The 57671-nt window shown below is 71.3% G+C and carries 44 protein-coding genes and 1 tRNA gene (1 of these 45 running past the window's edge); 18 read left to right on the forward strand and 27 right to left on the reverse strand.

The annotated features are described in order from the left end of the window. The coding region (locus tag ACIBHY_RS26670; protein WP_397251324.1) for an integrase core domain-containing protein at positions 1–86 on the forward strand (86 nt) is incomplete at its 5' end. Between the two features lie 10 nt (positions 87–96). Here the strand turns inward: ACIBHY_RS26670 and ACIBHY_RS26675 are convergent. From ACIBHY_RS26675 to ACIBHY_RS26690, 4 genes are all read right to left on the reverse strand, one after another. After that, entirely contained in the window at positions 97–1011 is a 915-nt protein-coding gene (locus tag ACIBHY_RS26675; protein ID WP_397308021.1) for a DUF2332 domain-containing protein, read from the reverse strand. Between the two features lie 139 nt (positions 1012–1150). Next, positions 1151–2404 (reverse strand): lamin tail domain-containing protein, encoded by a 1254-nt coding sequence (locus ACIBHY_RS26680; RefSeq protein ID WP_397308022.1) that lies wholly within the window; start codon positions 2402–2404, stop codon positions 1151–1153. Positions 2405–2470: 66 nt separating this feature from the next. Next, positions 2471–3805: a VWA domain-containing protein gene (locus ACIBHY_RS26685; RefSeq protein ID WP_397308023.1), complete on the reverse strand. Its 1335-nt coding sequence runs from the start codon at positions 3803–3805 to the stop codon at positions 2471–2473. Next, the gene (locus ACIBHY_RS26690; protein WP_397244627.1) at positions 3805–4635 is read right to left on the reverse strand and encodes an AAA family ATPase; all 831 of its coding nucleotides are present in this window, start codon (positions 4633–4635) and stop codon (positions 3805–3807) included. Before ACIBHY_RS26690 ends, ACIBHY_RS26685 begins: the two co-directional genes overlap by 1 nt. A 104-nt stretch (positions 4636–4739) precedes the next feature. Here ACIBHY_RS26690 and ACIBHY_RS26695 point away from each other — a divergent pair. Continuing rightward, a tRNA-Lys gene (locus ACIBHY_RS26695) sits at positions 4740–4813 on the forward strand. 773 nt (positions 4814–5586) lie between these two features. Here the strand turns inward: ACIBHY_RS26695 and ACIBHY_RS26700 are convergent. The 3 genes from ACIBHY_RS26700 to ACIBHY_RS26710 form a co-directional block, all read right to left on the reverse strand. After that, positions 5587–6348, reverse strand: a complete 762-nt coding sequence (locus tag ACIBHY_RS26700; RefSeq protein WP_397308024.1) for a hypothetical protein — start codon at positions 6346–6348, stop codon at positions 5587–5589. Between the two features lie 547 nt (positions 6349–6895). Then, a complete protein-coding gene (locus ACIBHY_RS26705; RefSeq protein ID WP_397308025.1) occupies positions 6896–9946 on the reverse strand; it encodes an AAA domain-containing protein in 3051 nt (1016 codons plus the stop codon). Between the two features lie 85 nt (positions 9947–10031). Next, positions 10032–13457 (reverse strand): trypsin-like peptidase domain-containing protein, encoded by a 3426-nt coding sequence (locus tag ACIBHY_RS26710; protein WP_397308026.1) that lies wholly within the window; start codon positions 13455–13457, stop codon positions 10032–10034. A 43-nt stretch (positions 13458–13500) separates the two neighbouring features. Here ACIBHY_RS26710 and ACIBHY_RS26715 point away from each other — a divergent pair, with 43 nt between their 5' ends. Both ACIBHY_RS26715 and ACIBHY_RS26720 read left to right on the forward strand, forming a co-directional pair. Beyond that, positions 13501–13821 carry a CU044_2847 family protein gene (locus tag ACIBHY_RS26715; protein ID WP_397244635.1) on the forward strand — a complete coding sequence of 107 codons (321 nt, stop codon included), beginning with the start codon at positions 13501–13503 and terminating at the stop codon, positions 13819–13821. 54 nt (positions 13822–13875) lie between these two features. After that, positions 13876–15099 carry an MFS transporter gene (locus ACIBHY_RS26720; protein ID WP_397244637.1) on the forward strand — a complete coding sequence of 408 codons (1224 nt, stop codon included), beginning with the start codon at positions 13876–13878 and terminating at the stop codon, positions 15097–15099. Here the strand turns inward: ACIBHY_RS26720 and ACIBHY_RS26725 are convergent. Both ACIBHY_RS26725 and ACIBHY_RS26730 read right to left on the reverse strand, forming a co-directional pair. Beyond that, positions 15096–15857 carry an NAD(P)-binding domain-containing protein gene (locus tag ACIBHY_RS26725; protein WP_397308027.1) on the reverse strand — a complete coding sequence of 254 codons (762 nt, stop codon included), beginning with the start codon at positions 15855–15857 and terminating at the stop codon, positions 15096–15098. The genes ACIBHY_RS26720 and ACIBHY_RS26725 overlap by 4 nt on opposite strands. 36 nt (positions 15858–15893) lie before the next feature. Next, a complete protein-coding gene (locus ACIBHY_RS26730) occupies positions 15894–17087 on the reverse strand; it encodes an ROK family protein (RefSeq protein WP_397244641.1) in 1194 nt (397 codons plus the stop codon). A gap of 123 nt (positions 17088–17210) precedes the next feature. On the opposite strand from ACIBHY_RS26730, the gene ACIBHY_RS26735 reads away from it, so the two are divergent. From ACIBHY_RS26735 to ACIBHY_RS26760, 6 genes are read left to right on the forward strand one after another with little or no spacing between them, the layout of a single operon-like run. Next, complete coding sequence (locus tag ACIBHY_RS26735) at positions 17211–18500, forward strand: ABC transporter substrate-binding protein (RefSeq protein WP_397308028.1); 1290 nt, start codon at positions 17211–17213, stop codon at positions 18498–18500. Further along, on the forward strand, positions 18500–19411 hold the full coding sequence (locus ACIBHY_RS26740; protein WP_397244645.1) for a carbohydrate ABC transporter permease: 912 nt from the start codon (positions 18500–18502) through the stop codon (positions 19409–19411). The genes ACIBHY_RS26735 and ACIBHY_RS26740 overlap by 1 nt, the downstream gene beginning before the upstream one ends. Beyond that, positions 19408–20283 carry a carbohydrate ABC transporter permease gene (locus ACIBHY_RS26745; RefSeq protein ID WP_397244647.1) on the forward strand — a complete coding sequence of 292 codons (876 nt, stop codon included), beginning with the start codon at positions 19408–19410 and terminating at the stop codon, positions 20281–20283. The genes ACIBHY_RS26740 and ACIBHY_RS26745 overlap by 4 nt, the downstream gene beginning before the upstream one ends. Positions 20284–20327: 44 nt before the next feature. Further along, positions 20328–21314, forward strand: a complete 987-nt coding sequence (locus ACIBHY_RS26750) for a Gfo/Idh/MocA family protein (RefSeq protein ID WP_397308029.1) — start codon at positions 20328–20330, stop codon at positions 21312–21314. After that, positions 21311–22333, forward strand: coding sequence for a Gfo/Idh/MocA family protein (locus ACIBHY_RS26755; RefSeq protein WP_397308030.1), 1023 nt, complete (start codon positions 21311–21313; stop codon positions 22331–22333). Before ACIBHY_RS26750 ends, ACIBHY_RS26755 begins: the two co-directional genes overlap by 4 nt. Then, positions 22330–26001, forward strand: a complete 3672-nt coding sequence (locus ACIBHY_RS26760; protein ID WP_397308031.1) for a carbohydrate-binding protein — start codon at positions 22330–22332, stop codon at positions 25999–26001. The genes ACIBHY_RS26755 and ACIBHY_RS26760 overlap by 4 nt, the downstream gene beginning before the upstream one ends. On the opposite strand, the gene ACIBHY_RS26765 is transcribed toward ACIBHY_RS26760, so the two are convergent. From ACIBHY_RS26765 to ACIBHY_RS26795, 7 genes are all read right to left on the reverse strand, one after another. Further along, positions 25998–26258: a DUF6510 family protein gene (locus ACIBHY_RS26765; RefSeq protein WP_397244655.1), complete on the reverse strand. Its 261-nt coding sequence runs from the start codon at positions 26256–26258 to the stop codon at positions 25998–26000. The two genes, ACIBHY_RS26760 and ACIBHY_RS26765, sit on opposite strands and share 4 nt — an antisense overlap. Then, positions 26255–26923: a ferredoxin reductase gene (locus ACIBHY_RS26770; protein WP_397308032.1), complete on the reverse strand. Its 669-nt coding sequence runs from the start codon at positions 26921–26923 to the stop codon at positions 26255–26257. The genes ACIBHY_RS26765 and ACIBHY_RS26770 overlap by 4 nt, the downstream gene beginning before the upstream one ends. Beyond that, positions 26916–27512, reverse strand: coding sequence for a sulfite oxidase-like oxidoreductase (locus ACIBHY_RS26775; RefSeq protein WP_397308033.1), 597 nt, complete (start codon positions 27510–27512; stop codon positions 26916–26918). The genes ACIBHY_RS26770 and ACIBHY_RS26775 overlap by 8 nt, the downstream gene beginning before the upstream one ends. 163 nt (positions 27513–27675) lie before the next feature. Beyond that, a complete protein-coding gene (locus ACIBHY_RS26780; protein ID WP_397308034.1) occupies positions 27676–28158 on the reverse strand; it encodes a hypothetical protein in 483 nt (160 codons plus the stop codon). After that, a complete protein-coding gene (locus ACIBHY_RS26785; RefSeq protein ID WP_397308035.1) occupies positions 28155–29879 on the reverse strand; it encodes an alpha/beta hydrolase in 1725 nt (574 codons plus the stop codon). The genes ACIBHY_RS26780 and ACIBHY_RS26785 overlap by 4 nt, the downstream gene beginning before the upstream one ends. Before the next feature lie 86 nt (positions 29880–29965). Continuing rightward, positions 29966–30799, reverse strand: coding sequence for a DUF72 domain-containing protein (locus ACIBHY_RS26790; RefSeq protein WP_397308036.1), 834 nt, complete (start codon positions 30797–30799; stop codon positions 29966–29968). Positions 30800–30809: 10 nt separating this feature from the next. Further along, positions 30810–31358, reverse strand: coding sequence for a TetR/AcrR family transcriptional regulator (locus ACIBHY_RS26795; protein WP_397308037.1), 549 nt, complete (start codon positions 31356–31358; stop codon positions 30810–30812). Positions 31359–31412: 54 nt separating this feature from the next. Between ACIBHY_RS26795 and ACIBHY_RS26800 the strand changes: the two genes are divergently transcribed. After that, the gene (locus ACIBHY_RS26800; protein ID WP_397308038.1) at positions 31413–34499 is read left to right on the forward strand and encodes a bifunctional cytochrome P450/NADPH--P450 reductase; all 3087 of its coding nucleotides are present in this window, start codon (positions 31413–31415) and stop codon (positions 34497–34499) included. On the opposite strand, the gene ACIBHY_RS26805 is transcribed toward ACIBHY_RS26800, so the two are convergent. The 5 genes from ACIBHY_RS26805 to ACIBHY_RS26825 all read right to left on the reverse strand — a co-directional run bounded on the left by ACIBHY_RS26805 (position 34475) and on the right by ACIBHY_RS26825 (position 43207). Then, entirely contained in the window at positions 34475–35692 is a 1218-nt protein-coding gene (locus ACIBHY_RS26805) for a TIGR02679 family protein (RefSeq protein WP_397308039.1), read from the reverse strand. The two genes, ACIBHY_RS26800 and ACIBHY_RS26805, sit on opposite strands and share 25 nt — an antisense overlap. Beyond that, complete coding sequence (locus ACIBHY_RS26810; RefSeq protein ID WP_397308040.1) at positions 35685–39683, reverse strand: TIGR02680 family protein; 3999 nt, start codon at positions 39681–39683, stop codon at positions 35685–35687. Before ACIBHY_RS26810 ends, ACIBHY_RS26805 begins: the two co-directional genes overlap by 8 nt. Continuing rightward, positions 39683–40813, reverse strand: a complete 1131-nt coding sequence (locus tag ACIBHY_RS26815) for a TIGR02678 family protein (RefSeq protein WP_397244676.1) — start codon at positions 40811–40813, stop codon at positions 39683–39685. Before ACIBHY_RS26815 ends, ACIBHY_RS26810 begins: the two co-directional genes overlap by 1 nt. Further along, positions 40810–42312: a TIGR02677 family protein gene (locus ACIBHY_RS26820; protein ID WP_397244678.1), complete on the reverse strand. Its 1503-nt coding sequence runs from the start codon at positions 42310–42312 to the stop codon at positions 40810–40812. Before ACIBHY_RS26820 ends, ACIBHY_RS26815 begins: the two co-directional genes overlap by 4 nt. 130 nt (positions 42313–42442) lie before the next feature. Then, positions 42443–43207 carry a nuclease-related domain-containing protein gene (locus ACIBHY_RS26825; RefSeq protein ID WP_397244680.1) on the reverse strand — a complete coding sequence of 255 codons (765 nt, stop codon included), beginning with the start codon at positions 43205–43207 and terminating at the stop codon, positions 42443–42445. Between the two features lie 154 nt (positions 43208–43361). Here ACIBHY_RS26825 and ACIBHY_RS26830 point away from each other — a divergent pair, with 154 nt between their 5' ends. After that, positions 43362–43955, forward strand: coding sequence for a TetR/AcrR family transcriptional regulator (locus ACIBHY_RS26830; RefSeq protein WP_397244682.1), 594 nt, complete (start codon positions 43362–43364; stop codon positions 43953–43955). 49 nt (positions 43956–44004) lie between these two features. Next, positions 44005–47250: a protein kinase gene (locus ACIBHY_RS26835; protein ID WP_397308041.1), complete on the forward strand. Its 3246-nt coding sequence runs from the start codon at positions 44005–44007 to the stop codon at positions 47248–47250. On the opposite strand, the gene ACIBHY_RS26840 is transcribed toward ACIBHY_RS26835, so the two are convergent. From ACIBHY_RS26840 to ACIBHY_RS26850, 3 genes are read right to left on the reverse strand one after another with little or no spacing between them, the layout of a single operon-like run. Further along, positions 47230–48279: an acyl-CoA dehydrogenase family protein gene (locus tag ACIBHY_RS26840; RefSeq protein WP_397244686.1), complete on the reverse strand. Its 1050-nt coding sequence runs from the start codon at positions 48277–48279 to the stop codon at positions 47230–47232. The two genes, ACIBHY_RS26835 and ACIBHY_RS26840, sit on opposite strands and share 21 nt — an antisense overlap. After that, complete coding sequence (locus tag ACIBHY_RS26845; RefSeq protein WP_397308042.1) at positions 48276–49427, reverse strand: acyl-CoA dehydrogenase family protein; 1152 nt, start codon at positions 49425–49427, stop codon at positions 48276–48278. Before ACIBHY_RS26845 ends, ACIBHY_RS26840 begins: the two co-directional genes overlap by 4 nt. Next, entirely contained in the window at positions 49418–50620 is a 1203-nt protein-coding gene (locus tag ACIBHY_RS26850; RefSeq protein ID WP_397308043.1) for an acyl-CoA dehydrogenase family protein, read from the reverse strand. The genes ACIBHY_RS26845 and ACIBHY_RS26850 overlap by 10 nt, the downstream gene beginning before the upstream one ends. Before the next feature lie 105 nt (positions 50621–50725). Here ACIBHY_RS26850 and ACIBHY_RS26855 point away from each other — a divergent pair, with 105 nt between their 5' ends. Together ACIBHY_RS26855 and ACIBHY_RS26860 are read left to right on the forward strand one after the other, a co-directional pair. Further along, complete coding sequence (locus tag ACIBHY_RS26855; RefSeq protein ID WP_397244693.1) at positions 50726–51289, forward strand: GNAT family N-acetyltransferase; 564 nt, start codon at positions 50726–50728, stop codon at positions 51287–51289. A gap of 24 nt (positions 51290–51313) precedes the next feature. After that, the gene (locus ACIBHY_RS26860; protein ID WP_397308044.1) at positions 51314–53725 is read left to right on the forward strand and encodes a hypothetical protein; all 2412 of its coding nucleotides are present in this window, start codon (positions 51314–51316) and stop codon (positions 53723–53725) included. Positions 53726–53728: 3 nt separating this feature from the next. Here ACIBHY_RS26860 and ACIBHY_RS26865 read toward each other — a convergent pair whose 3' ends face one another. Beyond that, positions 53729–54274, reverse strand: coding sequence for a TetR/AcrR family transcriptional regulator (locus tag ACIBHY_RS26865; protein ID WP_397244697.1), 546 nt, complete (start codon positions 54272–54274; stop codon positions 53729–53731). A gap of 78 nt (positions 54275–54352) precedes the next feature. Between ACIBHY_RS26865 and ACIBHY_RS26870 the strand changes: the two genes are divergently transcribed. Continuing rightward, complete coding sequence (locus tag ACIBHY_RS26870) at positions 54353–55522, forward strand: FAD-dependent monooxygenase (RefSeq protein ID WP_397308045.1); 1170 nt, start codon at positions 54353–54355, stop codon at positions 55520–55522. Here ACIBHY_RS26870 and ACIBHY_RS26875 read toward each other — a convergent pair. Both ACIBHY_RS26875 and ACIBHY_RS26880 read right to left on the reverse strand, forming a co-directional pair. Then, positions 55419–56309: a DMT family transporter gene (locus tag ACIBHY_RS26875; RefSeq protein ID WP_397244701.1), complete on the reverse strand. Its 891-nt coding sequence runs from the start codon at positions 56307–56309 to the stop codon at positions 55419–55421. The genes ACIBHY_RS26870 and ACIBHY_RS26875 overlap by 104 nt on opposite strands. A 79-nt stretch (positions 56310–56388) precedes the next feature. Next, positions 56389–56760, reverse strand: a complete 372-nt coding sequence (locus tag ACIBHY_RS26880) for a VOC family protein (protein WP_397244703.1) — start codon at positions 56758–56760, stop codon at positions 56389–56391. Positions 56761–56872: 112 nt separating this feature from the next. Between ACIBHY_RS26880 and ACIBHY_RS26885 the strand changes: the two genes are divergently transcribed. Together ACIBHY_RS26885 and ACIBHY_RS26890 are read left to right on the forward strand one after the other, a co-directional pair. After that, entirely contained in the window at positions 56873–57298 is a 426-nt protein-coding gene (locus tag ACIBHY_RS26885; RefSeq protein ID WP_397244705.1) for a cupin domain-containing protein, read from the forward strand. 175 nt (positions 57299–57473) lie between these two features. Further along, positions 57474–57671, forward strand: the start of a protein-coding gene (locus tag ACIBHY_RS26890; protein ID WP_397308046.1) for a DMT family transporter. Its footprint extends 1008 nt past the window's final position; the window shows 198 of its 1206 coding nt (coding positions 1–198); the start codon lies at positions 57474–57476; its stop codon lies beyond the right edge, outside the window.

Genomic DNA, 57671 nt, shown 5'->3' on the forward strand with positions numbered 1-57671 from the left:
CATGGCTGCACTACTACAACACCCAACGACCCCACACAGCCCTCGGCGGCCAGCCACCCATCACTCGACTGACACCAAGTTCATGACCGAGTACAGCTAGAGCCACTCCAGGAACTGGCCGTGCGGGCCCGTGCGCGCCACGGGCTCGCCGTCCAGCGCCAGCGTGAACCCCTCCCGCCCCGGCTCCGCCTCGTTGGAGATCCAGCGCACCGGCAGCCGCCGCATCGTGCGCGCGAACCGCTCACGGTCCTCCCGCGCGAGGTACCAGAGCACGGCGCTGTGGAAGACCACCGTGGTCGCCCCTGACGGCGCCCGCGCGACGAGCTCCTCGATGTGCTCGTTGAGGTCGCCGCGCACGATCAGGGGCCTCGGCTCGGCCCGCGCCAGGTCGAGCGCGGCGCGCAGCCGCGCGAGCCGCTCGTGCTGCTCGGGCCAGACGAGCGCCTCCAGCCAGCGGGTCTGCTCGGGGTCCGTGATGTCGATCGGGTTGAGGTCGATCCCGGCCCGCCAGGCCACGTCCGGCATCCGTTGCGGAAGCGGTCCTCCGGTACGGCAGGCCAGCGTCACCGGGCTCGCGGGCCCGAAGGGCGGATGACCGGAATACTCGTATCGGTATTTATCCGGAAAAAGGCAGAGCCCTGCCGACGCCCCGACCTCGATCAGCGCCAGCGGCTGCGGCAGCCGGGCCAGCAACGGCAGCAGGCTCGCGCACCGGCCCGGCTCGTTGGTCTGGGTGCTGTGGGCCAGCATGACGGCCGCCACCTCGCCCCAGCGGGCGGCGGCCCATTCCCTCAGCCCGCCGTCGACCGGGCCGCCGAGGAAACGGATCGCGGCGAACAGCAGGTTGGGCTGCCGTTTCGGCTCGGGCAGCCCGTCCAGCAGGGCCAGGAAGGCGGTGTCCCCGGCGATCTCCTCACAGCGTGCGGCGTAGGCGGGCGAGTTCCCCTCCGCCTCCGACCGGCCGAAGCTCAGGTAGCGCTCGGCGGTCGTGGACTCCGACATTCCGATCATCCGTCATTGGTACCACTTGGCCGGTTATGGTGGCCGTTGCGGTGGTGCGTGTGTCCGACGTGAGAAGCGACCCCCACGATCGGCCCCCGCCCGCGTCGGCGGGTGGGGGTGGGGCGGCTGGGCCGTGACGTAGGGGGGACTATCGCCCGAAGCAGATCGTACGGCCGGACAGCACCGCCTCGGGTTTGTAGGAGACCTGGTCGACCAGCGCGCCCGCGCCGTCGGTGAGGACCAGCGCGTCGCCCGCGTTGCCGAGCTGGAGCGCGCCGCTCAGCGTCACCTGGTGGACGTCGCCGCCGCCCAGCGTGCCGGACAGGGCGTGGCGGCCGCCCGCGGCGTCGAGCAGCGCCCAGTCCTGCAGGTTGACCGGGCTCGGCGTCGTGTTGATCAGCGTGACGCGCTCGCGGCCCCCGTCGGGGCCCACCGGGTCGGGGAGCGCGGCCACGATGAGGACGTCGCCGATCGCCGCGGGCCTCGGGTGGACGGGCGCGCCGGGCGGAGCCGGGTCGGGGCTGATGATGAAGTCCTCGGGCCAGGCGGTGAGCTGGATCTCGTTCCCGGCCGCGCGTACGACGTCGTGCATATTGCCGTACTCGCCCTTCTGCAGCAGGAAGAGCTGGTCGTCGCGGTTGACCGGGTCTTCACGCAGCCACGCGTCGAAGCCGTCGAACGTCGTGCGGCCCGAGGCCAGATAGGGGACGAGACGGCGGAACAGCTTGGGCCAGATCACCGCCTGCTGCAAGGCCTGGAGGTCGGCGATCTTGGCGCTGCCGTCGGGGTCGCCGGTGGCTCTGGGCCAGATGCCCGCGTTGCCGTCGCGGGCGGTACGCGAGGCCGTGGCCAGGTGCTCGCGCAGGCTCGCGGGCAGGGTGGCGTAGAAGGCCGGGTAGGCCAGGCCGTTCTTGAGCAGGGCGGCGTTGACGGAACGGTCCACACCGGCCTCGTCCAGGAACACCGCCGAGCCGTCCGCGCCCGGATGCTCGCCGGTGAAGGCGAAGGCGATCAGGCGGCCGTTGCCGTCGATGCCGTTCGACAGCACGTGGCCGCGGATCGTGTCCTGGTCGGCCGACTGGACCTTGTTCGGCAGGTCGGGGAAGTAGACGACGTTGGTGAAGCCGAGCAGGCGCAGCAGTTCGTCGCGGGCGGCGTTGGCTCCTAGCAGTTCCTGGTGGGTGTCGCCGAAGTGCGTCTCCAGGGCGTCGATCGCCTCCAGGCGGGTGGAGATGCCGCGGCCGTTGATCTTCGGGGGCGTTCCCGTGGGGCGGGGCAGGCCCTCGACCAGCGCGGGGGCGTCCGGCTTGAACTTGACCGTGTCGCCGTCCGGTTCCGGCCCCTGGCGGGGAAGATCGGGGTAGCGGATGACGAACTCGCCTTTGAGCAGGGTGTAGCTCATGGTGCCCCCTCGACGGGACTGGGTGTCTGACGGGAACGTAACCCAGCCCCGGGCCCATGTCTCGAATTATGCGAGGGTCTCGATGAATGCTGTCAGTTGTTGGACATTTCGACATTCATGCATGGGGATCACCGTGGCGTAGGAGGAGGCGATCGAGTCGCCGGTGTCCCATTGGGCCGTGGGCTCGGGATTGAGCCAGTACGCGTGGCGGGCCCTGGCGGTCAGCGCCTTCAGCGTGTCCAGGGCCGGGGGCTGGTAGTTGCTGCGGGCGTCGCCGAGGATGAGCAAGGACGTCCTGGGTCCTACGGCGTCGCCGTACCGCTCCGCGAAGCCCTCGAAGGCGTGGCCGTAGTTGGTGCGCCCGAACCTGATCATGTCGGACTCGTTGGCCAGCGTGGTCATCGCCTCGACCACGTCCGCGCCGGGGACGAAGAACCTGGTGATCTCGTCCACCCGGTCCACGAAGCCGAACGCGCGTACCTTCGTGAACTGCTCCCTCAGCGCGTAGGTGAGCAACAGCGTGAAATGTGCGAACGACGCCACCGAGTCGCTGGTGTCGCACAACACCACCAGCTCGGGGCGGTGCGGCCGGGGCGGCTTGAACACCATGGTCAGCGGCACCCCGCCGCTCTGCAGCGAGGCCCGGACGGTCCGGCGGAAGTCCAGGCGCCCCCGGCGACCGCGCCGGTGCTTGATCGTGAGGCGCGCCGCCAGCCTGCGGGCCAGCGGATACACCTCCCTGCGCAGCCGTGCCAGGTCCGCCTTGGTGACGCGCAGGAAGTCGATCTGGTCGAGCGGCGGCTTCACGGTGGAGCGGGCGATGCGCTCGACGCCGGAGTCCTCGGCGATGCGGCGCCGGACGTCCGCCGCCACCGCGTCCTGAAATCGCGCGATATTGGCGTTCACCCGCTGCCGGGCCGTCTTCTCGGCGAGCCCGCCGCGTTCCTGACCGGCCAGGACCTCCCGGAGGATGCGCGCCATGAGCGTCTCCGGCGACAGGGCGCGCAGGACGCTGTAGCTGAACCAGTTCTGCCGCCCCGGTCCGGCGGCCTGGCGTCCGAACCGCTCGACCATGGCGCGGGCGAACTCCGCCATCTCCGCGTCGCCGGAGTCGACCAGCAGGCCGGCCAGCCGTTCGCGAGGATCGCCGTCCTGATCAGCCGGGACGTGCAGCCCGCTGATCACCGGCGGAAACCACAGGTCGAACAGCACGTCGAACCCGGCCCGATACCCCGGCTTCTTGATCAGCGTGGTCGCGTAGGCGGCCCGCAGCGCCTCCCGCTGCGACAGATCGATCACCCGCAACGCGCGCGCGGCATCCAGCCCCTCGGCCAGCGACACCGGCACCCCCGCCTCGCGCAACGCGTGCACGAACCCGACATGCCTGTCGACCAGCGACATCAGAGCCCGAGTTCCTTGACCGCCCGCACATGGTCGGAGTTGTGTTTGAGCACCACCCCGAGCGTGGCGGCGACGGTCTCCTCATCCAGTTCGTCCCGCCCGAGCGCCAGCAGCGTCCGCGCCCAGTCCACCGTCTCCGCCACCGACGGCGCCTTCTTCAGCTCCAACGCCCTCAGCGTGGCCACGGTCCGCGCCAGCTGCTCCGCCAGATCCGCCCGGATGGACGGAACCTGGCTGAGCACGATGTCCCGTTCCCGCTCCGGGGTCGGATAGGCGATGTGCAGATAGAGACACCGCCGCTTGAGCGCCTCGGACAGCTCACGCGTCGCGTTCGAGGTCAGCACCACGTACGGCCGGCGGACCGCCGCGATCGTCCCCAGCTCCGGAATCGTCACCTGAAAATCCGACAACAACTCCAGCAGCAGGCCCTCGACCTCGACATCCGCCTTGTCCATCTCATCGATGAGCAGCACCGTGGGCTCGCTCGCCCGGATCGCCCTGAGCAACGGCCGCTCCAGCAGGAACTCCTCGCCGAAGATGTCCTCATCGGTGCTGGTCGCCTGAATCCTGAGCAGCTGCTTCTTGTAGTTCCACTCGTACAGCGCCCGAGCCTCATCCAGCCCCTCGTAGCACTGCAACCTGATCAACGTCGCCCCGGTCGCCTCCGCCACGGCTTTGGCCAGCTGGGTCTTCCCCACCCCCGCCGGTCCTTCTGCGAGCAGCGGCTTGCCGAGAGCGGCGGCCAGGTAGACGGAGGTGGCTATGGAATCGTCGGAGAGGTAGCTGGCGGCGGCGAGCCGCACGGACACATCGGCGGGCGAGTCGAACATAGCGCTCCTGTCGAGGCGGGTAGGCCGAACTTTATTCTAATCGTTGAGGCCGCCCGGTATCGATTCGCGCTTGGTGGGGAGGACCGGTATATTCCTCTCTGCAAGCGCCGCTAGCTCAGTTGGTTAGAGCAGCTGACTCTTAATCAGCGGGTCCGGGGTTCGAGTCCCTGGCGGCGCACCTGCACAGAAACCCCAGCTCAGTACCCTGAGCTGGGGTTTCTCAGTTCTAGGAGAGCCTCGAACCGTCTCTGGTGAGACCGAGGCGCGGCATCGGTTGCTCGCGGGGACTCTCCGGCACGTGGCCCGGGGGCCCCGTCGTCCGGTTTGGCCCCGCACATCAACTCAGACGCCCAGGACGGCCTGGGTATCGCCACGCCGAAAGACCTCTGCGGGCGCCCATGTCCAAGATTCGCTTGCTCGCATTCCAAGTGACGCTGAGATTGCCTGCTGAGCAGAAGCCGGTCGTTCATGGTGACTGCCGTCCTGGCCCGCATCCGGATGGCACCTGGGCTTCGCTGACGCGCACCTGCGTGCACGAGCGCGTGGTCTCTAAATGGAAACCGAAAGGTCAATATCAAGTGTGTGACGCGACCGATTGTTCTGGAAGGCTCTCAACCAGCGGTGCGGCTGCGCGCACATGTCACCGCTTAGTCATGTCGAAGCCTCTCATGTCCTCCTGCCCAAGAACCGCAGGCCTGTCATCACCCTGGAACTGCGACGAGCCTGTGGAGCGCAAATACTCGGCCCACATCGGGTGGTTAGGCGGAAGAACCACGAGCGGACATACTGGTCCAGGTCGCTGAAAGCACAAGGGATCAGCGCAGCGGCCTGCAATGACAGTAGAAGCTGGTTCAATCAGTCGTCGCAGAAATCTGCAGCGATCAGCGGCCACCGTCGAGGCGCGCCACCGACTCGTGACTTCGGCCCTGGTCTTCACCTCCGGGAACACCGCTAATGCTTCGGGAAGTTTATGGCGGTCGTCTGGGTGGGGGGCGGGGGCTTGATGGTCAGCTTTGTGCCCCAGCCCGAGTATCGGATGTCTTCGGCGAAGCCAAACCATCCCTGCCCGTTAGTAGCGCCCTTGAGCGAGCTTTGGTCAGACTCTCGCCACGTGACCCAGGCGCGGCGTACGAGACCATCCTTGCCAATCCACAGGCGCCATTCGATCGGCCATGAGCTGCTTTCGTCTTCACGTTTCGGCCGCAGTTCCGGCCGGACTTCCCACAGCTGCCGAAACGTCATCACCCCCTGGTGGAGGGTCGTGGACACACTGTCATAGGTACCGGAGGGTCGCTCCGACGTCGCGGTGGACAGCACGGCGGCGAGCACGGCCGGCTTGTCCAGACGGAGATCGCCCGCCCCCAGACGCAGATCACACTTCCATGGATAGGTGACCCATTTCTTGCCCTTGGGGTCATTTCCCCATGGCTTGTACTGCCATATGCGTTTGCCGATGCAGATATCGCGGACGCCTTGCATCTGATGGTCCACCAGGTCGGTCGCCATCACCTTGCCATCGCCGAACCCGACAACACCCTTGGTGGGCTTGAAATGGCGCCATCCATCGCCATTGTTGGATGTGTTGTATACGACTACCCGCACACCACGGCCTTTGACCAGCTGGTGCTGGATCGCAGCAACCGGATCGCCAACCGCAGCCACGCTGGAAGCGGGTGCGCCTGGCAGGGCGAATCCGGCCAACGCGAGGGCCATGACCGGTGTCCATCGCCTCATCAGGGGACATTCTCCCTAAGGGTTGAGGGCGGCACTTCCGCCGCCTAAGCCGAAGCGACCAGCGTCGCACGGGTAGGTCACGCCGTGATCACAGCACCGCCTGGTCCTCCAGCAAGAAAAGGCAATCGCATTTGGCGTGCGCTTTCTACGGGACTACAGGCAAGGCGAGGAATTGATAGATGATAAAGATGCCCAAGACGCCTGTGAGAACATGCAGCCAAATCGACTTCGCCGAAGCCAGCACAGCACAGCACCCAGAGTTGGAACACAAGTAAGGAAGAGAACTACGTACCTTGCTGCCGTCAAACCGCGTCCGGGTCGATCGCGGCAGGATATCTGTCGATACCTGCAGGCGAGGTTGAGGCCACCAGAGCCGCGCAATCATGCCATTAGTGTGGTTACTCTTCGGCCGTCGGCACGCCGAAACCATTCGCGGCATTCTGAAAGCGACATTGATTGATGCAGCGATACAAAGGCAACATATTGAGCAACCCCAGCTCAGTACCCTGAGCTGGGGTTTCTTTGTTCATGCCGGTGGGAGCCATCGTCGCACCAGGTCACGGGGGATGGTGGCGTCGACGTGCCACAGCTTGCGGGCCGGGTCCCATTTGGCGCGTGCCCCGGCGTCTCGGGCCAGCTGTTTGAGTTCGTCCTTCTCCTGGCGGGAAACGTCGAGATAGAGGCGTCCGTCGGACACGATGCCCGGGGCGATTCGGTCGTCGTCGGGGGGCTTCGGGGTTGGTGGTGGCCAGGGGCGGGCCGGGCGCTCCATGCGGGCGCGTTCGACGATGTTCCGGACTCGCTGGCAGCAGGTCGGGTCGGTGATCCGCATCATCAGCTCCGTGGGGCCGATGTTGGCCAGGAGATTGAGGGAGCCGTGCCACAGCACGGTCTCGTCGAGGATGAGCACCTTCTCGTGCATACGCTCGCGCAGCGTCACCTGGCACCCGGCGGCGCGCAGTTCGCCGACGAGGTCGTCCCGGCGCGAATCCTGCGACTGGTCGCGGGTGTGGACGGTGACGCCGACACCGGCCTGTACGCGGGGGACGAGGTGACGCAGCCAGGTCCGGACCGGGGCCGGGTCGAGGAAGGCGCAGTAGATCTCGATGGATCGTTCGGCACGGGCGATGTCCCAGGCGACGGCGCGTGGCACCTCGTCGGCGGGGAAGAACGCGGGCCGGGCCAGCTCTTCAGCGGGTAGCCCCGCCAGGTCGGCCGCGCTGCGGAACGGCACGAGGTCGTCCACCGGCAGCCGTTGGGCGTGCCGTTCCAGGTGATCGAGCATGCGGGCGGCTTCGCCGGCCGGGTTGAGCTTGGCGTGGAGGAACCCTGTGTCGGCGACCACGACGAGGTGGTCCTGCGCCCGGCTGAGGGCGACGTTGAGCAGGCGGCAGGTGGAGGAGGAGAGGCCGAGTCCCTCGTAGAAGTAGCCGGCCTTGCTTCCCCCGCCGGCGACGGTGTCGATGATCACAAGCGGGCGCTGGCTGCCCTGGAAACGGTGGACGGTGTCGACCAGCCCGTCGTACTGCTGGCCGAAACGGTAGGTCAGGCTGGCTTGGAGCGCTTTCACCTGCGCCTTGTACGGGGCGATCACGGCCACCCGGCTCGTGGGCCGCTCGTCGGCGGACAGGTCCGTCCATTTGCGAGCCGGCAGGATCCGGTCGTACTGCAGGCCGCGGATGAGTTCGTGGATGACCGCCTCGTGCACGGAGTTGGTGGTGTGCGCGCCGGCGCGGTACTCGGGGTTGGGCAGGCGGCGGGTGGTGGTGTCGATGAGGATGAGCGGCCCGCCCAGGAGCGGGGAGTCGGGAAGGCGGCCGCGATCTGCCCGGCCGGTGCGGAGCGGTGAGTCCGGGTACGCCACGGTGTTCACGATCTCGCAGATCGGCCGGCGCATCCGGTATTGCGTGTCCAGGCAGACCATGCGGGGATCGGCGCGCTGGGCCGTACCGGAGAGGTCGACGAGCCCGGCCAGGCTGAACGGATCGCGATCCATCCACAGCCGGGCATGCTCCTGATCGCCGGGCGCGGCGTCGCGGTCCGAGGAGGCCTTGGTGACCGCGGGCAGTTGCCGGAAGTCGCCGGCGAGGATGAGCCGGCGGGTGGCGAGCCCGGCCGCGCACCATGCCGAGGGGGTGTTGACCATCCCGGCCTCGTCGATGATGACGACGTCGATCGTGTCCATGAGTTTGCGCGACTGCACCGCCTTGGCCACGGTGGTGCCCATGATCCGGCAGTTCGCGCGGACCACGTCAGCGATCTTCCGGAGCTCCTTCTGGAGCCGCGACAGCTGCTGCTGCGCCTGGTCGACGGCGTGCTGGAGCGGGCCACGGGGCGGGATCGCGCGCAGGCGTGCGCGCAGGGCGAGCGTTTCGGTCTCGGCCCTGGCCGCCTCGGCCGCGTGGTGTTGCCGGGCGTCATGAGCGGCGCGGAGTTGCCGGTCGAGGGCGGTCAGCTCGTGCCGGGCCTCCCACAGCATCCGGCCCAGGTGGTCGAGCTTGTCCTGCTTCCGCTTGGCGAAGAGACCGGAGGGCGTGCCGAGGTTGTGGATCTCGCGGTCGATGTCGCCGATCGCGGCCTGCCGTAGCCGGATCTGCTGCTGCAGGGAGCCGGCGTGGCGATCGGCCTCGTCACGCCGGGCGCGGAGGTCCGCGAGCCGGGTCTCCGCCTCCGCCGCCTCGAGGTGTACGGCGAGATCCCGGCGCGCCGCCTCAAGGCGCTCACGGATGCCGGTGATCTGCGCGGTGAGCGCGGTGGACAGCCGTTGCGTGACCCGGATCGGGTCGATCTTGTCGCCGAACGCGTCCGCCAGTGACGCCAGCTCGATCTCCCCCGCACGTTGCACGAGCCCCGCGTCGAAACCCTCCTCGCCCGACAGCAGGGCGCAGATCCGTTCCAGCGCCTGGTCGACGGCCACCTTCGTCGGCGCCACGAACAGCACCCGCAGCCCCTGCCGATAGCAGCCTTCGGCGATACAGCCGACCACGTCGGTCTTTCCGGTGCCCGGCGGGCCCCAGATGAAGGTCAGGTCGCTGCCGAGCGCCTGCTCGACCGCTCGTCGCTGCTGGTCGTTGAGCGCGCGCTCCCGGTACCCGCGGACGAAGCGCTCAGGTGTCGCGCAGCGGTCGATCCGCGGGCGCCCCTGGCCGGTCAGCCAGCCCGTGGTGGTCAGGTTGACCGGGGAGTCGCTCCCGGCGGCCGACTCGAGCCTCTCGGCGACGGCTTCCCATCCGGCCGTCTCGTCCTCGCGTACCTGCACGTTGCCCGGCTGTTCACCGAGGTCGGCCACGGTACGGACCCTGACCCTGCCATCCGGCATACGCTGAACCTCGGCGGGCTCCCAGGCACCACGAGAACGGGACAGGCGGATCAGCTGCCGCTCCCCGGCGAATCTGTCCTTCCACGCCTTGCAGGAGAACAGGTACTCGTGCCGCTCTCCGTGCTTTCCGATCCTGCGGCCGGTCGACAGGGACAGCTTCTCCCCGTCGCCGTCTCCACGCAGCTCAGCGGCGACCTCCAGGCGTACGGCTCGCAAAAGCTCTTCCACGGGGAACGGCTTGCGCTGCGGACCTGTCATCGTGCTCCCGGGGTGAGGAGATCAAGATGGCCGTGCGGATCAGGACCTTACCCATGCCGGGCCCGGCACGCACTCGACCATATGTTCAGGGGCAGAGCGGGTCGGTGTGGGCGCCGTCCGGCACCAGCTTCTTGATCTCGTCGGACTCGGCGGCCAGCTCTCCGTACACCCGGCACAGGTGAGCCAGCTCCGCCTCGACGCCGGGCGAGGGGACCTCGACGGCCTGCGCCGCCATCGCGGCGAGCAGGTCGGCGGCGCTCCGCCCGCCCGAGGGAAGCAGGAGCCCGATCTGGTCCGCGGCGACCAGGGCGAAACCGTCGTCGCCGACCGGGAGCAGGGTCCGCCACGCCATGGGCAGGTGGAGCTGCCCGCCCCGCTGCCCGCCGGGAATCGACCAGCGCGTCACCCGCTGCGCGTCGCTCAACTGGGCGGCGAAGGCCTGCATGTCCTCCAGCGACAGGCTGCTCGGCTGGGCGACCGGGAAGTCGAGCCAGGTGTTGTGGAAGGTGGATCCGGTGGCGTCGAAGGCGGGCGAGCCGACCGACTCCGAGAGGCTCATGTCGTCCAGCCGGGCGATCTGCCGGCCCGTCCCGGTGTCCCAGATCAGGAAGGCCGGCTGCTTCTCACGCTCCTCGAACGCCGCCACCCGGCGTCCGTCCGCGCTCATCGTGACGATGGAGCTCGCCAGGCTCTCGTGCAGCACGGTGGTGGTGCCGTCGGAGGCCAGGCGGAGCAGCCGGTGGCCGGTCGCGTTCTGCTTCCCAGCCTTCGCGTCGGCGGAAAAGACCAGCTGTCCGAGTACGGCCCCGCCGGAGATGAGCCGGAAGAACGAGATCGAGTCGTTGGGGCCCACCTCCAGCGGCACCGCGGGCAGCGCCTTGCCGCCGGAGAGGTCCCAGCGCATCACGCTGCTCTTCCCCGCCCTGGCCGCGACCAGCCCGACGCTCTTTCCCCCCGGATCGACGGAGAGCGGTCCCGGCACGACGTCGCCGGGCAGGACGAGGGCGAAGGCGGTGGCCCTGCGGGCGAGGTCGGTGACCACCAGGCAGACGCGCACCACGGTGAAGGCTTCATGCGCGGTGGGCGAGTCGGGCACCTTGATCACGCATCTCCCGTCGGGCGCCCTGCCGTACGGCGTGACCGTGATTCGGGCGGTGTAGGTGGCGGCGGCGTAGCGGCCGTCGGCGCTGAGGGCGATGTGGTTCGCGCTGTCACCGCCCTCGTCGGGGAGCGTCACCGGGTACGCGGTGCCGTTGCCGAGCTGCCACAGGACGACTCTGCTGTCCGGAGAGCGGGTGAGCAGCGCCCGGCCGTCTGTACTGACTTTTCCGGACAAGCTGCCGCCGGGGCGGGCCTCCCCCTTGAAGGAGACGAGGCCGACCGAGGTGTCGGGGATGATCCGGGCCAGCGGCAGGGCGTCGCCGTACAGCTCGTGGATCTTCTTGCGGGTGTCGGGGGTGTCGCGTGTCCTGTGGGCGCGGATGGCCAGCTGGGCCGCGCCGTAGGGGTCCGTGGCGGCTCGCTGCGTGGCCCGTTCGAGCAGAGTCTGCGCGGCGTTGGCGGAGACCGCGCCGCTGAGCGGGATCCAGACGGCGAGCCCGGCCGCCACCACCACGGCCAGGCCGGCCGCGCGCCGCCGTCTGACGGATCGGCGCCGCCGTACGCTGAGGCCGATGAACTCCCGCTCCTCCTCGCTCAGATCGTCGGGCCGCTCCTTGAGGCGGCGCAGCGCGTCGCCGAGGTCCGCGCCGGCGAGCAACCTGGCGGGGAGGCGGTCGTGCTGCCGCCAGAGCGCGACCCGCCGGCGCAGTGATTCCTGCCAGAGCCGGAATTCGCGGGCTTGTCCGGCGAGTTCCCGCAGCCGGGTCCAGCGCGTGACCAGCGCCTCGTGGACGAGGTCCGCGCGGCGTCCCTCCTCCACGACGACCAGGCGGGAGACGGCCAGGCGTTGCGCGAGCGCCCACTGGGCCGCGTCGAGTTGCTCGCGCGGCGCGCTGCGCCGGGTGATCTCCTGGCCCTCCGGGTCCGGGCGGGTCAGCTGGATGAGCAGGCGCTCGGCGTCCCGCTGTTCGCCCGCGGTCAGTTCCCCCCAGACCTGCTCGGCGAAGCGGTTCAGGCCTTCGCGAACGCCGCCGATCTCTTCGTAGGCCCGGTGCGTCAGCTTCCCGCCCGACTGGCGTTCCCAGAGCTGGGCCAGGGTGAACTGCAGCAGCGGGAGCCGTCCCGGCCCCACCCCGAGGTCGTCCAAGAGCCGGACGGCGAGGCCCCGCTCATAGTCCACCAGCGGGATCCGCGTGATCGGTTCGAGCACCGCGTCACGCAGGCCGCTGGTGGAGAGCTCGCCCACGTTGATGGTGCGCTCCCCAGCCGCGAGCGGTGCGAGCTCCGCGTCGCGCAGGATGGGCGTCAGGTAGTCGGTCCGTAGCGCGGCCAGCACCCCGAGCGCGGAGTTCGGCCGCTCGGCGTGGAGCAGGGCTCGGGCGAAGGCCGTACGCTGCTCCTGCGGTGCGGAGAGCACCTCTTCGAGCTGGTCGACGACCAGGATGAGCCGGGACGCGCCGAGCTGGTCGAGAACCGCGCTGACCAGCTCCGGCATGGCGCCCTGCTCCAGGTGCCCGGCGAGCTCGTCGGCCCTGGTGAGGCGGTCGGCCGGGTCTCCACTGGTCAGCGCGAGGGCGAGCGCGTGCAGCGGGCTCCGTCCCTGTCCCGGCCGGAAGAGGGCGACCGCCAGGCCTTGGAGGCGCGGGATCACGCCCGCCTGGATGATCGAGGACTTGCCCACGCCGGACGGCCCGGTGACCGTCACGACCGGCCGTTCCGCGACGAGCCGGGAGATCCGGCCGACCTCGTCCGAGCGGCCGAAGAAGCTGGCGGTGTGCTCGGGCCCGAACGGCAGCAGTCCGCGGAAGGGCGTGAGCGGACGTACGGCGTCGCGTAACCCCGGCCAGGCCTCCAGCAGCCTGGCGGTGGGGATGAGGTAGCCGCTGCGCCGGCCGCCCGTCCACGCCGCGACCACCATGCCGACGACGTCGCCGCGATCGAGGTGCCAGGCGGGAGTGCCGGAGAACCCGCCTTCTATGGGGAACCGGCTGCCGTCCTCGACGTCGACCTGGAGCCAGCCTTGCGCCTGGGGGCCGCGGAGCACGCCCACGCTCCACACCCCCTGCTCCTTGCCGTCGGGAAAGCCGAGCATGGCGACCCGCTCGTCGAAGGAGGCGTGGTCGACGAGGGGCGCGGGCGCCACGTCCACGTTCCGGCCGAGGCGGAGGACGGCGACGTCGCGTTCCCCGTCCCAGAGCATGATCTCGGCATCGAGCCGGGCGCCACCGGGCAGGAAGGCCACCGGGACGCGGCCCTCCGGCGGGAGATCGACCTCGAACTCGAGACCGGCGGCGAGACTCACCACGTGGGCCGCGGTGATCAGATGCTCGCCGGTCACGGGGAAGGCCGCCCCCACCGGCCGCCCATCCCGATCCAGCACACCGGCCACGCTCGGGGCGCTCGTCCGCATGCGAACCACGCTAAGCCCAAACGGCTTGCCGTACGCTCCCTTCGTGACCTACGTGGAGATACCGCTGGACGGCGGCGGCAGACTGGTCGTCGAGGTCGAGCCCGGGGAAGCCGAGGAGATCCAGCGGGCGGGTCGCGCCGGTCGTGCCCTCCGCCAGGCCGGCAGCACCCTGCAGGCGGCGATCACCAGCGTGACCCCGGCCGTGGAGAGCATCGCGCGCAAGCTGCGCGACATCGAGAACCCGCCGGACCGGCTGGAGCTCACCTTCGGCATCAAGATCTCCGGCGAGGCCGACGTGGCCATCGCCAAGACCTCCTCAGAGGCGCAGTTCCAGGTCGTCCTCGAATGGGGACCGGCCGACTGACCCAGAAAAAACACATTGCCGCAGGTAGGCAATGAAAAGTATGGTCTTACGCTCGTGATCAGAGTAGTGGAACGGGTGCTGCCGGCCCGGCTGGGGACAGGGTTCCGATGGTTGCTCGCGTCGAGCTGGCTGACGAATCTCGGCGACGGGCTCGCCGCGGCCGCCGGTCCGCTGTTGATCGCGACGTTGACCCGCGATCCGCTGATGATCTCACTGTCGGCGCTGGTGGGCTGGGCCCCGCAACTGCTCTTCAGCCTCTACGCCGGAGTGCTGTCGGACCGGTATGACCGGCGCCGGATCGTGATCGTCGCCAACCTGGCCCGCGCGGTGGTGCTCGCGGTGCTCGTCGCGCTCCTGGCCACCGGCACGGTGACGGTGGTGACGGCGCTGATCATGCTGACGCTCAGGGCCGTCGCCGAGGTGTTCGCCGACAACGCGACCGCCACGCTGACCCCGACGATGGTCGACCGGGACGATCTCGTGGTCGCCAACGCCCGCCTGGGCACCGGGTTCATCACGCTCAACCAGCTCGCCGGGCCGCCGATCGGCGCGGCGCTGTTCGCCGTGGGCTACACCTGGCCGTTCGCCAGCCAGCTGCTGCTGGTGCTGGCGGGAGTCCTGCTGGTCAGCCGGATCAGCCTGCCGCCCCACGGCCGGCAGGCCGGAGACCCCAAGCCGGACACGATTCGGGAGCTCGTCGCCGGGTTCCGATGGACCATCGAGCACGCGGCGGTACGCACGCTGGCGCTCACCATCCTGATCTTCAACTTCACGTTCGGCGCCGCCTGGTCGGTGCTCGTCCTGTACGCCCAGGACCAGCTCGGCCTCGGCGACATCGGCTTCGGCCTGATGAGCACCATCAGCGGGATCGGCGGGCTCATCGGCACCGCGCTGTACGGCACCATCACCCGCAGGGTCAGCCTCGGCGCGCTGATGCGGATCGGGCTCATCATCGAGACCCTCACGCACCTGGGGCTGGCCCTGACCCATTCGCCGTGGGTGGCCGGGGGCATCTTCCTGGTCTTCGGCGCGCACGCCTTCATCTGGGGCACCACCTCGGTCACCATCCGCCAGCGGGCGGTCCCGCGTGAGCTGCAGGGCCGGGTGGGCGCCGTCAACACCATCTGCGTCTTCGGCGGCCTGGTGGTCGGTTCCCTGATCGGCGGCATCCTGGCCACCGGCTTCGGGGTGGCGGCGCCGTTCTGGTTCGCCTTCGCCGGCTCCGCGGTGTTCGTGGTGCTGCTGTGGCGCCAGCTCCTGCACATCGCCCACGACTAGGGCTGCCGGAGACGGGCGAGCAGATCGTCGAGGACCTCGCCGAGAGCCGCGGAGTTGGCTTCGGTGAACCAGGTGGTGCGGACGCGTTCGTTGCTCCCGTTCGGGGTCTCGTGGTCGGCCGCGAGTTGACGCAGGGAGCGGGCCTCGTCGCCCAGGCTGCGTCCGACGCCCTGGAAGAGACTGCGGACGTAGCGGTCAGCGACCTCGTCGGGCACGCCGTGGCCGACGGCCCACGACGTGAGCGTGGCGAGGTAGGAGTAGTGGGTGGTCAGCGTCCCCGTCAGGGCGGAGAAGACGTTGAAGGCCGCCTCGTCCTCGACCGGGAGCGCGCCGCCCAGTCGCTCGAACAGCGCGTCCACCTCCGGGTGCGACGGGCACGTCACCGTCACGGAGTCGCGGTCGCGTACGGGCGGCAGCGGGATGGCCCGCACCACGGGGACGTCGGTGCCGAGCATCCGGCGCAGCTCGTCGATGCCGACGCCGGCCATCAGGCTGACCACGATCGTGCCCGCGTCCACCCGCAGGCCGGCCAGCGCCTCCTGCCGGTCGTAGGGGCGTACGGCGATGACGACCAGCTCGGAGCGGTCCACCACGGCCTGGTTGTCATCGCACACGTGCACGTTGTCGTAGGCCGCCGACAGCTCCGCGGCCGTGTGTGCTCCCCGGGGAGAAAGGAACACGTCGGGAGCCCACTCGGACAGGCCCACCACGATGGCCCGGCCGATCTCGCCCACGCCGATGATCCCGATGCGCTTCATGGTGTCTTCCTTACCGGACAGGGTCGGTGAAGGACACTACCAGCGCCACGGCGGCACGTCGGTGCTGGACAGGGCCTCTCCTCCGGCGGCCACGGCGTAGAGCTGTTCCAGCACGGTGTTGGCGGCGAGCCCGGCGGCGCCGGTGATCGATCCGTTCTCCTTCAGAGTCGAGGGGACGATCGGCGGCGCCGGCCGTACCGTGCAGAGCTCGTCGACGTGGCGTCGCAGCGGCTCCAGAAAGGTGTCGCCTGCCCGTGCGTTGCCGCCGCCGACCACCACGACCTCGGGGTCGACGGCCAGCACGAGCGCGGCGATGCCGATCGCGATGACGGCGCTGAAGCGGTCGACCGCCCGCACGGCGTCCTGGTCGCCCTCGGCCGCGGCGGCGAAGACCTCTTCGCGGTTGATCCGGCGTCCGTCGGCGAGCCGTACTTCGTGCAGGTGCTCCTGGGCGTGCTCCCAGCCGAGCTGCGGGAGCGCGCCTATCTCGCCCGCGGCGCCGTTCGCGCCGCGGAAGACGGTCCCATTGAGGACGAGCCCGGCCCCGGTGCGATTGCCCGAGTGCACGTAGATCATCGAGCTCGCCTCGGTGGCACTGCCCTTCCAGGCTTCGGCGAACGCGGCCAGGTTGGAGTCGTTGTCCACCGCGATCGGGCATTCGAAGTGTGGCTCCAGGGCCGCGCGCACGCTGAAGCCGCCCCAGCCCTCGGCGCCCTTGGTGATGATGTCCCGGTACACCACAGCGGGTACGGCGACGCCGATCGCCCACACATCGGGCCGGGCCCGCCCCTGCTCGGCGAGAAGGCGGTCCACCACCCCGAGCGCGTCGGCCATCAGCGCGCCGGGTGGGTCAGCGGCGGAGGCCGCGACCGATCCGCTGGTCAGCACCTCGCCGTTGAGGTCGGCGAGTTCGGCCCTGGTGGTGTGCCGGCCGATGTCGATGCCGACCACGACCGCCGCCTCGGCGCGGAAGCGGTAGCGGGTGGCCGGGCGGCCGGCGCCGGTGGGCGCGAGCGGTTCCACCTGCCCGGCCCAGCCGAGCGTGACCAGGTTGGCCACCACGGAGTCGGCGGCGGTCTTCGACAGCCCGGTGACCTGGGCGATCGTCGGGATGGTGAGGGGCTCCTGCCGGATGGCCTCGATCACGGCCAGCGAGTTGAGCCGGCGCAGCCGGGCCAGTCCGCCGGCACGGCGCAGGGGGCTCTCCTCGCGTCCGATCAGCACACTCATACCTCTAAATCCTCCCGCACGACGTAGGCCACGGCGACCCCTTCCATTAATACACACACTGTCTTTATTATCTCACCTCATACCTGGTTCGCCGAGCCAGCACCTCCCCGAAGGGACCCAGCAATGCGCAAACGCATCCGCGTCGTGGTCGCCGCGACCGCCGCCGGCGCGCTTCTCGCCCTCACCGCATGTGGCACGAAGCTCCAGGACACCCCCGCCCCCACCTCCTCCCTGCTCTACTGGGGCAAGTGGGCCAAGGGCACCCCGCAGGCCACCCTCTTCGAGCAGGTCATCGCCGACTACGCCAAGGAGCGCGGCGTCAGGGTGGACGTGCAGTGGCTCGGCAACGGCCAGGAGGACCAGGTCAAGACGGCCATCGCGACCGGCCAGGGCCCCGATCTGTTCGACACCGCCATCGACCACACCGCCGGCTTCCGCGCCGCCGGCGCGCTCGGCGACCTGTCGGCGGTCTTCAGGACGAAGATCCCCGGGGAGAGCGCCACCATCGAGGAGGTCCTGCCCAAGAGCGTGCTGAAGGCGATCAGCGACGACAAGGGCTACGGGTTCGTGCCGCACAGCGTCTTCTCCATCGGCCTGTGGTACGACGCCGCCCGCCACCCCGGCTTCGCCACCGCACCGCCCAAGACGTTCGCCGACTTCATGTCCACCGCGCGCAAGGAGAAGGCCGCCGGCCGTCAGCCGATCGCGCTCGACGGCACGATCAACTCCTACAACGCCTTCTGGCTCTACCAGATCCTGCTCACCACCGCCGGGCCCGGCAGCCTGCGCCGGCTCGCCGAGGACCCGGCCGCCTGGGACGACCCCAAGGTGAAGAAGGCGGTGACCGAGGTGGAGTCGCTGGTCGAGGCGGGACTGTTCCAGCCCGACCACATGGCGACCAAGTTCCCGGAGGCGCAGAACGCGTGGGCGGCCGGCGAGCACACCTTCAACCTCAACGGCACCTGGCTCGGCAGCGAGACCGCCTCGCTCCGGGTCAAGGCGGTCCAGCCGCGGGTCATCTCCTTGCCGCCGGTGGACCCGGCCAAGGGCTCGATCGTCACCGTCGGCGCCCTCGGCTGGGGCGTCAACCCCAGCTCCAAGAACCAGCGGGCCGTCGCCGACTTCCTGGCCTTCGCGATGCAGCGCAAGTACATCGACCGGATCGCCACCGACGCCGCCAACATCCCCGCGCGCGCCGACTCCCCCGCGCCCGACGAGCTCACCGCCATCCAGCGCGCCATCCGCGAGGCCACCGAGATCAGCCTCGACTTCGACGGCGTGGCCACCGTGCGGCCGAAGTGGTACAACGACGTCTTCCTGCCGCTCGACGACAAACTCATCGGCGGTTCGATCGACGCCGCGACGTTCCTGTCGGAGGGCAAGTCCCGGACCGCCGCGCTGGCGAGCGACTAATGTCCGTCTCCGGCGCCCTGCACGCCGAGCGCCGCCGGCTCTACCTGCCGATGTTGCTCCCGGCACTCCTCACCTACCTGCTCTTCTTCGTACTGCCCTCGCTCTTCGGCGTGGTGCTCAGCTTCGCGGAATGGTCGGGCCTCGGCACCGCGTTCTCGTGGACCGGGCTGGGCAACTACACCGAACTGCTCACCAGCCGGATGTTCCTGACGTCGTTCCTGAACACCGTCCTGCTGACGTTGCTCGTGGGGGCGGCCCTCTTCCTCATCGCCGCCGCCGCGATGATCGTTCTGCGTACGGCACGCGCCGGGGCGTTCATCCGCTCGGCGGTCTTCCTGCCCTTCATGATCTCCCCGATCGCGGTCGGCCTCGCGGTCTCGTTCCTGTTCAACCCGAAAGGCATGGTCAACACCCTGCTCGGGCTGCTCGGCCTGTCCGCGCTGCGCCAGCCGTGGCTCGGTCCCGAGCTCATCTTCCAGGTGATCATGGCAGGGGTGGTGTGGAGCGCGGCCGGGTTCTACGTCGTGCTGGTGATGTCCGCGGTCGACGGCATACCGCCGAGTCTCTACGAGGTGGCCCGCATCGAAGGGGCGGGCCCGCTCCAGCAGTTCAGGCACGTCACTCTGCCGCTCACCCGCGACATGCTGGCCATCGCGGCGGCGCTGTGGGCGATCGCCGGCATCAAGACGTTCGAGATCGTCATCGCCTTCGTCGGTACGGCCGGCACCCCGCCGCCCGAGGCCCGCACCCTGGCCGTCGAGCAATGGCTGCGCGTCACCGGCGGCCGGGTGGGCGGCCTGGCCCAGCTCGGCGAGGCCGCCGCGATCGGCGTGGTCATGACCGCCGTCACCGCCTTGCTCATCGTGTTGTCGCGCCGCATCCAGCGGCGCGACCGGCTGGAGTGGTCGTGACCGGCTTCCCGCGCGCCGCCTTCGGGACCGCGGCGGTCGCGCTGATCAAGCTGGGCCTGTGGGTCTGGGTGCTGTTCAACGTCGGCATGGTCCTGTGGGTCATGCTGAACTCGGTCAAGTCCTCGCGGGAGATCTTCGCCAACCCGGTGGGCCTGCCAGGCACCTGGATGTGGGAGAACTTCGCGACCGCCTGGTCCGGCTCGGGCCTGGGAACCGCCACGGTCAACTCGGTCCTGCTGACGGCCGTCTCGGTCACGTTGATCATGGCGCTCAGCGTCCCGGCCGCCTACGCGGTGGCGCGGCTCGGCGCCCGGTCGAGCGGGCCGGTGGCGACGTTCTTCGCGGTCGGCATGAGCATCCCGTTCCAGGCGTTCGCGGTGCCCATGGTGCTCATCGGCATCGGCCTGTCGCGCTTCATGGTCGATTGGATCACCGGCGCCTGGGATCCGCGCGTCACCGTGGCGATCTTCTACGTCGTGCTGAGCCTGCCGTTCAGCGTCTTCGTGCTGATCGGCTACTTCCGCTCGTTGCCCGGCGAGCTGGAGGAGGCCGCCTCGCTCGACGGCGCGACGCCGTTCCGCACCTTCTGGAAGATCATGGTCCCGCTGGCGCGGCCGGGCATCACCACCGTGGCCGTGCTCAACGCGCTGAGCCTGTGGAACGAGACGGTGATCGTACTGATGCTGGTCCCGGACCAGCGCATGCAGACGCTGAACGTCGCGCTCCTCAACTTCTACTCCAACATGCAGTACACCTCGAACTGGGGTGGGCTCTTCGCCGGTGTCGTCATCGTGGTGCTCCCGATGATCGCGACCTACCTGTGGTTCGGCCGCCGCATCGTCAGCGGCATGACGCAGGGCATCGGCAAATGACGATCGACAGCGCGCGCCGCGCGCGGGAAACGGACGGTCACTCCATGCACAGAACGGTCGGACTCATCGGGGCCGGCGGCATCGCCAACGCCCACCTCCCGGCCTGGCTCGACCTCGGCTACGACGTCGTGGTCCATTCTCCCGCCGACGACGCGGAGCAGCTCGTACGCCGCCACGGCGGCGGCCGGGTGGCATCCGGGCTCGGCGAACTGCTGGCCACGGCCGCGGTCGTCGACATCTGCACCCCCACCGACACCCACTTCGACCTGGCCCTGGCCGCGTTGGAGCACCGCCTGCCGACGGTGTGCGAGAAGCCGCTGACCCGCACGCTCGGCGAGGCGGAGGAGCTCGTGGCCCGCTTCGCCGAGGCCGGGGTCCCGCTCTTCCCCGCGCACGTGGTGCGCTACTTCGCCGAGTACGCCGAGCTCAGGGCCGCGGTCGCCCGCGGCGACGTGGGCCGGGTCGCGGTGCAGCGCCACACCCGCCAGGGCCGCAGCCCGCACAGCGGCTGGTACCTCGACGCGGACCGGTCCGGCGGCGTGCTGCTCGACCTGATGATCCACGACATCGACGTCTCCCGCTGGATCGGCGGCGAGGTCGAACGGGTCTTCGCCCGCACCCACGCGGTGGACGGGAGCCAGAGCACGCAGGCGTTCCTGACCCACGTCTCAGGCGCGATCTCGGTGCTCACCGCGACCTGGACCACGGCCCCGATCGACTTCCGCACCCACTTCGAGGTCGCGGGCTCCCACGGCGTCCTGCACGGCGACTCCGACGAGCGCCGCCCCTTCCGCTACCAGGGCGAAGCCGCCGCAGACGCGGGAATCCTGCCCGACTTCTCCCCCCTGACCAGCCCCTACCGGGCCGAGCTCGGCGACTTCCTCGACGCGATCGCGACCGGCGGCACGCCGCGCGTCACCGCGCTCGACGGCCTGCAGGCCATGCGCGTCGCCGACGCCGTGGCGCGCTCGGTCGCCGAGAGCCTGCCGATCGATCTCAAGCCCGCCACGGAAGAGGCCTCCGCCGCATGAGAATCGCCATCCTCTCCTTCGCCCACCTGCACGCCACCGAGTACGCCGCCGCGCTGCGCCGCAGCGACGGCGTCGAGGTCGCCGCCTGCGACCCCGGCCACGCCGAACGGCCGGCGGCGGAGTCGGGCGGCCGCGAACTCGCCGCATCGCTCGGCATCGCCTCCTTCGACACCGAGGACGAACTCTGGGCCTGGCGCCCCGACGGCGTGGTGATCTGCGCCGAGAACACCCGTCACCGCGACCTCGCGGCCCGAGCCTCCGCCCATGGCGCGCACGTGCTCTGCGAGAAGCCGCTGGCGACCTCGGCCGCCGACGCGGCCGCGATGATCGAGGCCGCCCGGGCCGCGGGCACCGTGCTCATGACCGCCTTCCCGGTCCGCTTCGCCCCCTCATACGCGGAACTCCGGGCGGTGGTACGGCGCGGCGACCTCGGCCGGATCGTCTCGATCGCCGCCACCAACTGCGGCGGCGTGCCCACCACGCGCTCATGGTTCGTCGACGCCGCGCTCAGCGGCGGCGGCGCACTCACCGACCATGTCGTGCATGTGGCCGACCTGCTCGCCGATCTGCTCGACGACGACCCCGTCGAGGTGTACGCCATCGCCAACACCATCCCGAACCCGGAGCTGAACCACCCCGGCAATCCGGTCGAGACCGCCGGACTGCTCTCGCTGCGCTACCGCGACGGCGTCATCGCCTCGATCGACTGCTCCTGGTCGCGCCCGCCGGGCCGGCCCAACAGCGGCGACCTGGTCACGCTCACCGTCATCGGCACCGAGGGCATAGCCGAGATCGCGCCCTTCGCCGACGTCCTGACCGGCTGGAACGACCGCGGCGTAGTCGCACGGGGATACGGCGCGCCGCTCGACGACCTGTTGATCCGCGCCTTCCTCGACGCGGTGCGCTCAGGTGAGGCCCGTCAGCCGGACGCCCATGCGGGCCACCGGACGGTCGCGCTCGTCGAGGCCGCCTACCGCTCGCTCGCAGAGTCCGCTTCCGTGCCCGTGGAGATCCGATGATCCGCCGCCTGCTCAGCGTGGCCGCCTGCGCCTTACTCGTGCTGCCCATCAGCCCGGCCGCCGCCGCGGCGGACGCCGGCCGTACCACCGTGACCTTCACCGACACCCACCAAGTCCTGCACGGCAACCCGTACACGGGCACCGCCTTCGACATCAACTCCCCCAAACCCGCGGGGCAGCGGGGCTGGGTCTTCACCGACGACCCGGCGATCACCGACTTCGTCCAGGGAACCAAGAAGATCCCGGACGACGCGGACATCGTGCGGCTGCAGATCGCCTGGGCCGACTTCGAGCCCAGGAACGACGAGTTCACCTGGGACCGGCTCGACGCCTTCATGCGGCGCATCGTCGAGCAAGGCAAGACCGTCGAGTTCCAGCTCCTGATGTCGGAGGCGCCCGACATCGAGAACGACCCGAGCGTCTTCGCCTACGAATACCCGCCTGCCTGGCTCTTCGACGAGGCGGGGGCGAGGTTCCGGCTCGCGCCGTACAACACGATCTACAAGTCGAAGCAGCCGATCTACCACGACCCGATCTACCTGGCTGAGCTCAAGGAGGCGGTCAGCGCCTTCGCCGCCCGCTACGACGCGAACCCGGGTATGGCGTGGGTGGACCTGCGGGCCTTCTCCCTGTTCGGCGAATGGTCGGGCTGGAACGACGCCATGAACTTCCCCTGGCCGGACAGCACGACCCGCACCACCACCCTGCGCAAGATCATCGATATCTACGCCGACGCCTTCACCCGCACGATGGTCATGATGCCCAACCCGGGCGCGGACGTGATCGCCAGTGACCCGGACGCCGGCTCCCAGGCCAAGCGGTACGCCGCCTTCGGCTACGAGCACGCCGCCCGCAACGAGAACTGGGGCCTGCGCTCCGACACGGTCAACAGCGCGTTCGCGTGGATGAACCACAGCACCACCAGCGAGAGCGTCTGGATCAACCGCAAGCTCCGCCGCGACATGATCCAGGTCTCGGAGGGCGCCGGCTGGGACAGCGGGATCATGCTGAACAACCCGCGGCTCGTGGTCAAGAACGCGCTGGAGGACTACCGCTCCAACCTGCAGGGCATCAACAACACCAGCTTCACGCACTGGGAAGCCATGAAGACGGCCTACGGCGAGTGGTTCACCACGCTCGCGCGCTACTCCGGCTACCGCTTCCTCATGCCGTCGGCGACGTACGACTCCCGTGTCGCGCCCGGCGGCACGTTCGCCCTCGACCACACGTGGACCAACAACGGCGTCGGCTTCAGCCCCCGGCGTTACCCGCTGGAGGTGCGTTTCACCAACCGGGCCACCGGCGAGGTGGTGTGGCGCGGCACCGACGGCTCGCTCGACCAGACCAGGTGGTTCAAGGGCGACGTTCGTGAGCTCCGCTCGACGTTCACCCTGCCGGCCGGGGTGCCCGCGGGGGCGTACGAGGTGGGCATCGCCCTGCTCGGCGAGGACGGCGAGCCGCGCGTCGAACTGGCCATGCCGGACGGGTCGGGCAAGGTCTACCCGGTCGGCACCGTCGAGGTCGCCGCCGGCGCCACCCGCCCGGCCGTCACCACGGCGCCGCTCACCCAGTTCAAGGTCGAGAACGAGGACTACACCGCCGCCCAGGGCGCCTACGGCGTCGAGGCGCCGCCCGAGGGCGGCTTCGGCGCGCTCTATCTGGACGCGGCGGGCGAGTGGGCCGAGTACGACAACGTGGTGGTGCCCGAGGGCGGGACCTACCGTGCCGAGTTCCGTGTCTCCTCCGAGGCGGGCAACCGCTTCCGCGTCGAGATCGACGGCAAGGACGCCTTGGGCCCGATCACCGTGCCCGACTCCGGCGGCTACAACGTCTACCGGACCGTCGAACGCGGCCTCACCCTGCCCGCCGGCCGCCACACCATCAAGATCATCCGCGAGGACGGTCGCTGGTTCTTCCTCAACTGGATGCGCTTCACCCGCGACCGCCCGGAATCGCGCACCATCCAGGCCGAGCGGCCGGCCGCCCAGGAAGGCGTCTGGCTCGCCGCCGCCGACGCGGCCGACGACGACGGCACGCCCGGCGTCTCGGTGATCGACACCGGCGACTGGCTGCGCTACGACGGCGTCGAGATCCCCTCGACCGGCGACTACCTGCTGCAGATGCGCTACTCCACCGTCAACGACGCCCCGCTGAGGTTCCGGGTCGAGGTGGACGGCACCGACGTCACCGGCGAGCTCAGCCTGCGTCCGACCGGCGGCGTCGAGCGGATGCGGACCGAGGACTTCGTCCTCCCGCTCACCAAGGGCAGCCGATCCGTCAAGGTCGTGTGGACCGCGGCGAGCTCGAACGCCGTGTGGAACTGGCTGCGCCTGGACGCGCAGCGGGCCTTCACGCAGACGATCGAGGCCGAGCACTACACCATGCAGTGGAACCTCGGCCAGGAATGGTCCTGGCAGGGCCACGACACCGGCGTCGTCGTCGGCTCGCACCCCGGCCCCGGTGGACAGGTCAAGGCGGTCGGCCGCATCAGCACGAACGACTACCTGCGCTACGAGAACGTCTTCGTCCCCCACACGGGCCTGTACAAGGTCGCCTTCACCGCCGCCTCCGACAAGTCCGCCACCTTCCGCTTCGAGGTGGACGGCGACCGCTCACAAGTGCACGTACCGGACACCGGCGGGGCGTTCAAGCCGGTCACGACCTGGGTGAAGCTCACCGCCGGGGTCCACACCCTGCGCATCGTCGCCGACGTGGACTCCGGCCTGCTGCTCGACCGCTTCTCCATGACGGCGGGCACCGCGGCCGTCAAGGCGTTGATCGCCAGCGGCGCCGCCGAACTCAAGGTGGGCCAGACCGGCAAGGTCACCACCCAGACGGTGAACGCCGACGGGAGCCGTACTCCCGTCTCCGAGGGCGTCGTCTACACCAGCTCCGATCCGATGATCGCCAAGGTGGACGCGCAGGGCGCGGTCACCGCGGCCGCCTGGGGCACCACGACGATCACGGCCATCTACGAAGGCGTGTCCGACAGCTACCAGCTCACCGTCACCGATCCCTCGGTGATCCTGACCTACGTCAACGACGACTCGCAGGTGCGCTACACCGGCCAGTGGGGCGTGGACCGCGGCCGGGGAGTCGGCGACCACAACGACGACGTGCATTACTCCACCGAGACCGGCGACCACGCCGAACTGACCTTCACCGGCACCGGCATCAGCTACCTCACAGAACGCTTCACCGACATGGGCGTCGTGGACATCTACGTCGACGGACAGCTCAAGGCCACGGTGGACTGCAACGGGCCCAGGCGGCTGGCGCAGCAGCGGGTCTTCCGGCTGGCCGGGCTCACGCCCGGCGAGCACACCATCCGCGTGGTGAACAAGCAGCGCTTCTCCGAGACCGGGCGGATCGCGCTCGTGGACGCCTTCATCGTCGAGTCACCCCGGCCCTGGGCCGAGGGCAGCGCGCTGAAGGCGGACAAGGTCAAGCGGACCTCGGTCAAGCTGTCGTGGCCCCAGGCCACGGTGGCGGCCAAGGGGTACGCGGTCTTCGACGGCGAGCGCGAGATCACACGGGTCAAGAAGGGCAAGGCCAAGATCGGCTCGTTGGTGCCCGGGTCCACGCACCGGTTCACCGTACGGGCCGTGCTGCCCGGCGGCGCGCTGCTGCCGGACGGACTGTCGGCCGAAGTGACCACCCGAAGTTAGGAGCCGAGCGGTATCCGCAGCGAGACGGCCCCGCGCAGGTCGAGCCAGGCCGCCTCCGGACCGCGGACCAGCCGCATCACCACCTCGTCACACCCGGGGCAACGGGCGACCAGCCCCGGATCGGGCCCATAGACCCGCAGACCGGCGACCGGACCGACCAGCCCGCAGGAGGCGCACGTACCCGAGGCCTCCGACAGGTCGACGGCGAAGATCTCGCTGAGCGGTCCGGCCATCGCGTTGCCGTCGAGGTGGTTCATGAGGACGCTCCAAAACGCTCGGTCTTGATACGCGCGGGGTCGTGGCCGAGCCCCACGAGCAGATCGGCCGCCGCCTCGACGAACCCGGTCGGGCCGCAGACGAAACAGTCAGGCCCCGGCCCCGGCAGATCGGCGGCGGTGAGGCGGCTGTCGCGCACCCGGGTGTACACCAGCGACACCTCGACGCCGGGATCGGGTTCGCGCAGCTCGCCGGCGTAGTAGAGCTGCTCGGGCGAGCGAAGGGAGTAGATCAGGTGGAACGGCGTGGCCACGCCCGCCGTACGGCGGGTGCGGACCATCGCCATGAGCGGCACGATCCCGGCGCCACCGGCGACCAGCAGGACCGGCGCCGGATCCTCCGGCCGCCACACGAACCAGCCCCCGACGGGCCCCCGGATCTCCAGCCGGTCGTCCGGCTTCATGATCTGGGTGAGGTACGGCGAGACCTCCCCGTCCTCCAGGCGCTGCACGGTCAGCTCGACGCCTTGGGTGGTGGCCAGGGAGTAGCTGCGGCGGGCGGTGTAGCCGTCTTCGGCGGTCAGCCGCACGTCCACGTGCTGGCCCGCCAGGTGACCGGGCCAGCCGGGCACATCGAAAATCAGGGTCCGCGCGCTGGACGTCTCATCCCGCGCCTCGACCAGCCGCGCGGGCCGCCACTTAGTCATCGGCGTACCGCTGCTCACGCCAGGGATCGCCGTAGTTGTGATACCCGGCCGTCTCCCAGAAGCCAGGATGGTCCTGGTTCAGCAGGCGGATGCCGCGTACCCACTTGGCCGACTTCCAGAAGTACAGATGCGGCACCAGCAGCCGCGCCGGCCCTCCATGCCGAGGCTCCAGTTCTTCCCCGTCGAAGCGATGGACGATCCACGCCTTCCCATCCAGCAGATCCTCCAGCGGCAGGTTGGTCGTGTAGCCCCCATAGGAATGGACCAGCGCATACTCGGCGACAGTCTCGACATCCTCGAAGAGCACATCCAGCGAGACACCCTGCCAGGTGGTGTCCAGCTTGGACCAGGTGGTCACGCAATGAATATCAACGGTGGGCGTCTCGACCGGCAGCCCCATCAATTCTTCCCAAGTCCACCGATGCACCGCCTCGGCTTCGGTGTCAATGACGAACTCCCACCCGTCCAACGGCACCCGCGGAGTGGGCCCGGCCGACAACACCGGAAAATCCTCCGTCAGATACTGACCAGGCGGAAGCCGATCATCCTGACGCCGCTTACCACGAAACCCCCGCGAAAAGACCCCCATGCCTCACCACCCACTCTCCGGAACATCGCCCCCGCTCAGTATCCCCAATCCCCATTCAAGATCCGTGGACGCCATCAGTCCGCGTGGCAACTGACGCAGGCGGACTCGCGAAGCGAATGACGGGCTGAACCACCGGTGATGATTCCCATCCACCACTGCTCCCCTACCGCGCGGGCTGTTCCGGTGTTCCGTTGGGCCAGACGCAGGTCGAGGTGGACGCCAGATAGAGGTTGTCTCCCGCTACCCAGGTCAGGGCGAGAATGAAGCCGTCAGGCCGCGATTCGCCACCGATGCTGGGATGACCGACGTCCAGGCCGCCGGTCGAGACGATGCGATGCCCTTGAGCTTCCCAGTAGGCGCGGACCTGGCGCGCGATATCCATGTTCGCGCTCTTGGGGATGCCGCGCAGCCAATAGGCACGGCTGACGCTGATCTTGCCCGGAGGCTCGTTCTCATGCACGCACTCATCTGCATCATGCGGGATGAGTTCGAGGCGGGGCGTGGGAGTGAGAGCAGCGGCGGTGTCACGGATGAGCTGCTCAACACGTGTGGTGGCCTGGTCTTGGCTGATGGTGGGTGAGCTCATCGTGCATCCTGCGAGGAGGAGGGCCGGTAGGAAAGCGAGGATTCGCAGCAAGGTGATCACCTGTTCTGCTCCGGCGCCAGTTCGGGCATCAAGAGCTGCGGGCTTTTGCTGAGTGGCTCGGGCTGATCGAGTTCGTCGTACTGCCCGTTGATGAGGCGGCCCATGTTTCGGATCGAGGCGGAGTGCCGGTCCCAGTAGCTGCTGTGGGCCGAGGTCCATACGTTGCGGCCGACGGGGAAGCGTTGGGCGCCGAATGACTCGTCTCCTGGATCCGCTCCGAAGCTGCCCAGTGTGGTTACCGGGTCGCCGCCGGCCTCGCCTACCCAGACGTGTTTTGGGTCGAGGCCCAGTTCGCGGGCGTGGTTGACGCCGACGCCGGGGCTGCCGACCAGGATGAGGTCGTCGGCCAGGCGGCCCGGGCGCAGGGTGGCGGCGTGGCCGCTGGTGAGGGAGCCGTAGCTGTGGCCGATGACGACGGAGCGGGCCGTACCGGATGGGTGGTGGGAGGCGCGCAGGCCGTCGGTGAAGGAGGCCAGGGCGGCGCCGCCCTTCGCGGCCGCGCCTTCGAAGGCTACGGATTTGCCGGGATCGAAGAGTCCGGGGTCGATTTGGGGTGCGTCGTAGCCCAGCCAGGTGATGGAGGCTATGGATTTTCCGCCTCCGGTCACCGCTGCCTGGCGCCAGAGGGCTCGGGCGCGTTCCAGGTCGCCGTGGGCGGCGTCCAGCCCTGAAGTGAGGCCGGAGACGTTGGTCACGGTGATGTCGGCGGTGTCGGGGTCGCCCCAGGAGATGATCAGTCTGCCGTTGCCGGTCAGGTCGAAGGCGAGGAGCAGCGGGCTCGGGTAGCCGGGGCGGGGCTGGAGCTCTTCTTCGATGAGGTTCAGGCGGCGGAGCTGGTTGGCGGTCTTCTCCCAGCCGCCCAGGTCCTCAGGGCGATCGAACGACTTCTTCAGTTCTGTGGCCAGGCGGGCCTTCTCGGCGCTCAGCCAGTGGCGGTTGGCCTGGTCGCGGATGGCTGCGGGCAGGCCGTTGAGGTTGCCGAAGCCTGCGAGGGTGGTCGGCCGCGGGTCTTCGGGCAGGGCGTGCCACCAGGCGTTCACGCGGGCGGCCAGGGTTGTGTCCTGTCCGCTCTCCTGTACGGCCAGCAGCGCTGGGACCGCCCCGGCGTCTCCGGCGGCGACCCGGTGCAGGAGCTGACGGACCTGACCGGAGCCGGGCGCATGGGCGCCGAACAGGTCGTACGCCGCCAGCCCAGCGGGAAGCGTGCTCCAGGGGACGGATCGCTGGATGCGGGACAGGCGCTGCCGCAGGTCCCGGCCGCTTTCCGCGGACCAGCCGGCCACCTGGCCGAGGGTGTGGCCCGGCTGGGCGGACAGGCCGTGCCCGGCCAGTTCGGATCCCAGGCGGGAACCGGCCGACGCGAGGGTGTGGCCCGCGTGGTCGAGGACCGACACCAGCGTGCTCATCGCCTGCGGGTCGATTCCACGGAAGGCGCCTGCCGGGGCGCTCGCGCCGGTCGGTGAGGTGGTCAGGGCGGGGGTCGTGGGGTTCGGGCCGCCTTGCCGTACGACCAGGTCGCCCAGGGCGCGCATCGCGGCGGACAGCGAGGACTGGAGCCTGGTCCGGTGGCCGGTGAGATCGGTCGTGAACGCGGCGGCGCCGCCCCCGACCCAGGCGTGGGCGTGCATCAGCCGGGCGGCGGTGTCCAGCGCGGCGTGGTGTTCGATGGCCAGTGCCGTCACTCGTTGGAAGGCTGCCAGCGCCGCCGCGTACTCCGCCATGACCGGCTCAGGATGTCAGGCCGGGCGCCTCTTCTTCAGGCGGTCAGCGGCTTGCCCAGGCCTGACCCGAAAAGAGGCTGATCGGGTCAGAACAGGGTGAGCGGCGGCTCTTCGGCCACCGGCTCAGGCAGCGGGGCGAGGCGGGGGAGCTGGGCGCGTACCTCGTCGTGGAAGCGGCGGGCCAGGGTCAGTGCCTCGGCGTTGTCGGGGGTGTGGACGAAGACGGTCGGTGATCGTCCTTCGCGCAGCCAGGCCGCGGTCGTCTCCACCCAGAACCGCCAGCCTTCGACGGTCCTGGCGGGGTCGTCTCGGCCGAGGTAGCGGACGATCGGGCGTTCGGTGAGGGCGTGCGAGCGGCGGGGGACACGGGGTTTCTTGGTCCACGCGTCCCGCTCGGCGTCGCTGGTCGGCGGGGTTTCGAAGAGTGTGACGGTGTCGAACGGCACCCATTCGGCGTCCAGCTCGCCCAGCATCCTCTCCAGGTTCCCGATGGACGGGGCGTGGTCGAAGAAGGCGTGGTGCCGTACCTCGACCGCGTAGTGGTAGGCGGCGGGCATGCGGCGCAGGAACGTGGCCAGCACGCGCAGGTCGGACGGGGAGAAGGAGCCGGGCAGCTGCACCCACAGGGCGTGGGCGCGGGGGCCGAGGGGTTCGATCGCGTGCAGGAAGGCGCGGACCTGGTCGCCGACGTCACCGAGGCGGCCTTCGTGGGTGATCGTCCTGGGCAGCTTGATCACGAAGCGGAAGTCGGCCGGGGTCTGCGCCGCCCAGGTCTCGACGGTGGCGCGGGACGGCGTGGCGTAGAAGGTGGTGTTGCCTTCGACCGCGTTGCACCGGGAGGCGTAGGCGCCGAGCCGCTCGCCCTGCGGAAGCCCCCAGCGGGCATGACTCCACATCGCGCAACCCACGTGTAGATCCATATGTCCGACGTTACCGGTCCAGGTACGCTTCCAGGCCGCCGATCAGCAGGGTGACGGCGTCGTCGAAGGCGTCGGGGCGGACGCCGCCGGTCGACTCGGAGAAGATGAAGCCGCTGACGAACGAGCTGAGGATCTCGGCCGTCCGTGACAGTTCCTCGTCCGGGACGCCGGCCATGCGCAGGAGGCGGTCGAGCACCTCCCACAAGCCGCCCTGCTGTCTGCTCATCACCTCGGGGTTGTTGAACACGTACCGCCACAGCGACGGCTGCCGGTGGGCCAGTTCCCGGTAGGCGTGGCCGAGCGCTCGCATCTGGTCCTGCCACGGCGAGCCGTCGTCGGGGGGCATCGCGAGCTGGGCGGCGGTTCTGAGGCAGAGCTCGTGGATCAGGGCCGTCTTGTTCTCGACGTGGTGGTAGACCGACATGGGGTTGACGTCCAGCTCGGCGGCGAGCTTGCGCATGGACAGCCCCTCCACGCCGCCCGCGTCGATCAGCCGCCACGCCGCGGCGTAGATCTCTTCCGGAGTCAGAGGGGCACCCCTCCGCGCGCTCACTGCCATACGGCGTATGGTAGCGTCCGCCATACGGTGTATGGCTGACCCATTGGAGTGCCCATGATCCCCTCACCGCCTGGCCTGCCCCTGCTCGGCAACATGCTTCAGGTGCCGGCGCACTCGCCGGCCGCCTACTTCGACGAGCTGGCCGCCCGCTACGAGGAGGGCCTGTTCCAGCTGAACCTGCTCGGGAACGACGTCCTGTTCGTCTACGATCCCGACCTCGTCGAGGAACTCTGCGACGAGAGCCGGTTCCACAAAGGCATCCAGCCGCCGCTGTCCTTCCTGCGCGACCTGGGCGGCGACGCCCTGTTCACCGCCCGGCACGACGAGCCCGTCTGGGGCCACGCGCACCGCATCCTGATGCCCGCCTTCAGCCAGCGCTCCATGCGCGCCTACTTCCCGCAGATGCTGGAGGTCGCCGACCAGCTGATCGACTCCTGGGCCGCCCGCCAGGGGCAGGACCTGCCCGTGTCCGACGACATGACCAGGCTGACCCTGGACACGATCTCGCTGACCGGCTTCGGCTACCGCTTCCGTTCCTTCGACCAGCCCGAGCTGCACCCGTTCCTGCGCGCGATGGGCTCGGCGCTGACCGAGGCGATGCTGCGCCTGCGCCAGCCGCCCGTGGTGACCAAGATGCTGCGCAAGCGCCAGGAGGCCTACGAGCGCGACATCCAGACGATGCGAGCCCTGGTCGAGGAGGTCATCGAGCGGCGCGCCGCGCGGCCGAGCGGCGCCTCCGACCTGCTCGGCCTCATGATGGAGGCGACCGACCCGCGCACCGGCGAGCGCCTGTCCGAGGCGAACATCCGCGACCAGGTCATCACCTTCCTCATCGCCGGGCACGAGACGACCAGCGGCCTGCTCTCCTTCGCCCTGTACAACCTGCTGCGCGACCCGCACACCCTGGCCAGGGCCTACGCCGAGGTCGACGCCCTGCTGCCCGGCGACACCCCGCCGACCTACGAGACGGTCATGAAGCTGGACGTGATCTCGCGCGTCCTGGAGGAGACGCTGCGCGTGTGGTCGCCGATCCCCGCCTTCTCGGTGTCGGCGTTCGAGGATACGGTGATCGGCGGTTCCTATCCGGTACGCGCCGGCCAGCAGGCGGTCGTCGTGCTGCCGTCGCTGCACCGCAGCTCGAAGGCCTGGGACCGGCCGGAGGAGTTCGACATCGACCGCTGGCTCCCCGAAAATCGCAAAAATCACCATAAATCCGCGTACAAGCCCTTCGGCAACGGCGAGCGCGCCTGCATCGGCCGCCAGTTCGCCCTCACCGAGGCCCGCCTCGCGCTCGCGATGGTCCTGCGCCGGTTCGCCGTCTCCGACCCCACCGCCTACAAGATCAAGACCAAGCAGACCCTCACCCTCAAGCCGGACGGCTTCACGGTCCGGGTCCGCGACCGCCGCCCCCACGAGCGCGGCGCCGCCCAGGAGCCGGTCCCCGAGCGGCACGAACGGCAGCAGGATCTCGCCGTCACCGGCACCGCCCTCACCGTGGCCTACGGCTCCAACCTCGGCACCTGCTCCGACCTCGCCGAACGCCTGGCCGAGCGGGCCGGCCGGGCCGGCTTCGCCACCACGCTGACCACGCTCGACGACCTGCGGCCGCCGGCCGAGGGCCTCCTGCTGGTCGTCGCCTCCTCCTACAACGGCCGCGCGCCCGACAACGCCCAGCGCTTCGACGCGCTGGAAGAGCTTCCCGGCCTTTCCGGCGTACGGCTGGCCGTACTCGGCTGCGGCAACACCCAGTGGCCCACCTACCAGGACTTCCCCCGCCGGGCGTTCGACAAGCTGGTGGCGGCGGGAGCCGTACCCCTGATCGACAGGGGTGAGGCGGACGCGGACGGCGACTTCGACGGGGACGTCTCGGCGTGGACGGCGCGGTTGTGGGCGGCGCTCGCCGAGGAGTACGCGGCCTCGGCGGAGGCGGCGGGGCCGCGCTACGAGATGGAGGTCCTGACCGAGGCCGAGGTGCGGCCCGCGGTCGTGTCCGAGCGGGCGGTGCCGCTGCGGGTGGTCTCCAACGAGGAGCTGACCGGCGACCCGTCGGGGCTGTGGGACTTCTCGAAGGAGGCGCCGCGGGCGGGCGTGCGCTCGATCGTGGCCGAACTGCCGGAAGGCGTCACCTACGCCGCCGGCGACCACCTGGCGGTCTTCGCCAAGAACGACCCCGAGCTGGTGGAGTGGGCGCTGCGCGTCCTGCGCGTCCCCCGCGACCAGGTGGTACGGCTGCGCGCCCGGGGCGCCACCCATCTCCCCCTGGACGCCCCGGTCACGGCCGGCCTTCTGCTGACCGACTTCGTGGAACTGCAGCAGGTGGCCACCCGCGCCGACCTGTCCACGCTGGCCGCGCACACCGCCTGCCCCTGGACCACGCGGCAGCTCGGCGAGCTGACCGAGGGTTACACCGACGAGATCCTGGCCAAGCGCGTCTCGGTGCTGGCGCTGCTCGACCGCTTCCCCGCGATCGAGCTGCCGCTGCCCGTGTTCCTGGAGCTGGCGGGGCCGATCAAGCCGCGCTACTACTCCGCCTCGTCCTCGCCGCTGGCCGACCCCGGGCGCATCCGGATCACGGTCGGGCTGGTGGAGGGCGCGGCCTGGTCCGGGACGGGCGAGTACCGGGGGATGGCCTCGGCGTATCTGGCGGGGCTGGCGGAAGGCGAGGTGTTCTACGGCTACGTCCGCGTGCCCGCCCCGCCGTTCCGCCTGCCCGCCGACCCGGCGACACCGGTGATCATGGTCGGGCCGGGAACCGGGTTCGCCCCGCTGCGCGGCTTCCTGGAGGACCGCGCGCTGCGCGGCGCCACCGGGCCCGCCCTGGTGTTCACCGGCTGCCGCCACCCCGAGCACGACTGGCTCTACCGCGCGGACGTGGCGGCGTGGGCGCCGGACGCGCACGTCGCCTTCTCCGCGCGTGACGGCCGCCTCGTCCAGGACGCGCTGGCCGAGCAGGCCGACCGGGTGTGGGAACTGCTGGAGCGGGGCGCCCACGTGTACGTCTGCGGCGACGGGCTGCGCATGGCCCCCGCCGTACGGCAGGCCTTCCTCGCCATCCACCACGCCAAGACGGGGCGGCCGGGCGAGGAGTGGCTGGCGGCGCTCGACGCCGGGGGCCGCTACCAGCAGGACGTCTTCGCCTGAGGCGCGGCCAGGTCGCTCAGCAGCTCGGACAGGACCAGCTCCTCCTCCACGCGGACCGCCCGCCGCCGCATCTCCTCCGCCAGCGGCGGGTCCCAGGGCGTGGGCACGGCGCGTCCTGCCAGCGGGGCGTCACCGGCCGCCCGCCGGTAGGACGCGGCGTCGTACCGCCACGGCGTGAACCCCACGCGCTCGTGGACGGCCGCGGCGATCGCCACGCCGCCCCAGTCGAAGTCGCCGTGGTAGGCGAACGACGATCCACCGGCGGCCAGCAGGCCGAGCAGCCGCCAGACGGCCGCGGACGGGCGGCCGTTCACGCACACCAGAGGCGGGCAGGCGGCGCCGAGATCGTCCGCGGCGGCGGCCACCACGACCGGGTTCTCGCACAGGCGCACCAGGCCCGCGGCGATCGGCCCGGCGCGGCGGAGCTGGCGCAGCGTGCGCACGTGCGGCTCGCCCGGCGTGGGGTCGCCGGGCAGGCCGAGGCTCAGGACCAGCGACGACAGCTCGTCCAGGTGCACGCCGACCGCCGCCCATGCCGCCCGCCTGGCGTCGGCGCCGCCTTCGGCCGCGTACGGCAGACCGGCCAGGGCGCGGGCCGCCGACAGGGCCAGGGTCGCCACCGGGCGGCCGTCGTCGAGCGCGTGGGCGTCACCGCAGGTCTCGGCGGCGAGCCGGCCGATCGGCACACCCGTGGACGGCAGCCGCGCCAGCACCGCGACGAGCCGGTCCAGCAGCGATCCGGCGTCGGCGGGTTCGGGCGCGAGCCTGCGTACCAGGCCGGAGGAGTCCAGCCAGCCCCGCCACCCCGCGAGATCCTGCCCGCCCCCGACGCGCCTGGCGAGGTGCGTGTCCAAGACCGCGTACGCGGCGCGCCAGGCGGTGTCGCGGTCGGCGGCCAGGGCGGTCAGGTCGCGGATCGGGCCGCGCAGGACCGCGACCGCCTGGGCGAGGCCGTCGCAGGCGCCGCTGGCCCGCAGCACCCGGTCGACCTCCTCCAGCGACACCGACAGCGAGGCGCCGCTCCCGGCCCGGCGGCCGAGCAGCGTCTCGACCGCCCGCCGCTGGCCGTGCGTCGCACCCGTCAGCGAGACCGAGCCGGTCAGGGGCCTGCCGCGTTCCAGGCGGGTACGCGCCCGGTCGACCAGCCACGCCAGCTCGTCCCCGCCCAGGAGCCGCGCGAGCCGCTCACTCATCGGCCAGGCCTCCCGGTGAAGGGCGTTCGACCCGGCGGCGCTCCCTGCCGTCCCAGCGCCACGGCGTGACCAGGACCGCGTCGATGCCGTCGCGCCGCGACAGCTGGGCGATGGCCAGGCCGGGCACCTGCGGGTAGCAGCCCCACTCGCGCTCGCTGGTCATCACCACGTCCATGTCGAAGGTGGCCAGCAGGCCGAGGCACTTGGCCCGTGAGTCGTCGTCCACCCCGGCGAACGCCTCGTCGAGCGCGACCAGGCGCGGCGCGTACGGGTTGCCCGCCGACTTGTAGTGCGCCGACGCGGCGGCGAACAGCGGCACCGAGGCTGCCAGCACCCGCTCGCCGCCCGAGGCGGGACCGGTGGCGGGCCGCCACTGGCCCTCCTGGAGCCGCTGGATGGCGAACTCGTGCCACGCCCGGTAGTCCAGAGCCCTGGTCAGCGCCTCGCTCCAGCCGGCCGCCGGGTTGTCGGCGTGCTCCCTGGCGATGCGTTCCTGCAGGAAGGAGCCGACCGCCGCCCGGTCGTCCTGTGACCACGCGTCGACGGTCTGGCGCAGCTTGCCGCGGACGCGGTCGAGTCCTTCCGGGGCGTTCTTCGCGGTCTTCCACACCAGGCGCAGCCGCATGCCGGTGGAGGTGGGACGCGACTGGAGTTCCTCGTTCATGCCGCCGACCTCGTTCTCGGCCGCCGCGATGAGCTCGTGCAGCGTTCCTGCGACCTCGTTGAGCAGGTGATTCTCCAGCAGCTCGCGCTCCTTGGCCGACAGCAGCCGGGCGCGGCCGGCGGTCTCCTCCGCCAGCGCGCCCACCAGGTCGGGGATGTCGCGGGCCCGGCCCTGGAACGTCACGTCGACGATCATGACGCCTTCGGTGACGGTCAGCCCCGCCGAGTGGCCCTGCCTGGCCATCGCGTCGGACAGGAGCTTGTGCTCGTCGGCGACCTTGCGCTGCACGCGTTCCCACGGGCCGTCGCCGTCGTCGACCGCCTCCAGGTCGGCGTTGACCGCCCGCGCGAGGACGACCGTGGGCGTGGCCGACCAGGCGGTGGCCGGGTCCGGCACGTCGCGGCCGGGCAGCGCGACCTTGAGCAGGCCCGTCGCGGCGAACGCGCGGAAGTCGCGCACCGCCTCGTCCCTGGCGCGCGTGGCCTCGACGATCTCGCCGGCCAGCCGTTCGCGCACGCCTTCCGCCTTGCCGCGTTCGGTCGCGAGCCGCTGCTGCCTGGCGCGGGCGTCGCTCTCGGCCCGGTCCCGCCCGCGCAGCTCCTGCCGTACCTCCTCCAGGCGGCGGAACAGCTCCTCCACCGCCGCGCCCGCCGTCTCGGCGAGCGAGCGGTACACCTCGGCCGCGGCCCGCGCCCGCTCCCCCGCCTCCGCGGCCAGCTGCGCCGCCTCGGCCAGCCGCTCGGCCGCGAGCGCGACCTCCTGCGCGGCCTCACGTTCGCTCTCGCGGGCCGTGCTCAGCGCGTGTACGGCCGGCCACAACCTGGCCAGCTCCAGCCGGTACTCGGCCAGCGCCGCCCTGATCTCCCCCAGCGGCCCGCGCTCGGCCGGCAGGCCGACGTCACCGGCGAACTCGGCCGCCCGCACCTGGGCCGCGTCGAGCTCGGCCTGCCGGGTGTTCATGAGGCCGACGGCGCGCTGGTGGCGTTCGTGGATCGTTCTGCGGCGCTCGTGGGCTCCGGCCAGCTTCACGTGGGCCTCGCGGACCGGGGCGTCGGAGGGCAGGGCGCGGTGCTCGGTGGCCAGGACGGCCTGCCGTACCGCGAGATCCTGCTTGTCGCGGTCGAGGTCGTCGGCCCGCAGCGTGGCGTCGGCGAGTTCCTGGGCGAGCGCGGCCAGGCGAGCGCGGCGGGCGGACTCGCGCGCGCCCTCGCCGATGTGGTCGGCGGCGGCCTTGTGCCAGGCGCCGGCCAGCAGGCCGTTGACCCAGCGGCCGTCGGTGGCGATCCAGGTCGGCGAGCCGGGCCCGAGTCCGATGCCGGCCAGCACGGAGAGCACGATGGCGTCGTCGAGCGCGGCGGCCTGCGGGTCGGCGCGGTCGATCGCGGGGCGCAGCACGTTGGCGCAGGACGGCCCGCTGACCCTGCCGCGCAGGATCACCGTGTCGCCGGCTATCAGCTCGGCCTGCGGGGTCAGCCACGCGTCCAGCAGGCCCGCGGCCTCCAGGGCGGCCTCAAGACCGGCGCGGTGATCGGCGGGCACCCCGTCGGCGAAGTCCACGACCTTCCACAGCGGCGCCCCCGGCCGGGTGTCGCCGCGCGGGGCGCGCGTGTGCGGGGCGGGCGGCGCGTCGTGGCCGCCCGCCTCCAGCCGGGCGATCTCCACGGCCAGCTCGTCGGCGGCCAGCCGGGCGGCGGCGAGCTCGGCGTCCAGCTCGGTCTCGCGCCGGGCGAGCGCCGCCGTGGCCTGTCTCAGCGCGTCGTCGACGGCGGTGGCCGCGGGGTTGGGTCCCGCCGCGTTCTCGCTCCAGTCCCGGAGTACGGCCAGCACGCCGTCCCGGTCGGCCACCCGCAGCTCGCTCAGCCCGGTGAGGTATCCGGCGAAGGAGTCCAGCAGCTCGGCGGCCCGCTCGCCGGCCACCTGCCCGGCCAGCGCGATCGCCTCCGCGGCCTCGGTGAGCTCGCCGGTCAGCCGGTCGACCTCGGCCCTGGCCGTCGCGACCCCGGCGGCGGCGTCGGCCACCGCCAGCAGCAGGCGCTCAAGCTGGGCGATCGCGTGCTCCTGGCGGACGACGGCGTTCTCGGCCTCGCGCCGGGACTCGGAAAGCCCGACCCCGGCCCGGCCCGCGGCGTCCTCGGCCGCGCGGTGGATCGCGTCGTGCTCCTCCTGCGCCCGCGCGGCCTTCTCGCGCGCCGTCTCGGCCCGGCGGGCCAGCCGCCCGGTCTCGCCGTCGGCGCGGCTCAGCTCCTTGCCGGTGCGCTGGGCGTGCTCGGCCAGGCGGCCCGCCTCCTCGCGCGTCTGGTCCAGCCGTTCCGCGTCGCGCATCTCCGGGCTCTGCTGCAGCGCCGTACGGCGGGCGTCGAGCAGGTTCTTCTCCGTGGCCAGCTCGCTGAGCAGGTCGTCGACCGACTCCAGTTCGGCCTCCGCCTTCGACTGGCGCAGCTCCGCCTCGGCCAGGTCGCGGCCGAGCTTGTCGTAGCGGCTCTGCGTGAGCCTGGGCCCGGCGGCCTTCCGCTTGGTGGCCGTGGCCGCGTAGGCGCGGTAGTGGTCCAGGAAGCCGGCCGCGGCCTTGCGCGCCTCGTCCAGGCCGCGCAGCGCGTCGCGTTCCTCGTCCAGGCCGCGGAAGGCGTCGGCGACCGTGGCCAGCAACGTGGAGCTGAGCGGGGGCAGCGCCTCGGTGAGGGCCCTGGACAGCAGCTTCTCGTCCGGGCGCTTCGACAGCTGCGGCTGGCGGAGCTGGATCAGCAGGTTGACCAGCGCCTCGTAGCGGTGCTCGCCCAGCCAGAACAGCGCCTCGTCCACCGCGCGCCGGTAGTCGGCCGCCCGGTCGTAGACCATGCCGTGGCCGTCCACGGCCTCACGCAGGTTCTCCCTGGTCAGCGCCACGCCGGTGGGTGAGATCAGGCTCAGTCCCGCCCCGACGCGCTGCGGGGTGACGAAGAACCAGTGCCTGACCACGCCCCGGTCCCTGACCGCCTTCAGCCCGCAGCCGATCGTGCGGAACTCCTGGCTGCCGTCGGCGGCGCGGCGGCCGAACTCCAGCCACGTGTAGCCGAGCCGCTCCGGATGCGGATGCTTGCCGCCGAGCAGCAGGTTCCACTCCATGCGCTTCTGCCGGTCGCCGTCCGGCTCGACGCGGTGCGAGGTCAGTTCGCCGTCCAGCAGGAAGGGCAGGGTGAGCGCGAGCACCTTCGACTTGCCGGTGCCGTTGTTGCCGCGCAGCAGCAGGCGGCCGTCGTGGAAATGGAACTCCTCGACGTCGTAGTAGAACATGTCGACCAGGCCCGCGCGCAGCGGCTTCCAGCGCTCCGCGCCGGGGGTGGGCAGCATCAGGTTCCTTTGACCGTAGGCGGATCGAGCGCGTAGCGGGAGATGGCCGGCAGGCCGGTGACCCGGCTGCCCTCGACGTGCGCCAGGCGCAGGGCGGTGAGCTTGCCGAGCGCCACCGCCAGCAGGCCGTCCTCCGCGCCCGGATCGGTGACGCCCTTGCGCCAGAAGGAGGTGTGCTCGGCGGCCGCCCGCCGGACGAACGCCCTGAGCTCCTCGGTCGAGGCGCTGCCCAGCGCGGCCAGTCGCTCGGCGACCAGCAAGGTGACGTGGCCGTCCGTGCGCTGCTCGGGCAGGCGTACGTCGGTGAGCTCGTCGTCGGGGTCGACCATGGCGATGCCCTCCGCCCTGACCTCGGCGACCAGGCCCGTGGCCTGCTCGATCCTGCGGATGACGGCGTGCCGCTGCGAGGTCAGGTACGCCAGCTCGTCCGCCCCCAGATCCCTGAAGTACAGGACGGGATCGTCCAGCAGCCACCTGGTCAGGCGGCGGCGTATCGCCTGGTTGCGCAGGTCGTCGGTGTCGGCGTACGGCTCGGCGGTCAGTTCGGCCAGCCGTTCCTCGAAGGACTCGGCGGTGATCGTGGACGGCCCGCGCAGACCGGTGAGCAGACCGGCGAGTACCTTGCGCCGCACGTCGTAGAGCACGTCGCCGGTCTCGGCCAGGTACGCCTCCTCATCACCCGAGACCCGGTCGAGAACTCCCCAGCCGAGCAGCGTACGGACCACCGCCACCAGGTCCCCGCGCTCGGCCCTGCTGCCGAGCGTGAAGGCGTGCTCGGCGCCCGCGTCCAGCACCTCCTCGGCCAGCCGGCCCAGCGTGGTCTGCGCGTCGGCCCGTTCGAGCACCGACAAGGCCAGGCAGAGCACCACGTACCGTCGCCGCCCGAACGGCTCCCCCGCCCGGCCGAGCGCGGGACGGGTGGCGTCCAGGGTGTCGGGCACCGCCTTGAACAACCGGGCGGACTCCGCGTCCACGACGAGCCGCCAGCCGGTCTCCCTGGTCAGCCAGTCGCGCAGCTCGGCGGCGTGCCGCCGGACCAGCACCAGTTTCTCGGGGTCGCGCAGCAGCGGGCTCATCAGCAGGGCGCGCAGCGCCGCCTGGCACTGGGCCAGCTCCTCCTCGGGGGTCACGCGACCACCGTGATCTCGATCACGTGCTCGGGGCCGGTCAGGACCCCGTCCTCGGTCTCGATCGCGACCATCCCGCCGTCCGGCACCAGCGTGAGCCGCACCTCCATCGAGCCGTCGCCGGTCGTGGTCTTCACTTCCGTGTCGTGCGGCCCGCGGGCCGACAGCGCGTCCCCGAGCAGCCCCAGGAACAGCCGGAAGGCCATCGGGTCCAGCACGCCCAGCCGCGAGAGCAGTACCGGCCCGTCCGTGCGCAGCCGCTCGCGCGCCCGCGACGTCTGCGCCGCCTCCCGCTCGGCCCGCTCCAGCAGAACCCGGCGGGCCTGCGAGCGGTCGGCCACCTTGTTGGGCCTGCCGCGCCGTTCATAGGATCCGGTACGGCGAAGCTGCGGCGAGATCCGGATCGGCGGCGCCTGCGCCCACGGGGTGGAGGCGGGAACGTCGGCGATGTCCTGCGGCGGGATCGTCAGATGCCGGGCCGGGGCCAGCCCGAACGCGGCCCGCCAGAGCCGGTGCATCGCGGCCTCGTCCGGCGCGTCGGCGAACCACCTGGCCAGCGTCCTGAAGTCGGCCGAGCGGTCCGATCGGCCTGAGCGCCGCTCGTTGAGCAGGCCGACGGTGTCGATGAGCTGCTTGATCGCGGTGACCGCCGACTGCCGCAGCAGCCGGGCCTGTGACGGGTGGCCGGTGTCGCGCGAGACGAACCAGTCGCGCAGGCCACGCCATCTGTTCTCCCAGCCGGCCAGCACCTTGGCGTACTCGGCCGAGGCGTCGGCGCCGTCCGGCACCGCGTCGGCGGCCTCGCGCCGCGCGGCCGTCTCCAGCAGCCCGTGCTGGCCCAGTTCCTCCAGTTCGAGCAGCAGGCGGGCGATGCGGGCCCCGGAGTTGGCCAGCTCGGCGATGAAGCGGTTGATGTAGTCGATCAACCGCTCCTTGTAGGCGATGAAGCCGTCCACGTCGCCGTCGGCGAAGTCGATCGCGCGCCGCAGCGACGCCATGAACGCCCGCGCGTTGTCGGCCAGCGACGCGAACCGCTCGGCCAGAGAGATCAGGATCAGGTGGACGCCGGCCGGATCGGGGTCGTCCTGCCCGCTCAGCGTGACCAGGGCCTGGAGCTGGTCGGCGATGTCGCCGAGCGCCACCGCCTGGAGTTGTCCCCGCCGGCCGATCGCCTCCTCGTAGAAGGCGATGGCCTGCTCGGCGGCCTGGCCGGCGGCGGTCAGCTGGAACAGCAGCCGCTTGCGGTGGAAGTCCTCGACCGACGAGACCCTGCCGGTGTCGGCGTCGGAGCGCAGGTTGCCCCAGTCGACCAGCCGCTTGAGCGCCTGGGCGAGCTGGTCGTCGCTGTCGCGCCGTAGCTCCGCCGCGACCTCCTCCGGCCGCAGGTGGACCACGAACCGCTCCTTCGCCCGCGCGAACGCCACCAGGATCTCCCGGTAGAACGCGGCGTTGGGCGCGCTCAGGTGAGCGAACGCCTGCGGTTGCTGAGGAGCGGGAGCCATATGTCTAGTGTGAACAATTCCGATCGGGTGTCACCCTGATTGACCCGCACCGTATCCATCATGCGATCAACCGCGCTCCGTGCTATGGACCGGCGGAACGAAGCGCCGCCGGCGGACGGCGCTCACGTGCTCACATGCGGTGGAGTTCCCGGGCGGCGATGCGGGCCAGGAGTTCCACCTGCGTGGTGCTCAGCGCCGCGGAAGAGGTCGCCCGGATCATGCGGGGCGCCAGGTGCGGCTTGAGGAGGGTGAGACCCTCGGCCGTGAGCAGGCCGCCTCTCGGCATCATCCCGCAGTGCACCGCGACCATCGGGGTGATCGTGACCGGGATGCCGGTTTCCTTGGTGAGGAGCTCGGCGAACGCGTTGCCGGTCTCCACCAGGCCCTTGGCGACCTTGGTGCCGAACTTCTCGCCGAAGAACAGCCGGCCACCGTAGGAGGCGATCTCGGTGTCCGGGCTCCACGACTCGTTGTCGATGATCCAGACACCGCCGGGGCCGATGACCAGATGATCGATGGAAGCCTGGCCGCGGATCGCGCGGCCGTCCAGCACGCGGTAACCCTGCTTGGCCAGCGCGCGGCGCAGTGTCCTACCGGTGATCGCCTCACCGCGCCTGCGTCCTCGCCAGACCGCGGTGGCGCGGAACTGCGCCCAGTACCAGTACCAATCGGCCCCCGCCACGATGCCGGCCAGGCCCAGCGCGTAGAGCGCGGGGAAAGGCAGGTCGAAGCGGATCGCCAGAGCCAGGCCGGCCGCGAAGCCCACGGCGGCCTTGATCGCACGGTTGCGACGGCGGTTTCTGGTGTCCTCCCTCCAGAACTTCTCGTAGTACCACTGGGGCGACGACCCCGTGAACTTCGGGTCCTGCTGCACATAGATCGAGCCACCAGGCACGGCAAACTCCCCGAGTTGCTAGGAAATACTTGGATCTGCCACGCCGGAGATCCCTCGCCACGTCACGTGATACCCAATATCAAACAAAGGCCACCCTAAGGTGAGGGAAATAGCACCGCGAATCACGCACAAGACGCTCAACCGACCAGTCGGTATGCTGGGGTTCGTGACGGGGAAGGATGAGCCGGTGCGCCGGCGGCTGCTCAGCGAGGCGACGAGGCTGTTCGCCGAGCGCGGGTTCGAGGGCACCTCGGTGCAGGAGATCGTGGCCGCCGCCGGAGTGACCAAGGGCGCCATGTACCACTACTTCGACTCCAAGGATGACCTGCTGCATGAGATCTACGCGCGGGTCCTGCGGATGCAGATGGAACGGCTGACGCAGATCGCCGACGAGCACCGCCCGGTCAGGGAACGGCTGCGCGACGCCGCCGCGGACGTGGTCGAGACCACCACGGCCAACCTCGACGATTCCAAGATCTTCTTCCGGTCGATGCACCTGCTGGCCCCGGAGACGCAGAAGAGCGTGCGGGCCGAGCGCCGACGCTACCACGAGCGTTTCCGCGATCTCGTCACCGAGGGGCAGCGCGAAGGGGTCTTCCGCGAGGACATCCAGGCCGAGATCGTCGTCGACTTCTTCTTCGGCTCGGTGCACCACCTGGGCAGCTGGTACCACACCGACGGGCCGCTGTCGGGGGCCGAAGTGGGCCGCCAGTTCGCCGAACTCCTCCTGACCTCGCTCAAGCCGTGACCCCCTACCCATGGACAACCGCCGGATTTTGCGCATCATCTAAGTCTTTGTGAAGACGGATCCCGAACACCTCGGCGGCTACTGGATAGCCGGGCGCCTGGGCAGCGGCGGCCAGGGTGTGGTCTACGAGGCCTACGACGACGACGGCGAGCGGTACGCGCTCAAGGCACTGCGCACCGCGCCGGACCAGCGTGAGGTCGAGGCGGCCCGGCGGGTCCGGCCCTTCTGCGTGTCCCGTGTGCTGGAGGCCGGGGTGGACGGGGGCACGCCGTACGTGGTGAGCGAGTTCGTGGCCGGGCCGAGCCTGCGGGTGAAGGTCGGCGAGTCCGGCCCGTACCAGGGCGCGGACCTGCACCGCCTGGCCACCGGGGCGGCCACCGCGCTCACCGCGATCCACGAGGCCGGGGTGGTGCACCGGGATCTCACCCCGGACAACGTCCTGCTCGGCTCCGACGGACCCAAGGTGATCGACTTCGGCCTGCCCCCTTCCACCGGCACGGCCCATGAGACCGCGGACCAGACGCCCGAGTCCGACGTGCGCGCGTGGGGACGCCTCACGCTGTTCGCCGCCACCGGTGAGGAGACCGGCCCCGTGGCGGCGCTGGAACCGCCGCTGCGCGACCTGGTGGCCCAGGCGCTCGACGAGGACCCCGACCGGCGGCCGTCCGCCCGCGACCTGCTGCTGAAGCTCCTGGACAGCTCGGGCGACCCGCTGGCCGAGGGCGCCGAGACCGCCCGCGGCCTGCGCACCGACGCGCCCGAGCCGTCGCTGGGAGAACTGGCGGAGCAGGTGTACGCCGGACTGAGCCGGGCGGAACAGGACGCCGCGCCCGCCGTCTTCCTCCAGCTGACCGGCCGGACCCCCGACGGCCACGACATCAGCCGCCCCGCCCGCCTCACCGGTCCGCTCGACCGGCCCGCCGCCGCCCTGGTCATCCAGAGGTACACCGACGCCGCCCTCCTCCACACCGGACCGTCACCCGATGGCCTAGGTGGGAAGCCAGGTGACGGCACCGTGGCGTTGGCGCACGTGGCGTTGTCGCGGGCGTGGCCGCGGCTGCGCGAGTGGCTGGAGGATGAGCGGGGTGGGCTGGACGTCCAGCGGTCCCTGTCCGAGGCGGCCGAGGCCTGGCAGCGGAAGGGGCGGCGGGCGGCGGACCTGCCGCGGGGCGAGCGGCTGAACACCGTCCTGGGCTGGGCCGCCGGTGGGCGGCGGATGGTGGCGCTGAGCCGTACGGAACAGGAGTTCGTCACGGCAGGGACGCGGCTGGCCGGGGTCAGAGCGCGGCGGCGGGGGGTCGTGGCGGGCGTGCTCGCGGTCCTGCTCGCGGTGGCGCTGGCCGCGGCGGGTGTGGCCTTCTGGCAGGCCGGTACGGCGACGCGGGCGCTCGCCGAGACGACGGCCAAGGCGCTGGCCGGGACGGCGGGAGCGCTGCGGACCACCGACCCGATCACGGCGCGGCAGCTGAGCGCGGCGGCGTGGCGGCTGGCGCCCGTGGCGGAGGCGCGCTCGGCGCTGATGGCGGCGGCGACGGACCCCGTGCGTGACGTGTTCGCCGACCCGGACGCCGGTGCCGACTCCGTGTACGCCTTCGACCAGCCGGGGCGCTGGCTCGTGGCGGTGCGCGGGGGCACGGCGCGGGTGTGGGATCCGATGGCCAAGACGTTGCTGATGGAGATCAGGGGCGCGGGGCGTTCGGCGCGGCTGGCGGCGCTGAACCCGGCGGGCACCACCCTGGCCGTCGCCACGACGGGTGATGTGCGGGTGTTCGACACACGTTCCGGCATCCTGCTGCGCTCGTTGCCGGTGAAGGCGGCGCTGGCGCTGTCGTATCAGGGAGAGATGCTTTCCACGACCGACAAGTCGGGCTTGGGGGTGTTGTGGCGGGCGGACGGCGGGCAGGTGACGGCGCGGCCGATGAGCAAGCTGAGCACGGACGGCCGGCGGGTGCTGGCCACCTCGGTCGCCAGCGACGTGGTCGCGCCCAGGCCCCCGGAGATCTGGGAGGGCGGCGGCAGACTCGACCTGCCATGGCTGGCCGCGCTCCCGGACGCGGTCACGGCCGGGGCGCTCGGCCCCGACGGCACCACGGTCGTCCTGTCGGGACCCTCGGGCACCCGCGTCCACGACCTGGCCAGCGGCCGGACGCTGGCGAGCACCGGCCCCGCCGCCTCGTCCCTGTCCTACTCCCCCGACGGCCGGCTGCTCGCCCAGGGCGGCCAGGAGGGCGTCACCGTCTGGCAGACCGGAACCTGGCAGCGCATGCTGCACGTCCGCGACACCCGCGACGCGCCGCAGGGACGTGAGGCCACGAACCGGGCGCTGGTGATCGGGCGGTCCGGGGTGCGGTACGCCGGTCCGGGCGGCCGGGTGCGGACCTACACGGTCCCGGCCACCGCGCAGCCGCCCTTCGGCCCGGGCACGCGGTCTCTGAGCAGGGACGGCCGGATCCTGGCCGTGGCCGACGGAACCGCGATCACGCTCTGGGACTCGGGCAGGCTCACCGCCACCCTGCCGAGCACCGCCACCCTGATGACCTTCAGCTGGGACGGCAGGCGCCTGGCCGTGGCCACCCCCGGCCGGCCGGCCGTGGACATCTGGGACCTGGCCGAGAGCAGCAGGATCAGCACGCTGACCTCCTCCCCGGTCTCCGGCCTGGCCTTCTCCCCCGACGGCAGGACGCTGGCGGTGGCCTCGAAGGACTGGATCGAACTGCACGCCGCCGGGCAGGTGCGCCGCGTGGCGGGGGTCACCGGGCCAGGACTCGCCTGGCGGCCCGACGGGCTGCTGCTGGTCGCCTACGACGACGAGCGCGTCTACACCGTGGACCCGCTGACCGCCGCGCCGTCGGTCCCCAACGCCAACGGCAAGGCCGCCGGGGTGGTCGCCTTCAGCGCCGACGGCAGGATGGCGGCGACCGGCAACACGCTCGGCCACGTCACGCTCTGGGACACCGGCCTGCGCGCCCCGCTCGGCCCGCCGCTGGCGACCGGGAAGCGGGTGCGCGCGCTGATGTTCTCGCGGGACGGCGCCGTGCTGGCCGCCGCCGGGCAGGACGGGCTGACGCTCTGGGACGTACGGACCGGCACCAGGCTCGGCCAGCCGGTGGAGGTCGCCGAGCCCGTCCTGGCCCAGGGCGCCGACGTCCTGGCGGTCGGCGCCGACGGCCAGAGCCGGACGATCGCCGTGGACCCGGAACGGGCGCTGCGCGGCGTCTGCGCCCAGGACGGCGAGCTGTCGCCGGCCGCCTGGGCGCGGTATCTGCCGGGCCTGTCACCCAGGAAGATCTGCTAGCTCCGCCAGCGCCGCGCGATGGTCGCCGGGCGTGCCGAGCGCGATCTCGGCGGCCTTCGCGCGCTTCAGGTAGAGGTGGAGGGGATGCTCCCAGGTCATGCCGATCCCGCCGTGCAGTTGCACCGCCTCCTCAGCCACGTGGACGGCCACGCCCGCGTTCCACGCCTGGGCCACGGCGACCGCCAGGCCGGAGCCGTCGGCGGCGGCGTTGCGCGCGGCGGCCCTGGCACGGACCACGTCCAGCCAGAGGTCGGCCAGCCGGTGCTTGATCGCCTGGAACGAGCCGACCGGCCGGGCGAACTGGTGGCGTTCGCGGACGTAGGCCAGCGTGGTCTCCAGGCACCACTCGGCCACCCCGAGCTGTTCCGAGGCCAGCAGACCGGCCCCGAACCGCAGCACCTCCGCCACGTCACACGCCCCGAGGCGCACGGCGGCGGCCCCGGAGAAGGTGACGGTGGCGACGGGCCTGGTCAGGTCGAGGGAGGGGCGCGTGGCGACCTCCGCGTGCCCGGCCTCGACCAGGTAGAGCGCGTCACCGGCCGGGACCAGCAACACGTCGGCCGCCTCGGCGCCCGCCACGTCGGCGACCGTGCCGGTGAGGGTCTCGCCGGACACCTCCACGGTGCCGGCGGCCCGGCGGTGGGGGGACGCGGTGAAGGGGACGGCGAGCGCGGCCGTCAGGTCGCCGGAGGCCAGCTCACCGAGCAGGCCGGTGGCCCCCGCGTCCAGCGCGGCCTTGGTGGCCAGGACCGAGCTGGTGAAGAACGGCACCGGCGCCACCGCCCTGCCCAACTCCTCAAGGACGACTGCCACCTCGACGGCCGAGGCGCCGGCGCCGCCGTAGGACTCGGGGACGAGCAGGCCCGCGACACCGATCTCGCGCGAGAGCGTCTTCCACAGGTCGAGGTCGTAGGGCGCGGGGGACTCCACGCGCTTGAGCACCGCCGAGGGCGGGCAGCGGTCGGTCAGCAGCGCGCGGACGGCGGCCCGCAGTTCCTCCTCGACCTCCGTGTACAGCAGAGTGGTCACCGCGGCAGGTCCTTCCAGGGCACGTCCTTGTCGATGCGGGGCTCCGAGGGCAGGCCGAGCACGCGCTCGGAGACGATGTTGCGCAGGATCTCCGAGGTGCCGCCCTCGATGGAGTTGCCCTTGGCGCGCAGGTAGCGGTAGCCGGGGCCGCGGCCGAGCATGTCGACGTCCTCGGAGCGGCGGAACGACCAGTCGTCGTAGCCGAGGTCGCGGCGCAGCTCCAGGTCCAGGCCGGTGAGCTCCTGGTTGAGCTTGGCGAAGGAGAGCTTCATGCCGGAGCCTTCCGGGCCCGGCTGGCCGGCGGCCAGTTGTTCGCGCAGCCGTACCGCGGAGAGGCGGGTCACCTCGGACTCGACCCAGAGTTCGAGCAGGCGCTGGTGGAGTTCGGGGGTGCGCAGGTCGGGGCGGGAGCGCCAGGTGTCGGAGACGACGCCGATCATGCCGCCGCCCCGGCGGCCCGGGGTGCCGCCGATGGCGACGCGTTCGTTCATGAGCGTGGTCTGGGCGACCCGCCAGCCGTCGCCGACCTCGCCGAGCCGCAGGTCGTCGGACAGGCGCACGCCGGTGAGGAAGACCTCGTTGAACTCGGCCTCGCCGGTGATCTGGCGCAGCGGGCGCACCTCGACGCCGGGCGCCCTCATGTCGCAGACGAAGTAGGTCATGCCGCGGTGCTTGGGCACGTCCGGGTCGGTGCGGGTGACGAGGATGGCCCAGCGGGCGTGGTGGGCTCCTGAGGTCCATACCTTCTGGCCGTCGACGACCCATTCGTCGCCGTCGCGCACCGCTCGGGTGGCGAGGGTGGCCAGGTCGGATCCGGCGCCGGGCTCGGAGAAGAGCTGGCACCAGATCTCCTCGCCGGTGTAGAGGGGGCGCAGGAAACGTTCCCTCTGCTCCTGGGTGCCGAAGGCGAGGATCGTCGGCGCGGCCATGCCGAGGCCGATGGCCTGCAGGCCGATGTTGGGCTGCGGGGTGTGGGCGAGCTCCTTCTCCACGACCTGCTGCAGGTCGCGGGGCGCGCCGAGGCCGCCGAGCCCCTCGGGGAAGTGCACCCACGCCAGCCCCGCGTCGAAGCGGGCCCGCAGGAAGCCCACCTGGTCGGCGGGGTCGGCCGAGGCGAGCAGGCCGGCGATCCTGTCCCTTACATCCACTTCTTCAGCTCCCGGTAGGCAAGAGAACGTTTGTGCACCTCGTCGGGCCCGTCGGCGAACCTGAGCGAGCGGGCGCCCGCCCACAGGCCGGCCAGCGGGAAGTCCTGGGAGACGCCGCCCGCGCCGTGGACCTGGATGGCCTTGTCGAGGATCCACTCGACGGTGATCGGCGTGGAGATCTTGATGGCCTGGATCTCGGTGTGGGCGCCGCGGTTGCCGACGGTGTCCATGAGCCAGGCGGTCTTCAGCACCAGCAGCCGCAGCTGCTCGATCTTGATGCGGGACTCGGCGATCCAGTCCTGGACCACGCCCTGCTGGGCGACGGGCTTGCCGAAGGTGGTGCGGGCCAGCGCCCGCTTGCACATCATCTCGACCGCCCGCTCGGCCATGCCGATCAGGCGCATGCAGTGGTGGATGCGGCCGGGGCCGAGCCGGGCCTGGGCGACCGCGAAACCGCCGCCCTCCTCGCCGATGAGGTTCTCGGCGGGCACCCGGACGTCCTCGAAGACCATCTCGGCGTGGCCGCCGTGGTCGGCGTCGGTGTAGCCGAAGACGTGCATGCCGCGCTTGATGCGCAGGCCGGGGGCGTCGCGCGGGACCAGGATCATGCTCTGCTGGCGGTGTGAGGGCGCCTCGGGGTCCGTCTTGCCCATGACGATGAAGATCTTGCAGTTGGGGTTCATGGCGCCGGAGATGAACCACTTGCGGCCGTTGATGACGTACTCGCCGCCGTCGCGGGTGATCGAGGTCGCGATGTTGGTGGCGTCGGAGGAGGCCACGTCGGGCTCGGTCATCGCGAACGCGGAGCGGATATCGCCGTCCAGCAGGGGCCGCAGCCACTCCTTGCGCTGCCACTCGCTGCCGAACATGGAGAGGACCTCCATGTTGCCGGTGTCGGGCGCGGCGCAGTTGGTGGCCACCGGCGCGATGGCCGGTGACCTGCCCATGATCTCCGCCAGCGGGGCGTACTGGAGGTTCGTCAGCCCCGCGCCGTGGTCCCCGGGCAGGAACAGGTTCCACAACCCGCGTTTCCTGGCCTCGTCCTTGAGGTCGGCCAGGAGCGGGGGCGCGCTCCAGCCGCTCTCGGCGGCCTGTTCCTCGAAGGCGGCCTCGGCCGGATAGACACATTCGTCCATGAAGCGGAGCAGGCGCTCGCGCAGGTCCTCGGTGACGCTGTCGAAGGCGAAGTCCATAGCGCGACCTTACCGACCGGTCGGTATGACCGTCCACAGTGGTCTCCCACATTTCCCCGCAGGTGGCCATAAACCCAGGTCAACCCGGCCTCTAAGCTGAACCGCATGACCGCCCGCATGCCCGCTCCCGCCGTGCTCGAGAACGACGTCGTCCGGCTCGAACCGCTCACCCTCGACCACGTCCCCGACCTGTTCGCCGCCGGAGGCGACGACGACGAGGTCTGGCGCTGGATGCCCGCGCCCACCCCGCGCACCAAGGAGGAGTTGGCCCGGATCGTCAAGGGCGTCACCGCCAACCACGTCGCCTTCGCCGTGATCCACCGGGGCCGCGCCATCGGCCAGACGACCTACGCGGACGTGCCCGGGTTCGACGAGAGCATCGAGATCGGCTGGACCTGGTACGGCCGCGCCGCCTGGCGTACCGGGGTCAACACCAACTGCAAGATCCTCCTGATCGACCACGCCTTCTCCCTCGGCTACAACCGGGTGATGTTCAAGACGGACGACCTCAACGAACGCTCCAAGGCGGCGGTCGCCCGCATCGGCGGGGTCCACGAGGGAACCCTGCGCCGGCACCGCAGACGTCCCGACGGCACCTGGCGCGATTCCGCCTATTTCGGCATCCTCGAAGAGGAGTGGCCCGAGCACCGGGCTCGCCTGAACCGTTAGCCGAAGGGCGGCGTCTAACCCCTCATGGATGATCGGCTGGGGGGCTACTGGCTGGGCATCCGGCTCGGTGGGCGCACCGTTGAGGCCTACGACGAGTCGGGGCTGCGCCGTGCCCTGACCCAGTGCGTCCCGCCGGAGGACACCGAGCCGCTGCGGCGCGTGAGGAGCCTGCACGTCGCCGCCGTCGTCGAGGTCGCCGCCACCTACCTGACCAGCGAGTACGTCGAGGGACACAGCCTGCGCCAGGCCGTCGAGACCCGGGGGCCCTACTCCGCCGACGACCTCTACCGCCTGGCCGCCGCCACCGCCACCGCGCTGGCCGCCATCCACGAGGCCGGCGCCGTCCACGGCGCGCTCGACCCCGGCGCGGTCCTGCTCACCGACGCGGGCCCCCGCCTGGTCGGCCTCGGCACCGGAGACGCGTGCGGGCCCGCCGACGACGTGCGCGCCTGGGGCCGGCTGCTCGCCTTCGCCGCGGGCGGCCTGGCCGAGCTGGACCTCGCGCTGGCCGACCTGGTCACCGCCGCCCTCCACGCCGACCCCGAGCGCCGCCCCGGCGCCCGCCAGCTGCTCATGTCGCTGCTGGACCAGCCGCAGTCGCAGCAGGGCCGATTACTCCCGCCCGAGCCGGTGCACGACCCACCGCTCGGAACCCGCGCCGAGCAGCTCTACGCCGCGCTCAGCCGGGCCGAGCAGGAGCTCGTCCCCGAGGTACTGCTCCGCCTGGTGGGCATGGACGAGCGCGGCGACGACACCCGCGTGACCGTCCCGCGGGCCGAGCTCGTGGCCGGGCGCACACCGGAGCAGGCCGCCGCGATCGAGCGCGTGCTCGAGGTGTACGGCGAGGCCGGGCTGCTGACCCGCGACGAGGAGAGCGTGACCATGGGCTGCGGGGCGCTCCTGCGGGCGTGGCCGAGGCTGCACGAATGGCTCGACGCCGAGCGCGACGGGCTGGCCGTACACCGGGAGCTGGCTCGGGCGGCGCGGCGGTGGGAGAGCGGCGGGCGGCGCGAGGCCGACCTGTTCCACGACGGCACGCTCGACCGGGCGCTGGCCTGGGCGGCGACCGGGCGGCGGCACGTCACGCTGGGCGGCGACGAACAGGCCTTCCTCGACGCGGGGCTGACGTCGGGACGGCGCAGGGGCCGCCGCCGCTGGATCGTGGCGGCGGCGGTGGCGGTCGCGGTGCTCGCGGTCGCGATCTGGCAGTACGGCACCGCCCAGGGCCAGGTCGACGAGGCGATGGCCAGGGTCGCGGCCACCCGCGCGGAGACGATCAGGCCGAGCGACCCGGTGCTGGCCCGCAAGCTGAGCTTCACCTCCTGGGCCCTGGCGCCGGTGCCGGAGGCCGAGCGGCAGCTCGCCAAGTCCGACACCGACCCGGTGAGCGGTTCCTTCACCGACCCGACGGCGACCGAGCGGTCGCTGCACACGCTGAGCGCCGACGGCAGGAAGCTGGCCGCCCTGACCGACGGCGTGCTGCGGATCTTCGACACCCTCACCGGTGAGCAGATCGCCACCACGCCCGGCCCGCCGGAGAAGATCCGGGCCATCGCCTGGTCGTCGCTGGAACGCGACCTGGCGCTCGTCGGCATCGAGCGCACCTACTTCTGGGACACGACCTTCAGGGAGGGGACCTTCAGGGAGGGGACCTTCAGGGAGGGGACGTCGGGCGGTGGTGTCAAGGTGAAGTTCGCCCGGGGGCTCAGCCAGCCGGGCCGGCACGCGGCGTGGTTCAGCCCCGGAGGCGCCTTCCTGTTCGCCGAGGGCAGCGAGTACGGCGAGCGGTGGGCCTGGAACCTCGGCCTGGACGAGGAGGCGTTCGCCGGCCGGTTCGTGGTGGTGGGGCCGGACGACCGGCGGGTGCTGGAGTTCGACGGCCGCCGCTCGGTGATCGACGACCTGCACACGGGCCGGGTCACCCCCGCGCCGTGGCTGGAGCGGATGCCGCCCGACTACACCGCCTTCGGCCCCGACGGCTCGCGGGTGGCCATCGCCGGCGAGGACGGGGTGCAGCTCTACGACCTGACCGGGGTGCCGACGCTGTCCACGCCGCTGCAGCCCGCCTCGGGCACGCTGCGTTTCAGCCCCGACGGCAAGTACCTGGCCGGGACCGACAGCGACCGGGTGCGGGTCTGGCGGGTGGCGAGCGGCACGCTCACGGTGGACCGGCAGGTGCCGCTGGCCGGTGGGGACCGGCCGGTGCAGGCGGTCTTCGATCAGTCGAGCGCCGGCATCTGGGTGCTGGCCGGGCGCGGGACGGTGCTGTCGATCGCCGCCGACGGCGGGCGCCGGGCCGCCCCGGTGGCCGCGGCCAGGTCGGCCGAGGCGATCTGCGCCGACTCGGGCGGGCTCAGCCGGGAGGAGTGGGCCAGGCACCTGCCGGAACTGCCCTTCCGCGACCTGTGCCCGCCGCCGCGCACCGCCCCTCGTTGACGGTCACCGTCCCGTCATGCCGCGCACCACCTCTTCGATGCCTTTGCGCAGGTCCTCGTAACAGGGGATCTCGCCGGCCCCGGCCAGCGCGTCGAACACCAGGCCCTCGGCGTAGGCGATGAGCTGGCGGCCGTGCCGTACCGGATCGGGCGAGCCCAGGGCGGCGGCGATGGCGGTGGCGGGCGCGCGGAACTGGTTGCCGGCCGCGTCGTAGATCGTGCGCAGTTCCGGGCGGCGGGTGGCCTCCAGGGCGAGTTCGTAGCGGGCCAGCGTGCGGCGGCTGTCCTGGAGTTGCTTGTGGAGGGCGGCGGCGAGCAGGTCGATCGGGTCGCCGCCGGGCTCGATCACCGACTCGAACGTTCTGCGCTCCAGGACGGTGAGGCGGTTCAGCGTGAGCTCCAGGAGGGCGGCGCGGGTGCGGGCCAGGTTGGAGGTGGAGCCCGGCGGCAGGCCCGCGGCCTCGTCCACGGCGCGGTGGGTCAGGCCGCGCATGCCCCGCTCGGACAGCAATGCGATCGCGGTGTCCGCGATGAGCTCGGAACGGTTCACGACATCGGATACTACACTTGTAGTTGAAACTACGCCTGTAGTACCGTCACGGACTACAGGCGTAGTGAGGAGTGGGCGATGGCGACGGCAGTGGTGATCGGCGGCGGTGTGGGCGGGCTTACCGCGGGCCTGGCGCTCCGGCTCAAGGGCTGGGACGTGACGGTCCTGGAACGGGCCCCCGCGCTGGAGAACGTGGGATCGGGGCTGGCCGTCTCCCCCAACGGGCTGCGCGCCCTGGACACCGTCGGGCTCGGGGACCCGGTACGCGAGCTGGCCCGCGTCCAGGGCGCCGCCGGGATTCGCAAGACGGACGGGCGCTGGCTGTCTCGGACCTCGCAGGAACACGCGCGGATCCGCTACGGCGACGGCGTCGTGCTCATGCTGCGGCGGGTCCTGGTGGACCTGCTGGCCGACGGACTCGGCCCGGCGAACATCCGCCTGAACACCGAGGTCACCGGCCTGGACCCCGAGAGCGGCACCGTCGAGACCGGGCGGGAGACGTTGCGGGCCGACCTGGTCGTCGCGGCCGACGGCATCCGCTCCGGGACCAGGCGGCAGCTCTTCCCCGGGCACCCGGAGCCCGTCTACTCGGGGGTCACCGCCTGGCGCGGGCTGCTGCCGCGGCCCGAGGGCGTGACGGTCCACAGCGCGGAGAGCTGGGGCCGCGGCCTGGTGTTCGGGACCCATCAGCTGGCCGGCGACCTCGTGTACTTCTACGCCACCGACCTCGCCGCGCCGGGCGGGCGGGCCGACGACGAGCGCGCCGAGCTGCTGCGGCGCTTCGGGAGCTGGCACCAGCCGATCCCCGCGATGCTGGAGGCGGTGAAGCCGGGCGCGATCCTGCGCAACGACGTGTACTACCAGCGGACCCCGCTGCCCCGCCTGCACCAGGGCCGGGTGGCGCTGCTCGGCGACGCGGCCCACCCGATGACGCCCAACCTCGGGCAGGGCGCCTGCCAGGCGCTCGAGGACGCGGTCGTGCTCGCGCACCACGCGGGCGGGGACCTGGCCGGCTACACCGAGGCGCGGCTGGGCCGTACAGCGGAGATCGTCCGCAGGTCCATGGCGATCTGCAGGGCGACGAAGATCCGCAACCCGGTGGCGATCGGGCTGCGGGACCTCGGCATGAGGGCGGCCGGCCGGTTCAGCTCAGATCTGATGTTGCGGGCAATGGACTCGGTTCTGGACTGGCGGCCACCGGCGCCGGCCGGTCCTTCGAGTGGTCGGGCGTCAACCGGCCGAGCGTGATCGTGCCGCCGACGGTCAGCGCCGCGGCGATGATCGCGGGCACGGCGGTCGACGGGCTGGTCGGCAGCGGCTCACCGAGCAGGATCGCGCCGGCCAGCACCGAGGTGATCGGGTCGATCACCTGCACACCGGCGTAGGCGATGCCGAAATATCCCACCGCGTAAGACTTCTGCAGCAGCACCACCGCGCAGATCAGCAGCACCGGCACCGCCAGCGTGAACCAGTGCAGCAGCCTGCTCAGGTCGCCCTCAAGCCCGCCGCCGACCACGCGTACGAACGTGGACACACTGGCCGTGACCGCGCCCGCCCCCACCGAGAGCAGCAGCGCCTTGTTCGCCCCCTCGACCCGCCGCGCCGCCACCTGCGTGATGAGCACGATGACGCCGATCACCGCCAGGAACGCGAGCGCCGCCGGCGTCCCCAGCCGCGGCGTCACGTGCTGCTGCGGGACGAGCAGCATCAGCCACAGCAACCCCACCGCGACCGCGACAGACCCAAAGATCTCCGCCTTGTACGGCTTGCGCCCATACATGAACGCCGCCAGCGGCACCGCGAACACCAGCGTGGCCACGCTGATCGGCTGCACCACGACGAGCGGCGCGAAACTCAGCGCCACCGCGTGCAGGCTGGCGCCGGTGAACCCGATGACGCCCCCGATCCACCAGCGCGGGCGTTTGACGAGCTTGAGCGTCGCCCCCTGAGCCACCGCCTCGTACTGCTGCAGCGCCGCGCCGAGCGCGTATCCCAATGCCCCTGCCAGAGCAATCGCCAGACCGACCCACGTCATGGGCGCCCGCAGAGGGGCAAGGAACCTTTCAAGAGCATTCACCCAGCTTATGGCTCGGTGTCCGCTCTCGGATCAGTCTTTAGGAGGAAGGGCATACACAGAAGAGATGCCCTTCCGGGTCCTGGAGCACCACCCATCGGATGCCTTCCTCGGTCACACCCGGCTGAAACCCGGGCTTCGTGGCTCCGAGCTCCACGTACTCGGCGACCGCCTTCTCCACGTCCGGAACCCGGAAGTCGAAGTGGAACTGCTTGTCGGGACTCGGCCAAGTGACCGGCTTGCGATCCGGCACCCGGCCGAAGTAGATGGACACCGTACCGTTGCCGACGGCGGCGTACTCGTCTTCGGAGTACTGGATCTCGTAGCCGGTGATCCGGTGGTAGAACTCGGCGAGCCGCTTGGGCTCGGCGCAGTCGAGGGTGAACGCGAGAAGTTCGGCCTTGGTTGTCATGGGGCTACTCTGCCGGCCATACCTGCCATCTTCTGTCAGGTACGCGGAAGTGCCTTGAGCAGGAAAAAGTGCGGTCTTCCGCGAAATTTCGGGCGGGTCCACGATCGGAGGCGTGACGATCATCGACAGGCCCGACTACCGGCCCTTCCCCGACCCCGCCAAGCCGCGTTCCCTCACCTGGCCCGTCATGGACCCGGTCCGCGCCGACGGCCACTACGTCAAGGACATCGTGCTCAACTTCGAGCACCTGGCCGACGGCGAGGGCATCCCCCTGCACCGGCACACCGGGGAGGAGGTGCTCATCATCGACGAGGGCGAGGCCGAGGCCTTCCTCGGCGACGAGACCCGCCTCGTGGGGCCCGGCGCCGTCATCTTCGTCCCGCCGGGGACGCCGCACGGCTTCCGCAACGCCTCCGGCGCGGTGGTACGGCTGCACGCCCTCTTCCGCGAGCACGTGGTCGGCACCCAGATCGACGGCCGCCCCGCATCCCTGGACGACTTCCGCCTGATCACGGACGCGTGGGCGAATTCCAGATGAAGCGCCGGGGCGCCGCCCGCTAGGGTGGGCCGTGTGTACCAACGACTGATCTGCTCCCCGCCGCCCGCCCTCTAGCGGGCGGCTGACCTCCTTCCCCGGATACCCCAAGGCTGGGCCCCGGTGGTGAGCGCTGCCCGCGCGCGGGCCTCATCCACCTCATCCGGAAAGATCAGTCATGACCCCGATTTCCGCGCGCCGCGGCGCGGTGTACGCCGCCATCGCCGCAGCCGCCTGGGGCACCGGCGGCGCCGCCGGCTCGCTCCTGTTCACCACCCTGGACCCGGTGTCCGTCTCGTTCTGGCGCTACCTCCTGGGCGCCGCCTTCCTCCTCCTCCCTCTCCTCCTCCGCCCCACCCGAACCCGCTCCGTGCCC

Origin of the sequence: Nonomuraea sp. NPDC050547, from assembly GCF_044457345.1 — a bacterium.
In the GTDB taxonomy this organism is placed as follows: Bacteria; Actinomycetota; Actinomycetes; order Streptosporangiales; family Streptosporangiaceae; genus Nonomuraea.

Coding starts and splice junctions, on each gene's coding strand:
- ACIBHY_RS26675 (WP_397308021.1), bottom strand. CDS start 1,011: ATGATCGGAATGTCGGAGTCCACGACCGCCGAGCGCTACCTGAGCTTC.
- ACIBHY_RS26680 (WP_397308022.1), bottom strand. CDS start 2,404: ATGAGCTACACCCTGCTCAAAGGCGAGTTCGTCATCCGCTACCCCGAT.
- ACIBHY_RS26685 (WP_397308023.1), bottom strand. CDS start 3,805: ATGTCGCTGGTCGACAGGCATGTCGGGTTCGTGCACGCGTTGCGCGAG.
- ACIBHY_RS26690 (WP_397244627.1), bottom strand. CDS start 4,635: ATGTTCGACTCGCCCGCCGATGTGTCCGTGCGGCTCGCCGCCGCCAGC.
- ACIBHY_RS26700 (WP_397308024.1), bottom strand. CDS start 6,348: ATGGCCCTCGCGTTGGCCGGATTCGCCCTGCCAGGCGCACCCGCTTCC.
- ACIBHY_RS26705 (WP_397308025.1), bottom strand. CDS start 9,946: ATGACAGGTCCGCAGCGCAAGCCGTTCCCCGTGGAAGAGCTTTTGCGA.
- ACIBHY_RS26710 (WP_397308026.1), bottom strand. CDS start 13,457: ATGCGGACGAGCGCCCCGAGCGTGGCCGGTGTGCTGGATCGGGATGGG.
- ACIBHY_RS26725 (WP_397308027.1), bottom strand. CDS start 15,857: ATGAAGCGCATCGGGATCATCGGCGTGGGCGAGATCGGCCGGGCCATC.
- ACIBHY_RS26730 (WP_397244641.1), bottom strand. CDS start 17,087: ATGAGTGTGCTGATCGGACGCGAGGAGAGCCCCCTGCGCCGTGCCGGC.
- ACIBHY_RS26735 (WP_397308028.1), top strand. CDS start 17,211: ATGCGCAAACGCATCCGCGTCGTGGTCGCCGCGACCGCCGCCGGCGCG.
- ACIBHY_RS26740 (WP_397244645.1), top strand. CDS start 18,500: ATGTCCGTCTCCGGCGCCCTGCACGCCGAGCGCCGCCGGCTCTACCTG.
- ACIBHY_RS26750 (WP_397308029.1), top strand. CDS start 20,328: ATGCACAGAACGGTCGGACTCATCGGGGCCGGCGGCATCGCCAACGCC.
- ACIBHY_RS26755 (WP_397308030.1), top strand. CDS start 21,311: ATGAGAATCGCCATCCTCTCCTTCGCCCACCTGCACGCCACCGAGTAC.
- ACIBHY_RS26760 (WP_397308031.1), top strand. CDS start 22,330: ATGATCCGCCGCCTGCTCAGCGTGGCCGCCTGCGCCTTACTCGTGCTG.
- ACIBHY_RS26765 (WP_397244655.1), bottom strand. CDS start 26,258: ATGAACCACCTCGACGGCAACGCGATGGCCGGACCGCTCAGCGAGATC.
- ACIBHY_RS26770 (WP_397308032.1), bottom strand. CDS start 26,923: ATGACTAAGTGGCGGCCCGCGCGGCTGGTCGAGGCGCGGGATGAGACG.
- ACIBHY_RS26775 (WP_397308033.1), bottom strand. CDS start 27,512: ATGGGGGTCTTTTCGCGGGGGTTTCGTGGTAAGCGGCGTCAGGATGAT.
- ACIBHY_RS26785 (WP_397308035.1), bottom strand. CDS start 29,879: ATGGCGGAGTACGCGGCGGCGCTGGCAGCCTTCCAACGAGTGACGGCA.
- ACIBHY_RS26790 (WP_397308036.1), bottom strand. CDS start 30,799: ATGGATCTACACGTGGGTTGCGCGATGTGGAGTCATGCCCGCTGGGGG.
- ACIBHY_RS26795 (WP_397308037.1), bottom strand. CDS start 31,358: ATGGCAGTGAGCGCGCGGAGGGGTGCCCCTCTGACTCCGGAAGAGATC.
- ACIBHY_RS26800 (WP_397308038.1), top strand. CDS start 31,413: ATGATCCCCTCACCGCCTGGCCTGCCCCTGCTCGGCAACATGCTTCAG.
- ACIBHY_RS26805 (WP_397308039.1), bottom strand. CDS start 35,692: ATGAGTGAGCGGCTCGCGCGGCTCCTGGGCGGGGACGAGCTGGCGTGG.
- ACIBHY_RS26810 (WP_397308040.1), bottom strand. CDS start 39,683: ATGCTGCCCACCCCCGGCGCGGAGCGCTGGAAGCCGCTGCGCGCGGGC.
- ACIBHY_RS26820 (WP_397244678.1), bottom strand. CDS start 42,312: ATGGCTCCCGCTCCTCAGCAACCGCAGGCGTTCGCTCACCTGAGCGCG.
- ACIBHY_RS26830 (WP_397244682.1), top strand. CDS start 43,362: ATGCTGGGGTTCGTGACGGGGAAGGATGAGCCGGTGCGCCGGCGGCTG.
- ACIBHY_RS26850 (WP_397308043.1), bottom strand. CDS start 50,620: ATGGACTTCGCCTTCGACAGCGTCACCGAGGACCTGCGCGAGCGCCTG.
- ACIBHY_RS26855 (WP_397244693.1), top strand. CDS start 50,726: ATGACCGCCCGCATGCCCGCTCCCGCCGTGCTCGAGAACGACGTCGTC.
- ACIBHY_RS26860 (WP_397308044.1), top strand. CDS start 51,314: ATGGATGATCGGCTGGGGGGCTACTGGCTGGGCATCCGGCTCGGTGGG.
- ACIBHY_RS26870 (WP_397308045.1), top strand. CDS start 54,353: ATGGCGACGGCAGTGGTGATCGGCGGCGGTGTGGGCGGGCTTACCGCG.
- ACIBHY_RS26875 (WP_397244701.1), bottom strand. CDS start 56,309: ATGACGTGGGTCGGTCTGGCGATTGCTCTGGCAGGGGCATTGGGATAC.
- ACIBHY_RS26880 (WP_397244703.1), bottom strand. CDS start 56,760: ATGACAACCAAGGCCGAACTTCTCGCGTTCACCCTCGACTGCGCCGAG.